Annotated in this window: 50 protein-coding genes (1 of these 50 running past the window's edge); 32 read left to right on the top strand and 18 right to left on the bottom strand. The window is 35.2% G+C overall.

The window, feature by feature from the left end:
* The 14 genes from paaA to ITJ86_RS09535 all read left to right on the top strand — a co-directional run.
* A protein-coding gene (paaA, locus tag ITJ86_RS09600) for a 1,2-phenylacetyl-CoA epoxidase subunit PaaA (protein ID WP_195871424.1) crosses the window boundary here: on the top strand, window positions 1-783 show its 3' portion. It extends 174 nt beyond the left edge of the window; 783 of the gene's 957 nt are visible here — the last part of the coding sequence; its start codon lies beyond the left edge, outside the window; the stop codon is at window positions 781-783.
* A gap of 215 nt (window positions 784-998) precedes the next feature.
* Window positions 999-1,283 (top strand): 1,2-phenylacetyl-CoA epoxidase subunit PaaB, encoded by a 285-nt coding sequence (paaB, locus tag ITJ86_RS09595; protein WP_195871423.1) that lies wholly within the window; start codon window positions 999-1,001, stop codon window positions 1,281-1,283.
* 52 nt (window positions 1,284-1,335) lie between these two features.
* Window positions 1,336-1,683 (top strand): four helix bundle protein, encoded by a 348-nt coding sequence (locus tag ITJ86_RS09590; protein WP_195871422.1) that lies wholly within the window; start codon window positions 1,336-1,338, stop codon window positions 1,681-1,683.
* 124 nt (window positions 1,684-1,807) lie between these two features.
* Window positions 1,808-2,560, top strand: a complete 753-nt coding sequence (gene paaC, locus ITJ86_RS09585; RefSeq protein ID WP_195871421.1) for a 1,2-phenylacetyl-CoA epoxidase subunit PaaC — start codon at window positions 1,808-1,810, stop codon at window positions 2,558-2,560.
* A gap of 93 nt (window positions 2,561-2,653) precedes the next feature.
* Window positions 2,654-3,154, top strand: a complete 501-nt coding sequence (gene paaD / locus ITJ86_RS09580) for a 1,2-phenylacetyl-CoA epoxidase subunit PaaD (RefSeq protein ID WP_195871420.1) — start codon at window positions 2,654-2,656, stop codon at window positions 3,152-3,154.
* A gap of 48 nt (window positions 3,155-3,202) precedes the next feature.
* Window positions 3,203-3,985 (top strand): enoyl-CoA hydratase-related protein, encoded by a 783-nt coding sequence (locus tag ITJ86_RS09575; RefSeq protein ID WP_195871419.1) that lies wholly within the window; start codon window positions 3,203-3,205, stop codon window positions 3,983-3,985.
* Between the two features lie 54 nt (window positions 3,986-4,039).
* Window positions 4,040-4,975, top strand: a complete 936-nt coding sequence (locus ITJ86_RS09570) for a pyridoxal-phosphate dependent enzyme (RefSeq protein ID WP_195871418.1) — start codon at window positions 4,040-4,042, stop codon at window positions 4,973-4,975.
* Window positions 4,976-5,111: 136 nt separating this feature from the next.
* Window positions 5,112-6,281: a 3-hydroxyacyl-CoA dehydrogenase NAD-binding domain-containing protein gene (locus ITJ86_RS09565; protein WP_195871417.1), complete on the top strand. Its 1,170-nt coding sequence runs from the start codon at window positions 5,112-5,114 to the stop codon at window positions 6,279-6,281.
* Window positions 6,282-6,318: 37 nt separating this feature from the next.
* On the top strand, window positions 6,319-6,699 hold the full coding sequence (locus tag ITJ86_RS09560; protein WP_195871416.1) for a four helix bundle protein: 381 nt from the start codon (window positions 6,319-6,321) through the stop codon (window positions 6,697-6,699).
* A gap of 20 nt (window positions 6,700-6,719) precedes the next feature.
* Window positions 6,720-7,136 (top strand): PaaI family thioesterase, encoded by a 417-nt coding sequence (locus ITJ86_RS09555; RefSeq protein ID WP_195871415.1) that lies wholly within the window; start codon window positions 6,720-6,722, stop codon window positions 7,134-7,136.
* A gap of 22 nt (window positions 7,137-7,158) precedes the next feature.
* Window positions 7,159-8,019, top strand: coding sequence for a KPN_02809 family neutral zinc metallopeptidase (gene ypfJ / locus ITJ86_RS09550; protein ID WP_195871414.1), 861 nt, complete (start codon window positions 7,159-7,161; stop codon window positions 8,017-8,019).
* 158 nt (window positions 8,020-8,177) lie between these two features.
* A complete protein-coding gene (gene pcaF, locus ITJ86_RS09545) occupies window positions 8,178-9,389 on the top strand; it encodes a 3-oxoadipyl-CoA thiolase (protein WP_195871413.1) in 1,212 nt (403 codons plus the stop codon).
* A 243-nt stretch (window positions 9,390-9,632) separates the two neighbouring features.
* Window positions 9,633-12,170, top strand: a complete 2,538-nt coding sequence (paaZ, locus tag ITJ86_RS09540; RefSeq protein ID WP_195871412.1) for a phenylacetic acid degradation bifunctional protein PaaZ — start codon at window positions 9,633-9,635, stop codon at window positions 12,168-12,170.
* 258 nt (window positions 12,171-12,428) lie between these two features.
* On the top strand, window positions 12,429-13,181 hold the full coding sequence (locus ITJ86_RS09535; RefSeq protein WP_195871411.1) for an enoyl-CoA hydratase/isomerase family protein: 753 nt from the start codon (window positions 12,429-12,431) through the stop codon (window positions 13,179-13,181).
* Between the two features lie 3 nt (window positions 13,182-13,184).
* Here ITJ86_RS09535 and ITJ86_RS09530 read toward each other — a convergent pair whose 3' ends face one another.
* Window positions 13,185-13,475 carry a hypothetical protein gene (locus ITJ86_RS09530; protein ID WP_195871410.1) on the bottom strand — a complete coding sequence of 97 codons (291 nt, stop codon included), beginning with the start codon at window positions 13,473-13,475 and terminating at the stop codon, window positions 13,185-13,187.
* 104 nt (window positions 13,476-13,579) lie between these two features.
* Here ITJ86_RS09530 and ITJ86_RS09525 point away from each other — a divergent pair, with 104 nt between their 5' ends.
* Complete coding sequence (locus tag ITJ86_RS09525; RefSeq protein ID WP_195871409.1) at window positions 13,580-14,179, top strand: acyltransferase; 600 nt, start codon at window positions 13,580-13,582, stop codon at window positions 14,177-14,179.
* A gap of 256 nt (window positions 14,180-14,435) precedes the next feature.
* Complete coding sequence (locus ITJ86_RS09520) at window positions 14,436-15,089, top strand: hypothetical protein (protein ID WP_195871408.1); 654 nt, start codon at window positions 14,436-14,438, stop codon at window positions 15,087-15,089.
* A gap of 19 nt (window positions 15,090-15,108) precedes the next feature.
* Here ITJ86_RS09520 and ITJ86_RS09515 read toward each other — a convergent pair whose 3' ends face one another.
* On the bottom strand, window positions 15,109-15,582 hold the full coding sequence (locus tag ITJ86_RS09515) for an Lrp/AsnC family transcriptional regulator (protein ID WP_195871407.1): 474 nt from the start codon (window positions 15,580-15,582) through the stop codon (window positions 15,109-15,111).
* Between the two features lie 292 nt (window positions 15,583-15,874).
* Between ITJ86_RS09515 and ITJ86_RS09510 the strand changes: the two genes are divergently transcribed.
* From ITJ86_RS09510 to ITJ86_RS09495, 4 genes are all read left to right on the top strand, one after another.
* On the top strand, window positions 15,875-16,198 hold the full coding sequence (locus tag ITJ86_RS09510; RefSeq protein ID WP_195871406.1) for a GIY-YIG nuclease family protein: 324 nt from the start codon (window positions 15,875-15,877) through the stop codon (window positions 16,196-16,198).
* Window positions 16,185-17,504, top strand: coding sequence for a dihydrolipoamide acetyltransferase family protein (locus ITJ86_RS09505; RefSeq protein ID WP_195871405.1), 1,320 nt, complete (start codon window positions 16,185-16,187; stop codon window positions 17,502-17,504). The genes ITJ86_RS09510 and ITJ86_RS09505 overlap by 14 nt, the downstream gene beginning before the upstream one ends.
* 121 nt (window positions 17,505-17,625) lie before the next feature.
* A complete protein-coding gene (locus tag ITJ86_RS09500) occupies window positions 17,626-18,693 on the top strand; it encodes a branched-chain amino acid aminotransferase (RefSeq protein ID WP_195871404.1) in 1,068 nt (355 codons plus the stop codon).
* Window positions 18,694-19,215: 522 nt separating this feature from the next.
* Entirely contained in the window at window positions 19,216-21,312 is a 2,097-nt protein-coding gene (locus tag ITJ86_RS09495) for an alpha-ketoacid dehydrogenase subunit alpha/beta (RefSeq protein ID WP_195871403.1), read from the top strand.
* Window positions 21,313-21,405: 93 nt separating this feature from the next.
* Here ITJ86_RS09495 and ITJ86_RS09490 read toward each other — a convergent pair whose 3' ends face one another.
* The 5 genes from ITJ86_RS09490 to ITJ86_RS09470 form a co-directional block, all read right to left on the bottom strand.
* On the bottom strand, window positions 21,406-21,597 hold the full coding sequence (locus ITJ86_RS09490) for a cold-shock protein (RefSeq protein ID WP_179339703.1): 192 nt from the start codon (window positions 21,595-21,597) through the stop codon (window positions 21,406-21,408).
* 127 nt (window positions 21,598-21,724) lie between these two features.
* Window positions 21,725-23,626, bottom strand: coding sequence for a SulP family inorganic anion transporter (locus tag ITJ86_RS09485; protein WP_195871402.1), 1,902 nt, complete (start codon window positions 23,624-23,626; stop codon window positions 21,725-21,727).
* Window positions 23,627-23,750: 124 nt separating this feature from the next.
* Entirely contained in the window at window positions 23,751-24,299 is a 549-nt protein-coding gene (locus tag ITJ86_RS09480) for a DUF4136 domain-containing protein (protein ID WP_195871401.1), read from the bottom strand.
* A gap of 17 nt (window positions 24,300-24,316) precedes the next feature.
* Complete coding sequence (locus ITJ86_RS09475; protein WP_195871400.1) at window positions 24,317-26,317, bottom strand: urocanate hydratase; 2,001 nt, start codon at window positions 26,315-26,317, stop codon at window positions 24,317-24,319.
* A 2-nt stretch (window positions 26,318-26,319) separates the two neighbouring features.
* Window positions 26,320-26,478 carry a DUF5522 domain-containing protein gene (locus ITJ86_RS09470; protein ID WP_195871399.1) on the bottom strand — a complete coding sequence of 53 codons (159 nt, stop codon included), beginning with the start codon at window positions 26,476-26,478 and terminating at the stop codon, window positions 26,320-26,322.
* Between the two features lie 114 nt (window positions 26,479-26,592).
* On the opposite strand from ITJ86_RS09470, the gene ITJ86_RS09465 reads away from it, so the two are divergent.
* The 4 genes from ITJ86_RS09465 (at window position 26,593) to hemL (ending at window position 30,031) form a co-directional block, all read left to right on the top strand.
* Window positions 26,593-26,916, top strand: a complete 324-nt coding sequence (locus tag ITJ86_RS09465) for a hypothetical protein (RefSeq protein ID WP_195871398.1) — start codon at window positions 26,593-26,595, stop codon at window positions 26,914-26,916.
* An 82-nt stretch (window positions 26,917-26,998) separates the two neighbouring features.
* Window positions 26,999-27,904 (top strand): 1-aminocyclopropane-1-carboxylate deaminase/D-cysteine desulfhydrase, encoded by a 906-nt coding sequence (locus ITJ86_RS09460; protein ID WP_195871397.1) that lies wholly within the window; start codon window positions 26,999-27,001, stop codon window positions 27,902-27,904.
* 3 nt (window positions 27,905-27,907) lie between these two features.
* On the top strand, window positions 27,908-28,741 hold the full coding sequence (locus ITJ86_RS09455; RefSeq protein WP_195871396.1) for a glucosaminidase domain-containing protein: 834 nt from the start codon (window positions 27,908-27,910) through the stop codon (window positions 28,739-28,741).
* 3 nt (window positions 28,742-28,744) lie between these two features.
* Entirely contained in the window at window positions 28,745-30,031 is a 1,287-nt protein-coding gene (gene hemL / locus ITJ86_RS09450; RefSeq protein ID WP_195871395.1) for a glutamate-1-semialdehyde 2,1-aminomutase, read from the top strand.
* A gap of 51 nt (window positions 30,032-30,082) precedes the next feature.
* Here the strand turns inward: hemL and ITJ86_RS09445 are convergent, their stop codons facing one another.
* The 5 genes from ITJ86_RS09445 to lysS form a co-directional block, all read right to left on the bottom strand.
* Complete coding sequence (locus ITJ86_RS09445) at window positions 30,083-30,433, bottom strand: hypothetical protein (RefSeq protein WP_195871394.1); 351 nt, start codon at window positions 30,431-30,433, stop codon at window positions 30,083-30,085.
* Window positions 30,434-30,541: 108 nt separating this feature from the next.
* A complete protein-coding gene (locus ITJ86_RS09440) occupies window positions 30,542-31,015 on the bottom strand; it encodes a Spy/CpxP family protein refolding chaperone (protein ID WP_195871393.1) in 474 nt (157 codons plus the stop codon).
* A 215-nt stretch (window positions 31,016-31,230) separates the two neighbouring features.
* Window positions 31,231-33,723 carry a zinc-dependent metalloprotease gene (locus ITJ86_RS09435; protein WP_394370116.1) on the bottom strand — a complete coding sequence of 831 codons (2,493 nt, stop codon included), beginning with the start codon at window positions 33,721-33,723 and terminating at the stop codon, window positions 31,231-31,233.
* A gap of 86 nt (window positions 33,724-33,809) precedes the next feature.
* Window positions 33,810-34,796 (bottom strand): hypothetical protein, encoded by a 987-nt coding sequence (locus tag ITJ86_RS09430; RefSeq protein WP_230080265.1) that lies wholly within the window; start codon window positions 34,794-34,796, stop codon window positions 33,810-33,812.
* A 159-nt stretch (window positions 34,797-34,955) separates the two neighbouring features.
* The gene (gene lysS / locus ITJ86_RS09425) at window positions 34,956-36,644 is read right to left on the bottom strand and encodes a lysine--tRNA ligase (RefSeq protein ID WP_195871392.1); all 1,689 of its coding nucleotides are present in this window, start codon (window positions 36,642-36,644) and stop codon (window positions 34,956-34,958) included.
* 264 nt (window positions 36,645-36,908) lie between these two features.
* On the opposite strand from lysS, the gene ITJ86_RS09420 reads away from it, so the two are divergent.
* From ITJ86_RS09420 to lipB, 3 genes are read left to right on the top strand one after another with little or no spacing between them, the layout of a single operon-like run.
* Window positions 36,909-37,067, top strand: coding sequence for a YqaE/Pmp3 family membrane protein (locus tag ITJ86_RS09420; RefSeq protein WP_092446701.1), 159 nt, complete (start codon window positions 36,909-36,911; stop codon window positions 37,065-37,067).
* A gap of 39 nt (window positions 37,068-37,106) precedes the next feature.
* Entirely contained in the window at window positions 37,107-37,871 is a 765-nt protein-coding gene (locus ITJ86_RS09415; protein ID WP_195871391.1) for a hypothetical protein, read from the top strand.
* A gap of 12 nt (window positions 37,872-37,883) precedes the next feature.
* The gene (lipB, locus tag ITJ86_RS09410) at window positions 37,884-38,594 is read left to right on the top strand and encodes a lipoyl(octanoyl) transferase LipB (protein WP_195871390.1); all 711 of its coding nucleotides are present in this window, start codon (window positions 37,884-37,886) and stop codon (window positions 38,592-38,594) included.
* Here lipB and ITJ86_RS09405 read toward each other — a convergent pair.
* The 6 genes from ITJ86_RS09405 to ITJ86_RS09380 form a co-directional block, all read right to left on the bottom strand.
* Window positions 38,591-39,325 carry a YoaK family protein gene (locus ITJ86_RS09405; protein WP_195871389.1) on the bottom strand — a complete coding sequence of 245 codons (735 nt, stop codon included), beginning with the start codon at window positions 39,323-39,325 and terminating at the stop codon, window positions 38,591-38,593. The genes lipB and ITJ86_RS09405 overlap by 4 nt on opposite strands.
* Window positions 39,326-39,794: 469 nt before the next feature.
* Window positions 39,795-40,871, bottom strand: coding sequence for a hypothetical protein (locus tag ITJ86_RS09400; RefSeq protein ID WP_195871388.1), 1,077 nt, complete (start codon window positions 40,869-40,871; stop codon window positions 39,795-39,797).
* A 222-nt stretch (window positions 40,872-41,093) separates the two neighbouring features.
* Complete coding sequence (locus ITJ86_RS09395; RefSeq protein ID WP_195871387.1) at window positions 41,094-42,143, bottom strand: nucleoid-associated protein; 1,050 nt, start codon at window positions 42,141-42,143, stop codon at window positions 41,094-41,096.
* Between the two features lie 153 nt (window positions 42,144-42,296).
* On the bottom strand, window positions 42,297-43,868 hold the full coding sequence (locus ITJ86_RS09390) for an OmpA family protein (protein ID WP_195871386.1): 1,572 nt from the start codon (window positions 43,866-43,868) through the stop codon (window positions 42,297-42,299).
* An 83-nt stretch (window positions 43,869-43,951) separates the two neighbouring features.
* A complete protein-coding gene (locus ITJ86_RS09385) occupies window positions 43,952-46,303 on the bottom strand; it encodes a ribonuclease HII (RefSeq protein WP_195871385.1) in 2,352 nt (783 codons plus the stop codon).
* A gap of 31 nt (window positions 46,304-46,334) precedes the next feature.
* A complete protein-coding gene (locus tag ITJ86_RS09380; RefSeq protein WP_195871384.1) occupies window positions 46,335-46,937 on the bottom strand; it encodes a ribonuclease HII in 603 nt (200 codons plus the stop codon).
* A gap of 215 nt (window positions 46,938-47,152) precedes the next feature.
* On the opposite strand from ITJ86_RS09380, the gene ITJ86_RS09375 reads away from it, so the two are divergent.
* The 5 genes from ITJ86_RS09375 to ITJ86_RS09355 all read left to right on the top strand — a co-directional run bounded on the left by ITJ86_RS09375 (window position 47,153) and on the right by ITJ86_RS09355 (window position 57,288).
* Window positions 47,153-50,194: a SusC/RagA family TonB-linked outer membrane protein gene (locus tag ITJ86_RS09375; protein ID WP_195871383.1), complete on the top strand. Its 3,042-nt coding sequence runs from the start codon at window positions 47,153-47,155 to the stop codon at window positions 50,192-50,194.
* 19 nt (window positions 50,195-50,213) lie between these two features.
* Window positions 50,214-51,716, top strand: a complete 1,503-nt coding sequence (locus ITJ86_RS09370; RefSeq protein WP_195871382.1) for a RagB/SusD family nutrient uptake outer membrane protein — start codon at window positions 50,214-50,216, stop codon at window positions 51,714-51,716.
* A gap of 14 nt (window positions 51,717-51,730) precedes the next feature.
* Window positions 51,731-52,498, top strand: coding sequence for a hypothetical protein (locus ITJ86_RS09365; protein ID WP_195871381.1), 768 nt, complete (start codon window positions 51,731-51,733; stop codon window positions 52,496-52,498).
* A 745-nt stretch (window positions 52,499-53,243) separates the two neighbouring features.
* The gene (locus ITJ86_RS09360; RefSeq protein ID WP_195871380.1) at window positions 53,244-55,187 is read left to right on the top strand and encodes a S8 family serine peptidase; all 1,944 of its coding nucleotides are present in this window, start codon (window positions 53,244-53,246) and stop codon (window positions 55,185-55,187) included.
* Between the two features lie 136 nt (window positions 55,188-55,323).
* Window positions 55,324-57,288 carry a putative porin gene (locus tag ITJ86_RS09355; RefSeq protein WP_195871379.1) on the top strand — a complete coding sequence of 655 codons (1,965 nt, stop codon included), beginning with the start codon at window positions 55,324-55,326 and terminating at the stop codon, window positions 57,286-57,288.
* Window positions 57,289-57,671: the final 383 nt, after the last annotated feature.

Here is a 57,671-nt window from a genome sequence, read left to right as displayed (position 1 = left end):
ATAACGCGTGCACCTTCTTTACGACGAAAAGTAGCCTTACTCGCCAAAGTTCAAGACGAAGCTGGTCACGGTTTATACCTCTATTCAGCAACCGAAACCTTAGGCATTTCCAGAGATGAAATGTACGAGCAATTACATACCGGAAAAGCAAAATATTCATCCATATTCAATTATCCAACAGTTACTTGGGCAGATATGGGAGCCATTGGTTGGTTGGTTGATGGCGCAGCCATTATCAATCAAGTGCCATTGTGTAACACGTCTTACGGACCATATGCAAGAGCCATGATTCGCGTCTGTAAAGAAGAAAGTTTCCACCAACGTCAAGGTTATGAAATCATGATGAAATTGGCAAACGGAACACCAGAACAAAAGGAAATGGCTCAAGATGCTTTAAACCGATGGTGGTGGCCAAGTTTAATGATGCTGGGACCAACTGACGCTGAATCCATTCATACCGAACAATCCATGAAATGGAAATTAAAACGAAAATCAAATGACGATTTACGTCAACAATTTATAGACCAAACTGTACCACAAGCCGATTTAATCGGACTCACCATTCCGGACCCAGATTTAAAATGGAACGAAGAACGCCAAAGTTATGACTTCGGCGACATCGATTGGGACGAATTCTGGCAAGTAGTCAAAGGCCATGGACCAATGAATAAAGAGCGTATGAAAGCAAGAGTTGGCGCATGGGAAGTAGGTGAATGGGTTCGCGATGCGGCAATGGCGTATGCCGATAAGAAACAAGAACGAAAAGAGAAACAAGTAGTTTAATTAGACCATAGATATTAGACCGCTTTGCTGTTAGATTATAGACAAAGCAGTCCCTTGACAAATAATAATAATAATAATAATAATATAATAGTTGAGATTTTGAATGCTTGGATTGTCCCCTTGAGGGGACTTTAGGGGTGTTTTTAAGATAGTAATAGTATAAAGTATAAATTGAAACGATTCATATTCGAGTTCAATTTCAAATTCAATTTCATATGAGTAAAAACTGGCCACTTTGGGAAATCTTCGTAAGAAGTAAAAACGGATTAGAACACAGACACTTTGGTAGTTTGCATGCCGCAGACGCTGAAATGGCATTAGAAAATGCAAGAGACGTATACACCAGACGCAACGAAGGCGTTAGCATTTGGGTTGTAGAAAGTAAAAACATCACAGCATCAAATCCAGAACACAATGGAGAGATGTTCGAACCCGCACAAGACAAAGTCTATCGTCATCCTACGTTTTACGATTTACCAGATGAAGTGAAGCACATGTAATGTTGAAAATGAACTTGAAGTTGAACTTGAACTTGAAACTAAAATCGTCAATATGAACAACAAGTACAATTTAACAGAACGACTAGAAGACTTTGCTGCTCTGGTTATTCTAATTTATGACAAAAAACCATTGTCTTATGCTGGCGATTATCTAGCAAAACAACTTATTCGTTCGTCTTGTTCCTCAGCACTAAATTATGGCGAAGTTTTAGGTGCTGGAACTGACAAAGATAAAATCAATAAACTTAGAATTTGTTTAAAAGAACTAAGGGAATCATTAAGAAATATAAATATTCAAATTAAAGCTAAACTCGTCTCGGAAGAAACTATAGGTAACTTAAAAGATGAAAATGACCAATTAATTCGAATAATAGTAACAAGAATTAAAAACATTAATTAAAGGAGATTGAGATATAATCCAAAAAAAAACAACATTCAATTTAAATTTCAAACTCAAAATATAAAATTTTAACTACAAGTTTGATTTCAACTTTCAAATTCGATTTCAAATTCAAATTCGCTTTATGAAACAAGAATTATACAACTACATCCTAGGCATAGCAGACAACAGCCTAATCCTCGGCCAACGCCTAGGCGAACTTACAGGTCATGGCCCAACCCTAGAAACAGACATCGCTTGCACCAACATCTCACTAGATTTATTCGGTCAAGTACGAAGTTATTTCCAATACGCAGCTAAAATCGCAGGAGATGGCAGAACCGAAGACGATATTGCCATGCTCAGAAAAGAGCGCGAATACGTCAATGTATTATTAGTAGAACAACCAAACACTAATTTTGCTTACACTATGGCACGTCAGTTTTTATTTGATGTGTACCATTTGGCTTTTCTTTCAGAATTAGAAAAGAGCAAAGATTTAACGCTGTCGGCAATTGCAAAAAAATGCATCAAGGAAGTACGTTACCATGAGCGATTTTCATCAGATTGGATAAAACGACTAGGAGACGGAACAGAAGAAAGCAAAGCAAAAATGCAAGAAGCCATCAACGATTTATGGACATACACTGATGAATTATTTCATCAAACCGAAGCCGATATAGCAATGGTTTCGGAAGGCATCGGAGTCGATGTTACTAAACTAAAAGATGGTTATTACAAATACGTCAATGAAGTTTTAGAAACGGCAACACTAGAAATCCCAGAATCAAAATATTTTCAAAAAGGAGGCAAAAAAGGCATTCATACCGAACATTTAGGGTATTTATTAACAGAGTTACAATATATGCAACGTACTTATCCTAATATGGAATGGTAACAAATTCCTGCGAAAGCAGGAATCCCTTGAATGATAAACTAAATTTCAAATTAAAACTATATGTCATGCTGAGCTTGTCGAAGCATCTCAAAAATGATAACAGAAATACAAAACATAGACAAAAACCTAATTGAGATTTTATCCAAAGTCTCAGACCCAGAAATCCCAGTCCTTTCAATAATGGACATGGGAGTCGTACGTTCTGCTCTGATTGAAAATGGTAATGTGAAAGTAGAAATCACACCAACCTATAGTGGTTGTCCTGCAATGGACGTCATTGGAGATGATATTAAAAAAGCTTTAAAAGAAGCCGGTTACGAATCTGAAATTGAACTCATCCTGCATCCAGCATGGACAACCGATTGGATTACACCAAGGGGCAGAAAAGCGCTTGAAGATTACGGCATAGCAGCACCATTAGAGGCAGAAGCCGATAAAGATGTATTGCTCAACGAAAAACGCTTGGTAAAGTGTCCACAATGTGGTTCTACCAACACTAAATTAGTAAGTCAGTTTGGTTCCACAGCATGCAAAGCACAATTTCAGTGTGACGATTGCCATGAACCCTTTGATTATTTTAAATGTTTAAAATGATAATGTCACCTCGAGCGCAGTCGAGAGGTCTCATAATAAAAAATAAATATGACCAACAGTATCCAACTTAAAATAGAAAACAAAATAGCAACCATAACGCTAAATAGACCAGAAGTCTTCAATAGTTTCAATCGTGAAATGGCTTTAAGTTTACAAAGCATTTTAGATGATTGTGAAAACAATACTGAAGTCAGAGCGATTGTCCTCACTGGAAACGGAAAAGCATTCTGTGCAGGTCAAGATTTAAAAGAAGTGACTGACCCAGATTCAAATCCAGGATTCAAAAAAATATTGGAAGAACACTACAATCCAATTATCACAAGAATCAGAAACATTAAAAAACCAATTATAGGAGCCATAAACGGTGTTGCTGCAGGAGCTGGAGCCAACATCGCTTTAGCTTGTGATATTGTTGTGGCTCACGAAAAAGTAAGCTTCATTCAAGCGTTTAGCTTAATAGGTTTAGTGCCAGATAGCGCCGGAACCTATTTTCTACCAAGATTAATAGGGTTTCAAAAAGCACAAGCCTTAGCCATGTTAGGTGATAAAATTTCAGCTGAAGATGCAGAAAAAATGGGCATGATTTACAAAATGATTCCATTAGAAAATTTCGAAGCAGAAGTAGATGCATTAGCCTTAAAACTAGCTAACATGCCAACAAAAGCTTTGGGAATGATAAAAGAGTTATTTAATAAATCAATGACCAATACTTTAGAACAACAACTCGCTCTTGAATCAAAATTACAAATAGAAGCCGCACAAAGTGCCGATTACAAAGAAGGTGTAACAGCTTTTATTGAAAAAAGAACACCAAATTTTAAAGGAAAATAGTTAACGTCAGTTCGAGTGAAATTGCTTTTTGGCAATTTTGTATCGAGAACCAACATGAACAAGCAAACTCTCATAAAAACGCATACCAGAATAAAACCCTTTATTCATAATACACCTGTCTTAACGTCAGAATTATTAAACGAAGCAGCAGGCTGCAACTTGTATTTTAAATGTGAAAACTTCCAAAAAATGGGAGCGTTTAAAATGCGAGGAGCAACAAATGCTATTCTTTCGCTGTCTGAAGAAGAAAGACAACGCGGTGTCGTTACGCATTCCTCAGGAAATTTTGCACAAGCGGTTTCATTAGCAGCTCAAAATCTAGGCATAAAAGCTTATATCGTTATGCCAGAAAACGCACCACAGGTTAAGAAAAATGCCGTTAGAACATATGGAGGAGACATCATTGAGTGCGAATCGACATTAAAGGCAAGAGAGGAGACAGCCAATAAAATAAAAGCAGAAAAAGGTGCCTCATTTTTACATCCATCCAATCAAGACGAAGTGATTTATGGTAATAGTACAGCTGCTATAGAATTATTGGAAGAACAACTAAATTTAGATTTCATTTTAGCACCCGTTGGAGGCGGTGGATTACTAGCAGGAACTGCTTTAGCTACGCATTTATTCTCAAATAATTGTAAAACTATTGGAGCGGAGCCTATGGCTGTTGATGATGCTTATCGTTCCTTAGTTTCTGGACAAATTGAAACAAACAAGACAACCTTGACAATTGCAGATGGTTTGCGAACAAATTTAGGAAATCGTAACTTTCCAATTATCAAACAGCATGTTGAAAAAATAATTCGTGTGGAGGAAAATGAAATTATTAACGCTATGCAATTAATTTGGGAACGTATGAAGATTATTATAGAACCTTCATCAGCTGTTCCTTTGGCAGCAGTTTTGAAACATAAAGAAGAATTTAAAAACAAAAACGTCGGTATCATTTTATCTGGCGGAAATGTAGATGTGACAAAACTTCCCTTTTGATGAATTTAAGAATTGTCCCCTTGAGGGGACTTTAGGGGTGTTTTCAAATTGAAGAATGAATTAGAAGCTTTCAAAAAGCTTGTAAGAATTTAAAATAAAGTTTAATTAAAAGTTACCCACTTTCGTGGGCATAAAGATGAATATAGGAATAATAGGTTCTGGAACCATGGGAAGTGGCATAGCACAAGTCGCGGCAACTTCAGGCTGTAAAGTAAAATTATACGATACTAATCAGGCGGCTTTAGACAAAGCAAAAGCTTCATTGGAAAAAATATTAAATCGCTTAATCGAAAAAGGACGGATAAATGCAGAAGAAAAAAACAGAATTCAATCCAATATCAGTTATGTTGATACTTTAAAAGACTTATCTGATTCGAATCTAACGATTGAAGCCATTATTGAAAACCTTGACATCAAGAAAAAAGTGTTTTCAGAATTAGAAAGTTATGTGTCTGAGGATTGTATTATTGCTTCTAACACGTCAAGTTTATCAATAGCATCCATTGCAGCATCCCTAAAAAAGCCAGAACGTTGTGTCGGCATTCACTTTTTTAATCCGGCACCTTTAATGAAATTGGTAGAGGTTATTCCTGCTATTCAAACGTCAAAAGAAGTGCTTGAAAAGTCGATACAAACCATTTCAGACTGGAAAAAAGTAGTTGCTGTAGCCAAAGATACACCAGGCTTTATTGTCAATAGAGTGGCGAGACCATTTTATGGCGAAGCTTTAAGAATTTATGAAGAAGGTATTGCAGGCTTCGCAACCATAGACGCAGCAATGAAAGAAATCGGAGGTTTCAGAATGGGACCATTCGAGTTAATGGATTTCATAGGAAACGATGTCAATTACACTGTAACCGAAACCGTTTTTACAGCGTTTTATTTCGACCCAAGATACAAACCTGCATTCACTCAAAAACGTTTTGCGGAAGCCGGCTATTTAGGACGAAAATCTGGAAGAGGCTATTATAATTATGATGAAAATGGAAAACGTGTCATTTCGAACGAAAGTGAGAAATCACAGAACACTGAGCTTGCTGAATCCATTTTCAACAGAGTCCTTGTCATGCTCATCAACGAAGCAGCCGACGCCCTATTTTTAAACATCGCATCAGCCGAAGACATAGACAACGCCATGACCAAAGGCGTCAACTACCCAAAAGGTTTATTAGCCTGGGCAGACGAAAAAGGTATCGATTGGTGCGTGAATAAAATGGATGAGCTTTACAACGAATATCATGAAGACAGATACCGTTGTAGCCCGTTATTAAGAAAAATGAATAAAGAAGGCCTGAGGTTTTTTTAATTGTAAAGGGATTGGGTAATAGGAAATAGGCATTAGTGTGAAGAGTAACTATCATTTTAAATTTGAGGATTTAATAGTGTATCAAAAGGCAATGGATTTTGGTGAAATAGTTGATGCTTTAGTAAAAGAATTCCCAAACCATGAGTTATACGCACTATCATCACAGTTCAGAAGAGCCGCCGATTCTATTGCATTAAATATCGCAGAAGGCTATCCTGGTTCAGATGCTCAATTCGTTAAACATATTAATCACGCTATTTATAGTGCAAATGAATGTGTTAGTTGCAGTACAAAAGCAAAGAGAAGATTATATATTAATTTTGAAAAAGATGAAGAAAACCGAAAACTAGTATCAGAATTAACAAAAATGATGTCTTCATTGAGAAAGAAAATTTTAGAAAGAAACAAACGTAACTAATCCCTAATACCAAATTCCTAATGCCTTTAACCGGAGAACAAATCCCACATAAAATGTTAAGTCAAGACGCATACAGCCAATGGCTAGGAATAAAAATCTTAGAATGCGAACTTGGCAGATGCAAAGTAGCGATGACGATTCGCAAAGAAATGCTAAATAGTATGAACAAAGCACACGGAGGAATAAGCTATTCATTAGCTGATACAGCGTTTGGGTTTACGGCAAACACGCATGGAAACTATGCCGTTTCAATTGAAACCAGTATCAATCACATTGAAGCACTGAATGAAGGCGATTATCTAGTAGCAGAATCTGTTATAGAAAAAGTAAATAACAAATTAGGTTTCAACATTGTGGAAGTGAAACGCGGCGACGAATTGGTAGCACTTTTTAAAGGAGTAGTTTATCGTACACAAAAACCATGGGAAGAAAACTAACAAAAGAATAAACTTTTAAAATATGAAATGGAAAGGTAGAAGACAAAGTGGTAATCTTGAAGACCGTCGCGGTATGGGAACCAAAGGTAAAGTTGCAGCAGGAGGTGGTGTCATTGCAGTTGTGGTAATTCTTTTACAACTCTTTGGAGGTGAAACCGGACAACAAATCGCACCAATTATTGAACAAATTGGAAATAGCCAAACCACTCAGCAAGTCGAGCAAAGAGACTTAACTAGTGAAGAAGTAGAGATGGGCGAATTTATGGCGACTGTTTTAGCAGATACTGAAGACGTATGGAACAGACTCTTCAAGGAAAATAATCTTGGAGATTATAAAGAACCGACTATGGTGCTATTCACAGATGCTGTCTCAACAGGATGTGGAAATGCCACGGCTGCATCAGGTCCTTTTTACTGTCCGGCCGGACAAAAAGTTTATATGGATTTGGTTTTTTTCGATGAATTAAAAACACGGTTCGGTGCAAAAGGAGGTGATTTTGCTATTGCTTATGTGACTGCTCACGAGGTTGGTCACCATATTCAAACTATCCTTGGGACATCTAATAAAGTAAGACAATTGCAGAGCCAATCAAGTCAAACGGATGCCAATAAACTGTCTGTAGCACAAGAATTACAAGCCGATTTCTATGCAGGAGTTTGGGCACATCATAATAAAAAATATTTACAAGAAGGAGACATTGAAGAAGCCTTGAGTGCAGCCAATGCAGTCGGCGACGATGCCATACAAAAACGAACAAGAGGCAGTGTGAATTCAGATAGTTTCACTCACGGCACATCAGAACAACGAATGGAATGGTTTATGAAAGGTTATAATACTGGCGATATTAGAAATGGAGATACGTTTTCTGCACTTTTAGATTAACCAATTCCTGCGAAGGCAGGAATCTCAGAATAAAACAGAACAGAACAAACTAAAATCAAAGACTTAAACAAATAAGTTTTTTAAGACCGAGTAAAAACACAAGATTCCCACTTTTGTGGGAATGTAATCAAAAGATACCCACTTTCGTGGGCAATACTATGGAAGCATACATAATAGACGGTATAAGAACACCAATAGGAAACTACAAAGGCACATTGTCAGCCGTAAGAACAGATGATTTAGGAGCACTTGTCATTGCAGAAATCGTAAAACGAAATCCAAATATCCCAAAAGACGCTTATGACGACGTCATCATGGGATGCGCCAATCAAGCAGGAGAAGACAATCGAAATGTTGCAAGAATGTCCGCACTTTTAGCAGGATTACCATTCACAGTTCCTGGCGAAACCGTCAACAGACTTTGTAGCTCAGGATTATCCGCAATCATTCACGCCAACAGAGCCATAAAAGCAGACGATGGCGACCTTTTTATTTCAGGTGGTGTTGAAAACATGACCCGTGGACCGTACGTTATCGCCAAACCATCAACCGGATTTGGAGGCGATTCAAAAATGTACGATTCTACATTCGGGTGGCGTTTTATCAATCCAAAAATGCAAGAGATGTATGGTACAGATGGCATGGGAATGACGGCTGAAAATCTTGTCGAAAAATATAATATCTCTAGAGAAGACCAAGATAAATTTGCGCTTTGGAGCCAAATGAAAGCCACCAAAGCACAAGAAAATGGTCGACTAGCAAAAGAAATTGTAACTGTAGAAATTCCACAACGCAAAAAAGACCCAATCCTTTTTTCAAAAGACGAATTCGTAAAACCTAACACGTCCTTAGAGGTTTTAGGAAAACTAAGACCAGCATTCAAAAAAGAAGGCGGCAGTGTCACGGCAGGAAATTCATCAGGACTAAACGATGGCGCCGCAGCAACAATCATAGCATCAAAAGATGCCGTGCAGAAATACAATTTAAAACCATTAGCAAGAATCGTGAGTTCGGCTGTTGTAGGTGTAGAACCAAGAATTATGGGAATTGGTCCTGTTACAGCTTCCAACAAGGCGCTAGAAAAAGCAGGCTTAACTATGGAAGATATGGACATTATAGAACTCAACGAAGCCTTTGCAGCACAAGCTTTGGCGTGTACGAGAGCTTGGGGATTAGCAGATGATGACCCTCGACTCAACCCTAACGGCGGTGCGATTGCTATTGGTCATCCACTTGGCGTTACCGGAGCAAGAGTTGCGTATTCTGCAGCTCTAGAGTTGAAAGAACAAAACAAAAAATACGCCTTAATCACAATGTGTATTGGTGTAGGTCAAGGTTATGCCGCGATAATTGAAAATGTAAATTTATAGTATAGTTTAGGCGTTACCACAAGGGTCGCGCTTTCACTACTCGCTCTTTTTGAGAAAAACAAAAAGGAGCTCAAACAAGCCGTTCAATCGCTAACGCGTGCTTACTCAGATGATAAAAACCTGAGGGTAGAAAAAAAGAAATAAAGTGAATCCTGCAAGGTTTTGAAAACCTTGTAGGTATTGTAAAACTATAATCAAAACATCATGTTTCCATGAAAATGGAAATCTTAGAAAATATAACATATGCTTAAGATTCAACACTACGTACAAGGAAACTGGACAACAGGAAAAGAAGAAGGAACACCAATCCTTGATGCCGTTACAGGCGAAGCATTCACAAGCATTGCTATTGAAGGTTTAGATATTCCCGAAATCTTAAACTACGGAAGAACAAAAGGCGGCGAAAAACTTCGCAAAATGACGTTTCAAGAGCGTGGAAATATGCTCAAAAAATTAGCACTTTATCTTACCAAAAGAAAAAATTCGTTTTATGAGTTAAGTTTCAGAACTGGAGCAACAAAAGTAGATAGTTGGATAGATATTGAAGGAGGTTTCGGAAACCTATTCGCCAATGCGTCACTAAGAAAATTGTTCCCCAACCAACCTTATCACGTCGAAGGCGATGCTATTGATTTATCGCGTGGTGGACGCTTTATGGCCCACCATATAATGGTGCCTAAAAAAGGAGTTGCAGTTCATATTAATGCTTTTAATTTTCCGGTTTGGGGCATGTTAGAAAAATGTGCTGTCAATTGGATGGCTGGCGTTCCTGCAGTCGTTTTGCCAGCCCCTTCATCTTCGTATTTAGCGGAAGCTGTAGCAAGAACTATTATAGATTCAGGTATTCTTCCGGAAGGTGCATTACAAATTATAAACGGCACTGTAAAGAACATTTTAGATACAGTTGAATCACAAGACGTTATCACATTTACAGGTTCAGCACAAACAGGACGATTGTTAAAAGCGCATCCAAGGTTGATTCAAGAATCTGTGCCTTTCACCATGGAAGCCGATTCATTAAATGCTTCTATTTTAGGAGAAGACGCGATTCCTGGAACACCAGAATTCGACCTATTCATCAAAGAAGTAAGAAAAGAAATGACCGTAAAAGCAGGACAAAAATGTACGGCTATCCGCCGAATTATTGTGCCTGAGAATTTAGTAGAAGACGTTCAGATTGCATTAGGAAAAGCACTAGATAAAGTCACAATTGGAGACCCAAGACTAAAAGAAGTCCGAATGGGTTCGTTGGTCAGTCATCAACAAGTGCAAGCCGTTCGAGATTCGGTCAACGATTTAGCCAAAGAAGCACAAATCGTGTATGGCGATTTAGACAAAATAGAAACCATCGGAGCCGATGCTAAAAAAGGCGCTTTTATAAGTCCGATTTTATTACGAGCAGACCATCCGTTTCAAAATACCATCATTCATGAACGTGAAGCTTTTGGACCTGTAAGTACTATTATGCCTTATAAAAACCTAGACGAAGCCATTACTTTATCACAAATGGGTAAAGGTTCACTGGTGTCTTCAATTGCGACTAACGATGATAAAATTGCTAAAGATTATGTTATAAATGCAGCATCTCATCACGGAAGAATTTTAGTTTTAAATAGAGAAAGCGCTAAAGAAAGTACCGGTCACGGTTCGCCATTGCCTTATTTAGTGCATGGTGGCCCAGGACGTGCTGGTGGAGGAGAAGAAATGGGCGGAATGCGTGGTATAAAGCATTATTTACAACGCACAGCCATTCAAGGTTCGCCATCAACGATTACTGAAATCACAGGTATTTACCAGCAAAACGCCAAATATAAGGAGGCAGAACAGCATCCGTTTCAATACCACTGGGAAGATATCCAACCAGGAATGTCCTTAAAAACCCACAAACGAACATTAACCGATAATGATATCCAGAATTTTGCCAATTTAACTTGGGACCACTTCTATGCGCATACCGATATTACGTCATTAGACGGCAGTATTTTCGAAAAAAGAACGGCTCATGGTTATTTTATTATTTCTGCAGCTGCAGGATTATTTGTATATCCAAATAAAGGACCAGTAGCAGCAAATTATGGTTTAGATTCTATCCGTTTTTTAAGACCATTATATCATAACGATACTATATATGTGCGTTTAACCTGTAAGGAAAAAGTAGACCGCGATGTGACTTCTGCAGAACACCCAAGTGGTATTGTAAAGTGGCACGTTGAGGTTTTTGATGCTAATTTTGAAAACCGTCCAGAAAGTCAGAAAACAGAAAAAGATAGTCCGTTGGTTGCTGTTGCAACCATATTAACCATGGTAGAGAAAAAGCAAGCAACTTTTGAGGAAATGACAGAAGAAAAAATAAACGAATGTCTTTCTAAATTAACAGCAGATACCAAGCCAAAATGGGGAATCATGACACCACAACACATGGTTGAGCATTTAGAATACACTTATAAAATTGCTTCAGGCGACATTCAAGATTTTGAAATTGCTACGCCAGAGAAATATTTAGAAAAAGTACATCATAGTTTATATAATTATGATAAATTTCCACTAAACTCTCAGTTTCCTCAGTTGGAAAAAGACAAATTGGATGACTTAAACCATCCTGATTTGGAAACGGCAATCGAAAAATTTAAAGCACAGCGTGAAAGATATATTGAGTATTTTAAAGAACATCCAGAAGCTAAATTGAAAAATTTGGTGTTTGGGGAATTGAATAAATATGAATCTTTTTTACTTGAAAGAAAACATTTGAATCATCACTTCGAGCAATTCGGATTGATATAGTTTTGTCATTCCTGCAAAGTCGGGAATCCACAAAGAATAAAAATAACGTCACTTCGAGTGATTTGAGAAGCATGAACAAATTGTATCGAGAAGCTCATGATAAAGTTCTCGATATAAAACTGCTGAAAAAATAATTTAACACGAACCAATTAAAAACAAGAAGTTTGTCATTCCTGCGTAGGTAGGAATCCACAACAGAAGAGTGATTTTAAAATTAGATTCCTGCCTTCGCAGGAATGACAATAAAATAAAAGAAAAATGAGAGAACCTTATGTTAAGATTAATATTGAGAACGAAGTAGGCTACATAGAATTCTTCCATCCAGCACACAATTCCTTACCAGGTGCTATATTAGCAGAACTAGCACAAGCTATTACAGATGCTGGAGCTAACGATGCAATTAGAGTTATTGTTTTAAAAAGTGGAGGCGACAGAACATTCTGTGCAGGGGCAAGTTTTAATGAACTTATAAATATTAATGACGAAGCTACAGGTAAAGTATTCTTTTCCGGTTTTGCTAATGTGATTAATGCCATGCGTAAATGTCCGAAATTTATCATCGGACGTGTTCAAGGGAAAACCGTTGGAGGCGGTGTTGGTTTAGCCGCTGCAACTGATTATTGTATGGCTACTAAATTTGCAGCTATTAAGTTAAGTGAGCTTAATATTGGTATCGGACCATTTGTTGTCGGACCAGCCATAGAGCGTAAAATGGGATTAAGCGCTATGTCGCAAATTGCAATCGATGCGAATACGTTTTATTCGCCAGAATTTGCTAAAGACAAAGGTTTATATACTCATGTTTTTGATAGTACAGAAGCTTTAGATGAAGCGGTAAAAACAACAGCAGAACATTTATGTACTTACAACACAGAAGCCATGCTTGAAATGAAAAAAGTATTCTGGCAAGGCACAGACCATTGGGATACTTTATTAGCAGAACGCGCAGTCACTAGTGGACGATTGGTGCTGAGTGATTTTACAAAAGAAAAACTAAAAGGGTTTAAATAAAATTTATTCAACGTATACAACACTATGTTTAGGTATTGTAACCCCTTGTTTTAGTATAACAAAATCAGAAGTTACAGCCCAAATAGTGGTGTTTACACTCATCAACCTATTCGTATTATCTTTAAAATATATTTTAACTTTAGTTTTTAATAGGTTGCCTAGTTGAGTTGCGCGTTCTAAATAATGAGTCCTCAATTTTTGTTTTTTAAGACTTTGTAAAACTTCATCATTAGAAAATCTTAATTGAGGAATATTTTCCTTTTGTATCACGCAAGAAGGTGTCGAGTAATTCATGTTTTTTCATTTTTATCTTTTAATAGTCTACATAAAGATAGAAAACCTTACGTTTTATTGCGATTTTTATGATTATTTAACAGCATGTAAAGTATAATAGTAATATGATTTATAGTTTTAAAGGTTACATCCCAGTCGTTCATGAAAGTAGTTTTGTTCATCCATTAGCTGCAGTTACCGGAAATGTTATCATCGGTAAAAACTGTTACATTGGTCCAGGAGCAGCTATTCGTGGAGATTGGGGACAAATTATTTTAGAAGATGGCGTCAACGTACAAGAAAACTGCACTGTGCATATGTTTCCAGGAAAATGCATTACTTTAAAGGAAAGTGCTCACATTGGTCATGGAGCCATAATTCATGGCGCTAATTTGGGAAAGAATTGCTTAATTGGTATGAATACGGTTATCATGGATGATACCGAAATCGGTGACGAATGTATCATCGGCGCCATGTCTTTCGTTAAAGCTGAAACTAAAATTCCATACCGAAGTTTAGTGGTAGGAAATCCTGCAAAAGTAATTAGAGGAGTTACAGACGAAATGATAGCATGGAAAACAAAAGGCACAGAACTGTATCAGCAATTACCAGCAGATTGCTATGAATCATTAAAAGCAGTAGAACCACTTCGTGAAGTTCCAGAAAATATGAAAGTTCAGGATGAGGTTTACCAAACGCTTCGTGAGACTTTTAAAAAAAATTAAATTTTTTTTCTATCGTAGAATATTTCCATTGCTACTTAAGTTGTCTACATTAATTTAGTGGTTCGAATAAATATTAATCATTAAAATTTAAAATTATGCCATTAAACAACGACGTAGAACATTCACAAGCAGACCTAGATAATTATGCTAATCAGCTTAATCCCGAGCATGAGGAGTATCACAATTCAAGAGAAGAAAATTAAATTTTATATCGCTAAAACCTGCCCTCTATTAAGAGGGTATATTTTTTCTTAATATGGAAATAGATAATGCATTTAGCTATTCTTATAATAGGCATAATGGGTTAAGATTTGGATTTTTATTGCAGACCTTATTTTGTTCTAATATCGATGAGTTTGATCGGAAATTGATTTATATTCTACATGTTTCTAAAATCCTTCCGGATAATATTCTGAAGTATTGCGGAGATAAAATCGATAAAGATTTTCTTCTGAAATTTATGTTTCAAAAAACTGATGATAAGAAAATATTCAAGGCGGAAGTTGTTAGAGAACTTGTGAGAATTACCGATAGAGGAACCTTTATACATTATTTTGATAAACTAGGTTTTAAAGGGAGAAGAAGTTTTACGTTATCGGAGGTGTATGTAATTTTGAAACATTGGTATGGTGAAAAACAAATAATAGTTTTTAATTCTTTAAAAATAGGGGATTTGGCGTCACGATTTACTGAAGGGAATTATGAAAAGTTTGAAGAAGATTTAACTAACAATAAAATAATTAATTTAAAACAATATAGAGCAAACAACTTTATAAAACCAAAAGACCTAGTAACCTATATAGAATCCGTTAAAGGATACCAGTTGGATAAAATAATGAATGAAGATGAGCAGGTGTTAGAGTACTTTGATTTGATTACATATTTATTTTTGTTAAGTATGTTTAATTAGTTATCCCATCGGCTAAGCCTTAAACCCGACTCAAATCAATCTCATTAGTTTCCTTACTAGTCGATAAAGCAATCAAACTCTGAACATTTCCCAAATAAGGAAGCAGCGTCAATTTCGAAATAATAAAAGTCTCATAAGCTTCAATATCTTCAACCACCAATTTTAAAAGATAATCAAAATTACCGCTCACTCTGTGGCACTCGATAACTTCAGGAAAATTATTGATTTCATTCACAAACTTTTCCAAATAACTTCTAGTATGGCCTTGTAGTGTGATTCCAATAAAAACCGTCAGTTTTAATCCAATTTTTTTATTGTTGAGAACAGCGACGTACTTCTCAATATAACCTTCCTTTTCAAGTTTTTTAATCCGTTCAAAAATTGGAGAGGTTGTCATTCCAAGTTCAGAAGCAATACTTTTTGTCGTTCGATTACTATTTTCTTGAAGTATTCCTAGAATTTTAGTATCAATTTTATCTAAAACTTGAGCCATGAGAATATTATTTTTTAAAACGGATATAATCGCAAAATTAAAGAATTATAATCTGTAATTATAAATTTATAAAGAATATAATTCTGTTTTTAATTAATACAAAAGACTTTAACAATTGAAATAATCAATATGTATTATCTTTAGTTCTTATTATATTGTTGATAATAGATTAAGAAATGAAAGATAAAGAGAGATTCCCGCTTTCGTGGGAATTGAAGATGCCCAAAATGGGAGAAAGTATTACTGAAGGAACAAACTTCCTGCGCAGGCAGGAATCTCAATATTGGTAAGAATGAGTAAGTGGTATATCTATATTATGGCAAATAAGTTTAATGGCACAATTTATATAGGTATTACTGATAATATTGACGAACGAGTAAAAGAACACAAATTAAAAGTCAACCCAAATTCTTTTACCGCAAAATATAATTGTTATAAACTAGTATATTTTGAAGAGTTTGAAAATAGCAGCGAAGCAATTATTAGAGAGAAACGATTAAAAAAATGGAAACGAGATTGGAAAATAAATTTGATTGAAAATATGAATCCCAGTTGGATGGATATTAGTATTAATTGGAATATGGACTTTAATAGATTAAGAAATGAAAGACAATAAGAGATTCCCACTTTCGTGGGAATTGAAGATGCCCAAAATGGGAGAAAGTATTACTGAAGGAACTATCATTAATTGGTTAATTTCCGAAGGAGATACTTTCGAAGAAGGCGACATCATCCTAGAAGTAGCAACTGATAAGGTTGATAACGAAGTGCCTGCACCAGCATCAGGAACATTAAAAGAAATTTTGTTTCAAGCCAAAGCTGTAGTTCCTGTTGGAGAGGTTATGGCAATTCTTGAAGTTTCAGAAGACATAAAATCTTCAAATAAGAAACCTGTCGTTTGGAACGAAAGTGAGAAATCACATAAACCGAAGAAAGAGGTAAAAAGACCAAAACAAGTTCCGCAAGCTTCAAATTCATTTTCAACATCAAATTCAAACACCTTCTTCTCGCCCTTAATCATTTCAATAGCAAAAGAACATCATATCAGTTTTGAAGAATTAGCAAGAATTCCCGCAACAGGACACGACCATAGATTACGAAAAAGCGACCTCTTTCAATATATCGAAGACGGAAGACCCTATAAATTTGCACAACCCATTGCGGAAAAAGACCCAACGGCCTATCGAATTCCACAGTTACAATTTGATAAAGGGAAAGGGAAAGTCATAGAAATGGACCGCATGCGTCAAATGATTGCGGACCACATGGTGTATTCTAAACACACCTCGCCTCATGTTACCGCTTATGTAGAAGCAGATTTAACCAACATGGTCAACTGGCGAAATGCCAACAAAGTCGCCTTTCAAGAAAAATATGGCGAACGCTTAACCTTCACACCATTATTTGTGGAAGCCGTAGCTAAAGCCGTAAAAGATTTTCCAAATATCAATGCTTCTGTAGATGGAAATAATATCATCGTAAAAGAAGACATCAATATAGGTATGGCAACGGCATTACCAAGCGGAAATTTAATTGTTCCTGTAGTCAAAAATGCAGATACCAAAGATTTAAAACAAATTGCCGCTAACGTCAACGAATTGGCCGGAAAAGCAAGAGAAAACAAACTAGCTGCTGATGATATAAAAGGAAGCACCTTCACTATTTCCAATGTTGGAACTTTTGGAAGTGTCATGGGTACACCAATCATTAACCAACCCGAAGTGGCGATTCTCGCATTGGGAATCATCAAAAAACGACCAGAAGTTATCACCACTGAAAAAGGCGACGAAATCGCTATTCGTAGCATGATGTATTTATCATTATCATTTGACCACAGAGTTGTGGACGGCTTTTTAGGAGGAAGTTTTGTACGTAGAGTTGCTGATTATTTTGAGCAATTTGATATCAACCGAAAAATATAAAATAAACGTCACTTCGAGTGATTCCGAATTTTTATCGGAATTGTATCGAGAAGCCATCAAAATTTCTCGATACTAAATTTCAGAAAAGAAATTTCACTCGAACTGACGAAAACTAATACATATGAAACCTAACATTTCAATAACTAAAGTAGAAGAATCTAGAGTAGACACGATAGACTTCAACAATATTCCATTAGGAACCACCTTCACGGACCACATGTTTATCTGCGATTATAATAACGGCACATGGGAAAACCCAAGAATTGAGCCTCTAGCATTAATCCCAACACATCCGGCAGCAATGGCTTTGCATTACGGACAAGCGATTTTCGAAGGTATGAAAGCGACCGTTGACACCAATGGAAATCCTATGCTTTTCAGACCCACAAAAAATGCAGCACGATTAAATTTTAGCGCAGACCGAATGGGAATGCCTAATTTTCCAGAGGATTTGTTTGTCGAAGGCTTAAAACAATTAGTCGATTTAGAGCGAAATTGGATTCCGCCAGCCGATGGAAGCGCCTTATATTTAAGACCTTTTATGTATGCCGACGAACCTTTTATTGGAATGCGAGCCGCAACCCATTTTAAGTTTATCATTATGGCATCGCCAGCAGGTCCATTTTTTACGAAGCGTATCAAGCTGTGGGCAGAAAACAAATATATCCGTGCCGCCTCAGGTGGAACAGGTGAAGCTAAGGCCGCAGGAAATTATGCCGCAGCCATACGACCAACCGAATATGCAAAAGCCAAAGGTTACGACCAAGTCTTGTGGCTAGATGCCGTGGAGCACAATTATATTCAAGAAGTTGGAACTATGAATATCTTCTTTAAAGTCGATGGTAAATTCATCACACCTCAACGCGATGGTTCGATTTTAGATGGTATCACAAGAATGAGTGTCATGGATATATTAAGGGATAAAGGTTTTGAGGTAACAGAACGCGCCATCACCATTCAAGAAATTCGGGATGCGGCGATTGACGGTCGATTAGAAGAAGCCTTTGGCACCGGAACTGCCGTAGGAATTGCCTATATTCAAGAAATCGCTATGGGCGAAAAAACCATTCATGTATCCGATGAAAGTCCGGTTGGTTTAGACGTTAATAATACTTTAAATGCCATTAAAACGGGAAAAGTGGACGATAAATTTGGTTGGATGGTTAAAGTGGAAAACGAATTGGTTTAACCTGCAAGGTTTTAAAAACCTTGTAGGTTTATTTTCAATTTTAATATGTAGGACAAAAATTTAGTGTAGTTGGGCGTTACTTTTTGCTCATACCTGCCAGGTTTTAGAAACCTTGCAGGATCGCAAAAAGTCGGGCTTTCGGCAGTCGCTTTTTTTGAGAAAAACAAAAAAGAGCTTCAACCAATGCCTCAATCCCTAACGCAAAACACCCCTAAAGTCCCCTCAAGGGGACAATTGTTACCAATTAACTTTATAGGATTGTCCCCTTGAGGGGACTTTAGGGGTGTAAAAAATATAATTTTACGGTTACAGATTATGAGAACCGTTCAACATCGTAAAGACCTGTCAGGTTTTTAAAACCTGACAGGTCTAAAAAACAACCTCAGTGTATCTCTGTGTAAACTCAGTGAAACTCTGAGTAATAATTTTAAAACAAATTAATAGCATCATTCATAACGAAGGCGAAATGTCTCATCAAGAGATTGCCACGTCCTTCGTCCTCGCAATGACAGAACGATTAATATGAAGAAACAAATATTAAAAAAAGGATTCTCAAAACTCTGCACAGCAAAAGCAATGGCAGAATTATACGAAGCTAATTTTAAACAAGTCTCAAAATATGTACATGCCACATCTCGTGGTCATGAGGCTATTCAAATTGCATTAGGTATGCAATTATTACCTCAAGATTATGCCTTTCCGTATTATAGAGATGATGCTATGTTGTTATCGTTTGGGTTAGAACCCTATGATTTAATGCTACAACTATTAGCCAAAAAAGACGACCCATTTTCAGGTGGAAGGACCTATTATTCGCATCCTAGTTTAAAGGATGATGATAAACCAAAAATCCCACATCAGTCCTCTGCAACAGGCATGCAAGCAATTCCAGCCACAGGAGTTGCAATGGGCATGCAGTATAAAGAACTTCAAGGATTAGATAACCTCTCGACTGCGCTCGAGGAGACAAATACTATCCGTTCGAGCGCAGTCGAAGCGTCTTTAAAACCCATTTCGGTTTGTAGTTTGGGCGACGCCTCAGTCACCGAAGGCGAAATAGCAGAAGCCTTTCAAATGGCAGCTTTAAAACAAATGCCAATTTTATATTTAGTGCAAGATAACGGTTGGGATATATCTGCGAATGAAGGCGAAACTAGAGCTCAAAATGCCTTTGAATATGCAAAAGGATTTCATGGTTTAGAAGCCATTTCTATTGATGGTGCTAATTTTACAGAAAGTTATGAAGCTGTCGAAAAAGTTATAAAAACGATACGTGAAGAACGACGACCATTTTTAGTACACGCCAAAGTTCCACTGCTAAATCATCATACTTCTGGAGTACGTATGGAATGGTATCGCGATGATTTGGAGGAAGCGCGTTCTCGCGACCCTTATCCAGTTTTAAAACAACAAATGCTAGATGCAGGTTTTTCAGAAGACGAAGTTTTAGCTATTGAAAATTCCGAAAAGGAAAAGGTGCAATCGGACTACGAAAAAGCATTAAAAGCCGAAGACCCAAAACCAGAAGATTTATTTACAAACGATTTTGCACCAACGCCAATCACAGAAGAAAAAGGAACACGAGCACCAGAAGGCGCCGAAAAAGTAGTGATGGTAGATTGTGCATTATTTGCGGTTGAGGAACTCATGAAAAAACATAAAGAGTGCTTACTCTACGGTCAAGATGTTGGTGGACGATTAGGCGGTGTTTTTAGAGAAGCGGCAACCTTAGCGCAGAAATTTGGTGACGACCGCGTTTTTAACACGCCAATTCAAGAAGCCTTTATAGTAGGTTCTACAGTAGGTATGTCTGCTGTAGGCTTAAAACCAATCGTCGAAGTTCAGTTTGCGGATTATATTTGGCCAGGATTAAATCAACTGTTTACAGAAGTGAGTCGAAGCTGTTATTTATCTAACGGTAAATGGCCAGTAAGTATGATTCTTAGAGTGCCAATTGGAGCTTATGGTAGTGGAGGTCCTTATCATTCGTCTTCTGTAGAATCTGTAATTACCAATATTAGAGGTATAAAAATCGCTTATCCAAGTAATGGAGCAGATTTAAAAGGCTTATTGAAAGCGGCTTATTATGACCCAAATCCGGTAGTGATTTTAGAACACAAAGGCCTGTATTGGTCTAAAGTTCCAGGCACTAAAGGAGCCACATCTATTGAACCAAGTGAAGATTATGTATTACCATTTGGGAAAGCTTGGGTGCTTCAAGAAATCTGGAAACAAGACAATGTAGAGACTTTAACGATAGTAACCTACGGTATGGGCGTGCATTGGGCTATGAATGCTTCTGAAGAATTAGGCATGAAAGACCAAATTGAAGTGATTGATTTGCGAACGTTATTTCCTTTGGATGAAACCACCATTATGACATCAGTTAAGAAAACAGGTAAATGTTTAGTAGTTACTGAAGAACCTTCCAATAATAGTTTTGCTAGAGCTTTATCTGGGAAAATTCAAGAGGAATGTTTTAAGTATTTAGACGCACCTGTTATGACTATTGGAAGTGAGAATATGCCAGCTATTCCTCTGAATTCTACTTTGGAAGAAACTATGATTCCTTCAACTGAGAAAGTGAAAGCTAAAATTGAAAACTTGTTGAATTACTAGTAGTCTAATATTTATTCAATATTGAGCATAAAAAAAAGCCTATCTAACGATAGGCTCTATTTTTTTTTCTTAAAAAGATTGTAAGATATATAATTATATAACTTTTACATTAACTGCGTTTAATCCTTTTTTTCCTTCTGCTAAATCGAATTCTACATTATCACCTTCTCTAATCTCATCGACTAAACCAGAAATATGTACAAAATGCTCTTTACCGTTTCCTTCTTCTGTTATGAATCCAAAACCTTTAGAGTCATTAAAAAATTTTACTGTACCAGTACTCATATTAAAATATATTAAATTAAGCTGCAAATATAATGTAATTAATTGAAATTCAATTAATTTAAGTCGCTTATTTTAAAAATGACTTAACTAACTCAGTTTGAATGTTTAGTTCGTTTACACTTGAAGTTTAAACATTATACTCTGATAATGGTTTTGTAAATCTTTCAGGATCGGCTGCTAAATGATAGCGTGGATCATCAATGGCTTCAACTATAACATCTTTAAATTTAGGACTGGCTTTGTACAATAAAACTTTACAATCTTCACTTAGGTGCTTTAGTTTTATAGTTTTTCCTTCAGCTTGATATTTTTCGACAATAATAAAAATAGCTTCAATGGCAGAATGGTCTGAAATACGGGCTTCAACAAAATCTATTTCTACAATGTCAGGGTCATTTTTAATATCAAATTTTTCATTAAAAGCAGTAATACTTCCAAAGAATAATGGTCCCCAAATTTCATACGTTTTAGTTCCGTCTTTTTGAATGCGTTTACGTGCCCTAATTTTCTTAGCATTCTCCCATGCAAAGGATAAAGCTGAAATAATAACACCAACAAAAACTGCAATAGCTAAATCGAAGAAAACAGTTACCACCGAAACAATTACCAGTACAACAGCGTCTGATACAGGTATCTTTTTCATAATTCTAAAACTAGACCAAGCAAACGTGTCAATGACCATCATAAACATAACACCAACTAAGGCTGCAATAGGAACTTGTTCAATATATTTATCGGCAAATAAAATAAAAGTCAATAGGGTAATTGCCATCATTACACCAGACAAACGACCTCGTCCTCCTGCATTAATGTTAATTACGGTTTGACCTATCATTCCGCAGCCACCAGTTCCTCCCAAGATACCACTGACCATGTTACCTGCACCTTGAGCGACGCATTCTCTGTTTCCATTTCCTCTAGAGTCTGTTAACTCGTCTACAAGATTCATGGTCATTAATGTTTCTATAAGGCCTACCGAAGCGGCTAAAAAAGCGTAAGGGGCAATAAATTTTAGAGTGTCTAAATTAAAGGGTAGATGACTCCATAGCTCACTAAGGTTAAGTTTACTGGAAAGTTCGTCAAATCCATTTAAACCTGCTCCGCCACCATCTCGTATAAAGTCTCCGACATTGATAGAATGAAGTCCTCCGAAAATGGAGATTAACGTTACAATTAAGATAGCTGTTAATGCAGCAGGCATTTTTTTTGTTAGTTTAGGTAAACCCCAAATTATGAACATGGTGAGTAAGACTAAACCAATCATTATATAGAGTTTTTCGCCTTCCATTGTAGATTTTACAACTCCATTATCTCTTACCGAATAGAAGCCATTATCTTTTATATTAAAAACAACTTGTTTAGTGTCTATATCATAAACTTGATTGTCTGCTATAATAAAAACACGCTCACCTGTACTGATATTAGTTACTGTGTCTTCATTTATTGAAAATATTTTGGTGTCAGAAATTAAATCTCTAACGGAATTATCACTTACATTGTAAACCAACTCTTTAGATTCGGTTTTGCGCATGTTTTGACCGAAAATATCCTTAGTATTTTCTTTAAACATTCCGAGTTGCGCCAAGAAAATGACAATAGCTAATCCGTTTACAAAACCCAGCATTACAGGATGGGGAATTAAACGTACAAATTTACCAAGTTTAAAAACGCCTGCTAAAATTTGAATGAGTCCCATTAAAACAACGGCTGCTAGTAAATAAAAATAACCCATGTTGTCTACAGGTGTGTCAAATAATAAACCTTTAGCATGTCCTTCTTGAATCATGTGAACAAAAATAACAGCAACAGCTCCTGCGGCTCCAGAGATTAAACCAGGTCGTCCTCCGAAAAGGGCTGATACAATTCCTATTATAAAGGCCCCAAACAGTGCAACAATCGGACTAATTTGCGCGACAAATGCGAAGGCAACAACTTCAGGAATCATTGCTAATGATACTGTAACACCAGCTAGAATATCATTTTTTGGGTTTTGAGTAAAGTTTTTTAGGGTATTCTTCCCAAATTTCATAGTATTTGCTTTTAAAAGTCGGCAAAGATAGATTATTTAGATTTAAAGTCTAGTTATGTAGTTCTAGGAAATAAAAAAGCACCAATTTTAAATTAGTGCTTTTTTATTACTGACTTCTATTTTCTTATTCTTCTGGAGGAAATTGCTCCAACATTTTAGATACAAACTCTTTAATACGAGCTTCTTTTTTCTCGGCGTTATTGGAATTTAGACTTCCAGTTCCGGAGCCTTGCCAAATTAATTCTTTTTTTGCGGTATCAATAAGGTCTATAAATAGCATTCCTTCTGTTGTAGTAGTTACCTGATTGTTGTTCCAACCAGATCTCCAACCCCAACCGCCATAGCCTCCCCAGCCCCAAGCTCCATAGCCCCAAGCATTGTTGTAAACATCTACGCGTTGGTTAGATTTGGTAAACATGCTAACTAGCATATCTGGGTTTTCTGATTTCGTATAACCTTTAGCCATCAGTTCAGCTTCAATTGCTCTTAGAATTCTTCGCTTATCAATGTCGTTAATTTCTGCTTTATCAATACCAGGCTTAAAAAAAGCAAAGGTTTTGTAATTATCAAAATTAGCTTCTCTATCGTAATCAGCGGCAACTTTTACAGAGCTGCAAGATGCTAATCCAATTAATAAAAGAAACATTGGAGTAAGTTTGAGTAGTTTTTTCATAATACCTTTTTTTAAAATTATACGTCATTTAATAAGCTGTCATCAACGAAATTTGGCAAAGTGACTTTTAAGTTGGGTTCGATTTCCATAGCACGTTTTATTGCAAAAACGGCTCCTTCGTTTCTAGCCCAGCTTCGTCTTGAGATACCGTTGTTTACATCCCAAAATAGCATTTGTTTTAATCGCTTTGATGCTTCTTTAGTACCATCAAGAACCATACCAAAACCACCGTTTATAACTTCTCCCCAACCAACGCCTCCTCCGTTATGAATACTGACCCAAGTGGCTCCTCTGAAGCTATCTCCAATCACATTATGAATAGCCATATCTGCTGTAAAGCGCGAACCATCATAAATATTACTGGTTTCTCTATACGGTGAATCTGTACCTGAAACGTCGTGATGATCCCTGCCTAAAATAACATTACCTATGTCTCCGTTGTTTATGGCTTGGTTAAAAGCTTCTGCTATTTTCATACGGCCTTCAGCATCTGCATATAAGATTCTTGCTTGTGATCCGACAACAAGTTTATTGTCTTGAGCTCCTTTTATCCATTGAATATTATCAGCCATTTGTTGCTGAATTTCTATCGGCGAATTCTTTTTTATGCCTTCAAGTACATTGCAGGCAATGTCGTCTGTTTTTGCTAAATCTTCAGGTTTTCCAGAAGCACAAACCCAGCGAAATGGTCCAAAACCATAGTCAAAACACATTGGTCCCATGATATCCTGAACGTAACTTGGGTATCTGAAATCAATTCCATTGTCTGCCATAATATCTGCACCAGCTCGAGACGCTTCTAATAAAAAAGCGTTACCATAATCGAAGAAATAAGTACCTTTTGCGGTATGCTTATTTATGGCGTTGGTGTGACGACGTAAGGTTTCTTGAACTTTCTCTTTAAACAATTCGGGATTATTTGCCATCATTTTGTTGGCGTCTTCAAAAGAGATGTCAACAGGATAATAGCCTCCTGCCCAAGGGTTGTGTAATGAGGTTTGATCACTTCCTAAATCGACATGAATATTAGCCTCATCGAATTTTTCCCAAACGTCTACAATGTTTCCTAAATAGGCAATTGAAATGGTTTCTTTTTCGGCTTTAGCTTTATTAACGCGATTTACAAGTTGGTCTAAATCTGTTATTTTTTCATCAATCCAACCTTGATCTAATCGTACTTGAGTGATTTTTGGATTCACTTCAGCACAAACAGTAATACAGCCTGCAATATTTCCTGCTTTTGGTTGTGCTCCTGACATTCCGCCTAATCCCGACGTCACAAACAAATTACCTTTAGGTTCTTTTTTTATTTTTCTAAAACCATTAAGCACAGTAATAGTTGTGCCATGTACGATGCCTTGTGGCCCGATATACATATAACTTCCGGCTGTCATTTGTCCGTATTGCGTTACGCCTAAAGCATTAAATTTTTCCCAGTCGTCTGGTTTAGAATAATTGGGAATCATCATCCCGTTAGTGACGATAACTCTTGGTGCTTCTTTATGTGATGGAAACAATCCCATAGGATGTCCAGAATACATGGTTAAAGTTTGCTCATCAGTCATTTCCGCTAAATATTTCATGGTCAAGCGATATTGTGCCCAATTTTGAAATACGGCTCCATTCCCACCATAAGTTATTAATTCATGCGGATGTTGTGCCACGGCATAATCTAAGTTATTCTGAATCATAAGCATTATGGCTGCTGCTTGGTTTGATTTAGCTGGATATTCAGAAATTGGTCTGGCATACATTTTATAATCTGGACGTAGACGATACATGTATATTCGGCCATAAGTATCTAATTCATGTTTAAACTCAGGCAATAAGGTTTTGTGGTCTTTTTTATCAAAGTAGCGCAAGGCATTTCTAAGCGCTAACTTTTCTTCTGCCGCGGATAAAATTGCTTTACGTTTAGGAGCATGATTTATTGAAGCATCATAAGGCTTTGGCTCAGGTAATATATTTGGAATGCCTTCTAATATTTGGTCTTTGAATGAATGTTTTGTAGTATGCATTACTATTTTTTTAAAGTCTTTTTATTGAAACCATACGGACAATGTCTGCAGCCGCTCTCGCAACAATATCCACGTTTTAAATGGTATTGCTCTGTGAAGCAACGATAACCTTCTGGTGTTAGGTAGTAGTCTCCGTCTTCAATGGGAACGTATTTTTTCATATCTAACAAAGATAATGTAAATTCGAGTAAAAACTTCTTGACCTAGTTAAGGTTTCCTATTAGCTGTCATTCTTATGAAATTGAGAATGGTTTGATTTTTGAAGTGAGTAAGTTGTGATATTAATTTCAAAATATATAGTGCCCAAAGGGTATATCGGAATTACGCTATTTCCATTTGTGTTTTTAAAATCTAAAGATTTAAAAGGGGACAAGGTGCTTTTAAATCATGAGAAAATACATTTGAGACAACAACTTGAGTTACTTATTATTCCATTTTATGTAGTTTACATGTTTGAATTTCTAATGCGATTAATTCAATATAGAAACTGGCATTTAGCCTATAAAAATGTTTCTTTTGAGCGTGAGGCTTATGCTAATGAAAAAGATTTTGAATACTTAGGATCTCGTCCTTTTTTTAAGTTTAGAACTTATTTTTAATAGAAGTCTTTAAGTATTGTTAAGGTTAGCTGTTTTAGTAGAGAAATAGAATAGGGTTACTTATTTTTACACTAAAAAGAATTTGTTACACAATCCCATTCATAATCAGAAAATAAGTATTGAGGGTTCTTCTATTGACATTGTAATTAAACGCGAAGATGAAATTCATCCATTTATATCTGGTAATAAGTTTCGTAAATTGAAGTATAATGTTGAGGCTGCAAAAGCGTGTAATGCAAAAGCGTTACTAACCTTTGGAGGTGCGTACTCTAATCATATTGCCGCTGTTGCCGCAGCAGGGAAAACATATGGTTTTAATACCATCGGTGTTATTAGAGGTGAAGAATTAGCAGATAAAGATTCCATGAATCCAACCTTAGGCTTTGCCAAAGAACAAGGGATGGAATTTCATTTTGTTTCAAGAATGGCTTATAGGGAAAAAACATCTAAAAACTTTATCGAAAACTTGAAAGGTAGGTTTGGCGAGTTTTATTTAATTCCCGAAGGCGGCACAAATGACTTAGCCGTTAAAGGCTGTGAAGAGATTTTAACAGATACCGATAAAGATTTCGATTATATCTGTTGTCCAGTAGGTACAGGAGGAACTATTTCTGGGTTAATTAATGCTTCTAAAAGTCATCAGAAAATATTAGGTTTTCCTGCGTTAAAAGGTGATTTTTTACAAGAAGATATTTGTAAATTTGCAACTCAAAATAATTGGGAATTAGTAACAGATTATCATTTTGGTGGTTATGGTAAAATAAAGCCGGAATTGATTACGTTTATTAATAGGTTTAAGAATGATTATAACATCCCTTTAGATCCAATATACACAGGTAAAATGCTGTTTGGGATTTTTGATTTAATGGCGCGTGGGTTTTTTCCGAGCGATTCAAAACTACTAGCCATTCACACAGGTGGTTTGCAAGGTATAGCAGGCGTTAATAATATTCTGAAGCGTAAAAACCACCCTTTAATTGAAGTATAAAACATGAAGTTTAAATATCTAATCTTATTAGTTGCTGTATTGGCAATGAGTTGCGGTCCTAAAAAAGGAATCGTTACTAAGAAAAAACGAAGTAGCACTAACAAAACTGTTGTTGTAAAAGAGCGCAAAGAAGAGGTTAAAACGTCTGAAACTAATACACCTGTAATAAAAGAAAATAAGGCTCCAAGTAGTGTTGAGGTTTATATTGATTTATATGCCGAAATTTCTAAAAATAAAATGCGAACACATAAAATTCCGGCAAGTATAACTTTGGCTCAAGGTATATTAGAGTCTGGTGTTGGAAAAGGTCGTTTAGCCGTGAAGGCCAACAATCATTTTGGTATTAAATGTCATGGTTGGACAGGTGCTAAGATCTACCATGATGATGATAGGTCACAAGAATGTTTCCGAAAATACCCAAAAGCAGAAATGTCTTATGAAGATCATTCTGAATTTTTAACAGGACGAAGTCGTTATGCTGGCTTATTTAAGCTCAAACAAGACGACTATAAAGGTTGGGCAAGAGGCTTAAGAGCTGCAGGTTATGCAACTGATAGAAAGTATCCGCAAAAATTAATTAGTTTAATTGAACGCTACGAACTTCATAAATATGATGATGAAGTCCTTAATGGAACAACAACCAAATCAACACGAAATTCGACTACAATAATAGAAGGCACACCGAAAGGCTCTTCTAAAAAACACACCATAGTAAAAGGTGATACCTTGTATTCCCTTTCAAGGTTATATAAAACTACTGTGGACGCTATAAAAGCTAAAAACAATTTAAAATCGAATGACCTAACTATTGGTCAACAACTTATTATTCCAAATTAATTTATGTTATATCAAAGAAGTAGTGCTTTATTTAAAGAGGCTCAAAAGGTAATTCCTGGCGGTGTAAATTCTCCAGTTAGGGCGTTTAGTGCTGTTGGTGGAACTCCTATTTTTGCTAAATCTGCAAAAGGTGCTTATGTGTATGATGAAGACGGAAACCGTTTTATAGATTATATAAATTCTTGGGGACCTATGTTATTGGGTCATGCATTTCCTCCAGTGGTTGATGCTGTTGTTGAAAAAACAAAACAAGGCACGTCTTTTGGAATGCCAACGGCGATTGAAACTGAGATTGCAGAATTAGCAGTTTCTATGGTTCCAAATATTGATAAAATTCGTTTTGTGAATTCGGGAACAGAAGCCTGTATGAGTGCAATTAGATTGGCAAGAGGGTATACAAAAAAGGATAAAATCATAAAATTTGCTGGGTGTTACCATGGTCATAGTGATTCCTTTTTAATTGCAGCAGGAAGTGGAGCTGTAACTTTTGGAACTCCAAATAGTCCAGGTGTAACACAAGGCACAGCAAAAGATACACTTTTAGCGACTTATAATGATCTTGAAAATGTAAACGATTTAGTAGATTCTAATAAAGGGGAAATTGCCGCTATTATACTAGAACCTATTGCTGGAAATATGGGGTGTATTCCTCCTATTGATGGTTTTCTTGAAGGCTTAAGAGCGATTTGTGATGCGCATAATATCTTGTTAATATTCGATGAGGTTATGACGGGTTTTAGACTCGCAAATGGAGGCGCACAAGAACTTAAGCAAGTTAATGCTGATATTGTGTGTTTTGGAAAAGTTGTTGGTGGAGGTCTTCCAGTTGGTGCGTTTGCAGCCAGAGATGAGATTATGAATCATTTGGCTCCGATGGGTCCTGTTTATCAAGCTGGAACTTTAAGTGGAAATCCGTTAGCGATGGCTGCAGGATTAGCGATGTTAAAGACAATTAATTCAGATAAGGGCTTAATGAATAGGCTAGAGGAGAAAACAAAATATCTTCACAATGGCATTGCTGATGCGCTTAATAAAAACAATGTAACACATACGATCAATAGAATAGGTTCTATGATTTCTGTTCATTTTTCAGAAGACGCTGTTGTTGATTTTGATTCAGCCGCTAAAGGAAACAATGATACGTTTAAAAGGTTTTTTCATGGCATGTTAAACAAAGGTATATATATTGCTCCAAGTGCTTTTGAAACTTGGTTTATAACAGACGCTTTAAGCTATGAAGATTTAAACGAAACAATAGCAGCAGTAGAAGATATAGCAAAAGATTTGTAAATAAAAAAGTCTCGCAAATTGCGAGACTTTTTTTATAAAAATATAGTGTATTTAACTTCTTGAAAACTGTTTGTAGCGTTCAAATTGTTCTGCACTTAAAATAGTTTTCATTCTAGTTTCTAAATGCGCGCTTATCGCTTTAGTCTTTTCTTTTTTATAGTCGGCCGTTTCCTTTTGGCTTTTAATTGCGTAACTGGAGCGAATAAATTCTTGTTGTGCTTCATAAATTTGATCTCTTTGAGTGTTATCAAACTTAACAAACTGTCTTAAAGCTTCAGTTTTTTCAGCAGCTTCAGTATTAACCTTTTGTGCGGTTTCTAATTTACTGTTTTGAGCTACAGCGTTTTGAGTGCCAAGAAATAGTGCAAATACAAATAAACAAAGTGTAATTATTTTTTTCATTATGGATGGATTATTTAATAATTGGACACTAAAGTAACAATTTTATTCAATAAAATGAAAAAGTATCGCTTAAGCGATACTTTTTATTCTTGAAATACGTCTGAGTTTTTATTTCTTAGCGCGTTGCTTATCATGATTTCTGTCTCTTTTGTGAGCGCGCACACCTCTTTTTTTGTTTTTTCTAGGTGTCATTTTTTCAAACTTGGCATATTGTTCTTCGGTTAAAATAGATTTCATTTCACGCTTCATTTCTATTTGTGCATCTAATCTTTCATTTTGTCTTTTAACCATTTCTTGTTGTGATGGTTTTTCACGCTTTTCACCTTCTTTAGGTTTGTTTTTGTCTCTTAAGTGTTGCCTGTCAGTAGCGTTATCTAAAATAAGTTTGTGTACCTTCTGTTGTTGTCCGTCTGTTAAATCTAATTTTAAAGTTAAATTTTTAGATTTTAAATCTGCAATGTCATTAGGAGTCATTTGTGCTCTTAATTCAGATCTGTCTTTTTTGTCTTTTGTTTGTTTTTTTTTCTGAGCCATACCATTTATTGTAAATAGAGCTAAGGCGATTACTAATACTTTTTTCATGTCTTTTATGTTTTATGTTATACTGTTTAGACCAATGATTCTTAGTAAGGTTTAATCTTAGAATAGTTTTTAACAGATGCTTTAACATTTAATGCCTATGTCTATTGACTTAAGTGTTGTTTGTTATGGTGTTAACTTTTATTCGTATACAGAGGGTAATAAAAAAAGGCCTCAATATAAATTGAAGCCTTTTTTAAACTGTGTTTCTGTTTAGATTACTTAGGATCTAAAATAAGGTTAATACGCTCAATAGCATCAGCAATATGAATTCTACTCATAGCATCTCTACCACGTGAAGAACGTAACTGACTGCGTAAGGCTGTTAATTCAGCTCTAACAACCGCTCTAATATCAGATTGGCTAGTATTTACAGGTGTAAATTTAACATAAGAAGAACTAGATCGTCTGCCTGGCGTTTGGTTTTCTGCCGTCATTAGATACTCTAATCTATCAATGTGTGCTCGTTGTAAATTACGTCTGTATGTGTCTATTGCTTTTCTTGTACGTAGTTCACTCCAAACTCCTGCGCGTAAATCACTCATCATATCTGGTAAGGCATACGCATTGTTATCATACGTGCTAGCTTCGATAAGACGTTGCATTTTACCTAAACTCATTATGTTGTTAAGTGTTCTAGATTGCATTGCTCTAACACGTTCTACAGAACCTGTAAACTCAATTCGGTCAAATATGTCTTTGTCAATTAACCATTCCGGTGTTTCAAATAAGTGCTCTTGAATAAAAGCCATAGCTTCTTTCTGGTGGTCTTTTGGTACAGCCGTATAAACAGCTCCTTCTTGGTCAGCCGTTTTATAATTTTCATATACACCTCCAATATTATTAGAAACGTGTCCCATATAACGATTAAATTGAGATACTACATGACCATACATTTCATCTAAATCTTCATAATCTTCACCAGCTTCAGTAGTCCACTCAATTAAGTTTGGCACAATACGTTTAAGGTTTTTAATTCCGTATTCACTTGCTAGCATCGCATTATCTCCTAAGTCTTCAGTTTGAGAACTTGGATCAACGACATCTCCAGATTGTTGATGACCAAAACGATACAGAGGATCGCCAGCATGCTTCATTATCCATTCGTTAAGAATTGGCTTCTCTTCTTCAGCAGTTTTATCTAAAATAGGTCTGTAACCCCAAGAAATAGCATATTTATCATAAATTCCGATATCTGGCATTAGAGCTACACCTTCATCACCTGGTTGTGCAATGTAGTTAAAACGCGCATAATCCATAATAGATGGTGCTGTTCCAAATTCTTTTGTAAATTCTGCATCACGCAACTTCTCTACAGGGTAAGCAACACTAGATCCCATGTTATGTGGTAAACCTAAGGTGTGACCAACTTCATGAGACGATACAAAACGAATTAAACGCCCCATAACTTCATCTTTAAATTGTGGGCTTTGTGCTTCTGGATTAATGGCAGCCGTTTGTACAAAGAACCATCCACGTAGTAAAGACATTACGTTGTGATACCAGTTAATGTCGCTTTCTAAAATTTCACCAGTTCTTGGATCACTAACGTGAGGTCCGTTTGCGTTTGGAATAGGAGACGCTAAGTAACGTACTACTGAGTAACGTGCATCTTCAGGACTCCATTCTGGATCTTCTTCTACCGTTGGAGGATCTTTAGCAATGATTGCTTCTTTAAATCCTGCAGCCTCAAATGCTACTTGCCAATCTTCAATACCTTGTTTAATGTATTTTTTCCACTGGTCTGGAGTCGCTCTATCTACGTAATAAACAATTTGCTTTTTAGGGACTACAAGTTCACCTCGTTTGAATTTTTCAATATCTTCATCTTTAACTTCTAATCTCCAGCGGTCTAGGAATACTACAGATTTACTTTTTTGATCTTTTAATCCATAATCTATTTGGTTACTTGTAAACCAACCTACACGTTCATCAAAATAACGACGTTTCATCGGAACGTCTGGTAGTAGGATCATAGAATTATTCATCTCAACAGAAATACTTCCTGTGCTTGAGTTAGAAGGAGGATTTCCGGCAGTATATGTTTTTACATGACGTGCTTCAATGTTTCTTGGGTAACTTTTTATCGATTCAATGAATGACTTATCACTTTCAATACGCGATATTTTATGAGTCGATCTACCACGTTGTGGAATACCTAAAGGCTTTACGTCTTTTTGAAATAATGGCGAAGCATCTATGACTGTACTTGTTGAGTCTTTACCAAGCGCTGCAATAGGAAACGTAAATAAAATAGGTTCAAAATTAGAGTTTACAACGGCTTCACTTACAGGAAGTGAATCTGCTGCAACAACATTGTGAGATACAACTCTAAGTACTACTTTCTTGTCTTTTCTCTCCCAACGCAATACTTGTTCGTTGGTTTTTCCACCACCAAAACCAAGGCCTGATGCGGTTTTAGCAATACGTGTAACCATTAACATTTCTCTGTTAAAAAGAGAATCTGGTATTTCGTAAAAGAATTTATCATCTACAGTGTGTACTGTAAATAGACCTTTATCACTTTTTGCATCTTTGGTGATGACTTTGTTGTACGGTTTTGGATCGTTTTTTCCAGGTTTTTTAGCTGAAGGTTTTGCCATGGCAGTGGCATCTTTACTTGATTTTCCGGCTTTTTTTGCTGTAGAGCAAGAAAATGCAAGAAAGGCAGAAACTACAAAAAGTAGTTTGAAGGATACATGTTTCAAAATAGTCAGGTTTTAAATTTCGTTGAAAATACGTATTCTATTAAGAATATGTTAATACAAAAACCGATTTTAGTATTTCTTTAACGTCCCTATTCTAGGGTCTCTAAGTAAGATTGAATGAGTGCTACTCCTTCTGTATGCATCATTGAGGTTCCTATGTATGGCATGCTTATACCATCTAAATAAAATGAAATTCTATAATCAATACTAAAACTTTGCTCTACAATATCGCTGTTTTCTAATCGTGTTTCAAAAGCGAGATTTAAAGTAGACTCATCTTCACAAGAGCCTCCAGGAATATGACAATGCGCACAGTTAATATCTATATAAGCTCTCGCTCTGTTTTCTAAACTTTCGTTGTCATCTTCCCAATTTGGCAAGCTTCTTACGTTGCCACTATGGCTTACACCTGTTAATTGAGAGTTAGCTATAAATTGATCTAATTGATTAACTCCATTAATCTCAAAATTCATAGATCGTAATTTCGGTCCAATAGGAATAATTTCATCGTTGTTACCATGGCATGTAAAACAATCTGTATTTGATGGAATTTTGTACGTTGTGGTGTTGCTATTACCTTCGGTGTCGATCCAAGTAACAGGTAGTGAGCTGCCTCCTAAATCTAAAATCGCTTCGGTTTGGGTGTCGTTCCATTTATAATCTCCAGTTTCCCAAGTTCCATTAAGCTTCATTAAAATACGTGTTTCAATAATGTGTCTTCCTAAGGATAAATCGCGCTCATCGTTATTGTAATAGAAGGTTTTCGCAATAACCGTATTGTCTGGGAAAATAGGTAATCCATCGCCATCATACTCCATACTTGTACCTTCTGGTAATGCTATGATACGTTGTTTGTGTGCGTAATCTGAAAACAAGGTGGTGCTAAGGTTGTACTCAAATCCTTTTGAGGTGATGTTTAATTCTTTTAAATCGCCTGTAAATAAATTTAATTCCGAAAGATTTGTTTTAAATTCTGGAACGACTTCTGGAACCACATCAACAGGAGTTATCGCGTCATTACTCTCACAAGAATTTAAGAGCAATAGAATTAGGAATAAACTAAATAAATTTTTCATGCTATAAACCATTGATATTAATTTGAATTGTTTAAGCTAATTTACAAAAAAGATATAAAGCCTTGCTTTATTATCATTTTAAGAATGAAATCTTCATCTTATAAAAAAAGGAACTACCTCTCGATAGTTCCTTTTTTTTTGATTGATGTTTTGCAGCTATTATACGAGCTCAACAAATAGACCATCATCGGTCTTTTCAACTTTAGTTAAGCCGTGTTTACCTAAGCCTTTAAGGCCTTTATCCCAACCTTTATTGCTTAAACCTGCTTGCGATTTAAGTACTGTTAAGTCCATGCGTTTTTCAGTTTTTAAAACTTCTAAAATCGCCTTTTCGTTATCACTTAAATCTACTTTTTTCTTCTCTGGTCGCATTTGAGGAAAGAATAAAACTTCTTGAATACTCTGATTGTTGGTTAAGAACATAATTAAACGATCCATACCAATGCCCATTCCAGAGGTTGGTGGCATGCCATATTCTAGCGCACGTAAAAAATCGTGATCGATAAACTCTGTCGCTTCATCATCCCCTTTTTGTGCCAGCTTTAATTGGTGCTCAAAACGCTCGCGCTGGTCTATTGGGTCATTTAATTCAGAATACGCATTCGCAATTTCTTTACCACATACCATCAACTCAAAACGCTCAGTTAACTCAGGGTTTTCTCTATGTTCTTTACACAGCGGACTCATTTCCTTCGGATAATCGGTAATAAATGTTGGTTGAATATAATTGCCTTCACATTTTTCACCAAAAATTTCATCAATCAACTTGCCTTTACCCATGGTCTCATCAACCTCAATATGCATGTCTTTGGCAGCTGCTCTTATCTCATCTTCAGATTTATTGTAAATATCAAAACCTGTGAATTCTAAAATAGAATCGCGCATGGTTATACGCTTATAAGGCGCTTTGAAATTGATTTTATGTTCACCAAAAGTAGCTTCTGGTGTACCGTTTACAGCCATTGCACAATGCTCTAGCAATTGCTCACAGAAATCCATCATCCAATTGTAATCTTTGTACGACACATAGATTTCCATGGCTGTAAACTCTGGATTATGCGTTCTGTCCATTCCTTCATTTCTGAAGTTTTTAGAGAATTCATAAACACCATCAAAACCACCCACGATTAAACGTTTTAGGTATAACTCGTTTGCAATTCGCATGTATAATGGAATGTCTAAACTGTTGTGGTGTGTAATAAACGGTCGTGCCGCAGCTCCACCAGGAATCGGTTGTAATACAGGTGTTTCAACTTCAAAATAACCAGCCTCATTAAAAAACTGACGCATGGCATTAAACAATTTTGTACGTTTTACAAACACTTCTTTAACGTGTGGATTTACCGCCAAATCAGCATAACGTTGTCTGTAACGTTGTTCGGGATCTGTAAACGCATCATAAGTTTTTCCGTCTTTTTGCTTAGGAAAAGGTAATGGTTTTAAGGCTTTACTCAATAATTTAAAATCTTTAACCATAACGGTTTTTTCTCCAACTTGTGTTGTGAAGAGTGTTCCTTCAATACCAACAAAATCACCTAAATCTAGTAATTTTTTAAAGACATCATTATACTTCGATTTGTCTTCACCAGCACAAATTTCATCGCGATTAAAATACACTTGAATACGACCTTGGCTATCTTGCAATTGTGCAAAAGATGCTTTTCCTTGAATGTTAATTGCCATTAAACGACCAGCTATAGTCACCTGTTTACCTTCTTCGTAGTCAGATTTTATCTGTTTGGAAGTGTGATTAACCGGAAATAATTCCGCTGGATAAGGGTTGATCCCTAAAGCTCTAAGCTTTTCTAACTTTTGGCGTCTTACCAATTCTTGTTCTGAAAGTTGCATTCTTGTTAATTTTTAAAGACTTATTTGTTTTTAAATAAGCAGATGCAAAATTACAATTTTTACAAAAATTAAAGTGCACCTTTTTAGTTTGATTTTTAAAGCATAAAATTTTCTGTAAAAGTGCCGTTATTTTGAATGGTTTATAAGGTGTTTTGTGATGAGAACGACATCAAAAAAAGGCCAATTAATACAAATGATTAGTGAATTTTGTAACAGTTTAATGCTATTTACGTCTTATAAATACATCAAATCAATAAACATATTATGAGTATCTGGCGCGTTATCCTTTCAATCATCTGTCCACCTTTAGCTGTTTTAGATAAAGGCTGTGGCTCAATTCTAATCACCTTTTTATTATGGCTCTGCGGATGGGTACCTGGCGTTATTGCAGCTTTGGTTATATTGAATAATCCTGAGCGATAAAAGTCTTACCTTTGTAGCCTTAAATACTAAAATATTACTATGAAAAAGTGTCTTACACTACTTATGTGTGCTGTGTTAATATCGTTTACAAGTTGTCAATTTTCTGAAAACATTTACGTCAATGAGGATGGTAGTGGTACCGTGAAATTCTCAATGGATGCATCAGAAATGATGGATGTGTTAGAACAATTAGGGGAGAATGCTGCTGACGAAATGGGCAAAGCTGTAGATTCAACAATTGTTTTTAAAGACTTTTTGGTAAAGTACAAGGATAGTATATCTAAGTTATCATTAGAGGAACAGGAGAAAGTAAAAGCTATGGAGGATTATACGCTTCATATGGTTATGGATCCACATGAAAAGAAGATGTTTTTTGATATAGAAACAGATTTTGATAATGCCAATGAGTTGCGCGATATGTATAAAGCCATGAATAATTTTAATAGTTTAAAAGGAGATGAAACGGCGAGTGATAATTTACCATTAAGTCCTTTTTCTAGTATGGGGAATGAAGGCTCTACTTTAGTAAGTTACTCATATAATGGTAAGGTTTTTAAAAGAAATGTTGAGATTATTGATGTAGAAAAACACCAAAAATCTTTAGATAGTATAGATAAATCTGCTTTGATGTTGGGGTCGTCTAAGTATGTAGTTAACTACCATTTCCCTAAACCTATAAAGTCCTTTTCAAAAGAAGGTGCAATGTATAGTGAAGATAGAAAAACGGTCACTTATACAGTTGGATTTATAGCAATGCTTAAGGATCCAGAAATATTAAATTTAGAAGTTGTTTTAGAAGATTAAAAACTAATTATTTTGAATAAAACGATACAACTTCAGGATTTAGGAATTAAGGATTTTAAGGACACTTGGGATTACCAAGAAACACTCTTTAAAGCCATTTTAGATACTAAAATTAAGAATAGGAGAGAGGATGCTGGTTTAGAAACCGCTAACCATTTTCTATTTGTCGAGCATCCGCATGTCTATACTTTGGGGAAAAGTGGGGACTTAACTAACTTATTGCTTTCAGAGGAACAGCTCGCAGAAAAAGAAGCGACTTTCTACAAAATAAATAGAGGTGGAGATATTACCTATCATGGTCCAGGGCAAATTGTGGGTTATCCGATTCTGGATTTAGATAATTTCTTCACCGATGTTCATAAATACTTACGATTTTTAGAAGAGGTTATCATTCTTACTTTGGCTGAATATGGCTTAAAAACCGAACGTAGTCCTGGTGAAACAGGGGTTTGGCTAGGTGTTGGGACACCTTTTGCTCGTAAAATTTGTGCGATGGGAGTGCGAGCGAGTCGTTGGGTAACTATGCATGGTTTTGCCTTAAATGTCAATGCCGATTTAGGGTATTTCGATCATATTATTCCTTGTGGAATTAAAGGTAAAGCAGTAACAACGCTTAATAATGAACTAGGCGTCGACAACGTTGATGAAGCTGAGGTAAAGCAGAAAATTTTAAAACATTTTTCAGAATTGTTTGAAGCTGAGTTTATAAAACCAGAGCATTAGTTTCTTTGCTTATATTTTCGCTTTGTTCTGATGTAGCCATATCTTAAATCGTCATAAAATAGACTTATGATTAAGATCAATGCAGCCACTAAAAGGGCGTTTAATTCGAAATCTAATTTTGAATACAGATAACCGCCAATTAGCCCTCCAAAAAAGAAAAAGCAAATTATTGAAATTCTGAGTTTAATAGTCGCTAATATTTGGGTTCTGTTATGATGATTCGCAGGGAAACATAATTGGGAAAGCTCAATTCCTAGATCTGTAAATAAGCCTGTTAAGTGTGTTGTTCTAACGACTGCATTTGATATTTTCGTTACCAAAGAGTTTTGGAGTCCCATAGCAAAGAGTAGCGAACAAATAATGATATCAGGGTAGTGTAGGGGTGTTATGTTGCTTATAATAGCAATGATGACTAAAATAAGAACTTCAATTAAGGTAGGGAGAACAAAGACATTCAACCGTTTGTTTTCTTTAAATTTCTCGATGAGATAACTTGAAAAGAAAGCGCCAAAAAGAAAGGATAAAATGTACAATAGAAAAATAGTGCCTTTCCAAAATTCAAAGTTAGCGACATCACTAATAAAAAGCGCAAAATGACCCGTAACATTAGTGGTTAATTGATGAAATGCTAAAAACCCGGTAACATTGACAATGCCAGCAACAAAAGACAATATAGTAGCAATCCGTAGATTGTGTAATTGTGTTCTGCTTTTACCTTGATGTCGAAACATGAATTTAGATTTAGAAAATCAAATTACGTGCTATTTACGAAAAAAAATACTCATTATGCTTTATTTTGGAGGAATTGCCAGGAGTTTATATAAATAATGATCAAGTTTCATCATTAAAAAATACCTTTTAAAAGTGCATTTTCTTTTCTTCATCGTAGTGATGTTCAAAATATTCTGCTAGAAGCATCTGACGCATCAATATTGAATTTTATTTTATTGTTGCTGTCTTCTTTATAGTTAGTTTTTTTCTAAGCTTCTTCTAATTTAAAACTTGAATGTATTTTACGTTCAACAATTTTTTTAAAAAGGGAGCCAATACTTTTTAAGTTTCTTTATGTGTTTCTGAATTAAACAGGTTATAATTCTTCAAGCTTCACGGAAAGTAGATGGATTATAAAACAGGAAAAGCAGCTAAGATTATAATTCTTAACCGCTTTTCACTTTTGATAAGTTTTGTTTTAAATTTAGGTTACGGTAACTCAATACTCACTATTTCGTATGTAGTATCATCAAAATTATAGACCGACGCAACTAAATGATTATCTGATACTAAGGTAAATCCTGTTAAAACATATTTGTTGTCCATAGAAACATCGTAAGCGGCCACGGCTTTAAATGTACTTAAATCGTATTTGTGGATAGTGCGGTTGCTCCCAATATATAAATAGTTACTATCTAAGTCAAGACCATAGCGAGGACCACTATGGCCAAATTCTATTTCATTGCCCCAGATTTGGTCAATAAAATTCCATTTTCTGATGCTATTTTGAAATGCACCATAAAGGTCTGTACCGTTAGAACCTAATTGAAATACATTGCTAAATTGCACAGGCATTTCAATACTATTGGTTTCTTCTAAAGTTGAAGAGTTAAACGCATACATATGATCTAAAGGGTTTCCCCAATGATAGATCCAAAATTGATTACTTCCAACATACTCTATATTGCTGCCATAACCTAATGTGCCTGTGCTACCACTCGGAACGGGAATGTGTGACGTTGAAAAGTCATTTGGGTTAATTTTAGTAAGAACATAATCGCCATTTAAATCTTGATGTCCGTGTGTGTAAACATAGCCGTTATAATAGGCTAGATCCGCAATTTCAGGAGGGTTTTGATTTACAAAATCTGAAAGTTGTATTTTAGATACAGGATCAACCGTTGTTACCCATTCTTCTGCAGTTGGTACGCTAGATTCTTTTATAAAGATATATTTTGAGTTATCTGTATCAAAAGTTATTGTTACTTTATTGTCCTCCCATGACACCATTGCTGAACGGTCTTCGACTAAAAGCTCTGTCTCGCTTACAGCTTCATATTCTCGTTTAGTTCTTGTTCTACTTTTGTAGCTGTCTAATTCGCCTAAAAAGTTAATGTGAGTGTCATCAATATAGACTTTAGGGTGGTTGTTGTCAATACCTTCAACTACCACGTAACCTCCAGTTAGTTCTTTGGGTTGATCAATAGGTGTATCTGTTTTGTCATCGTCTTTTGAGCAAGAAAATGCAGTTGTAATTGAGATGAAAAGGATTAAAAATTTTTTCATAATATTTGGGTTTTGTAATTAATAGTAAATTTTGGGTTTATTAGTTTACAGCTTGAATTTTATAAGTTTTCAAGATGTTCACTTTCTTGTTTTTAAATTGTTTTTTCATAAAATTGATTTTAAATTAATATTATTTTCTTCCTTATTATTTTCGATGAATTAGTTGATCTTTTGTTCTTTATATAGAAGAGCATTTTACGCTTTACCTTAGCTAATTATTTTTTAAGATTCATCATTAAAAAACACTTTGTAAAAGTGCATTTTCTTTTCTTCGTCGTAGCCACGTTCTAAATATTCTGCAGAAGCATCTGGAGCATCAACATCGAGTTTTATTTGAATGTTAGTGTCTAATTTTATTTCGGTTTTAATCTTCTGTTTTTGCTTTTTTAAAGCTACTTCCGAGACGTCAAACTGATTTCTAATGAGAACTTTGTTGTCCGTTTCGTAGGTTTTTTTATAATCTTCAAACAGTTGTATTTGGTCTTCTTCCTCAAAAACCTCTTCTTTAAACGTATCGATATTTACAATTTCATTTTCTTTAAAAAAGTCAACGGTTTTAGCTAAGAAATTACTCTGTTCTTGGCCACCAAAATTGGGTTGTAATACTTCTTTAGAAAACTCTCTACAAAGTTCAATGCAATTTTTGGTGTGTTGGTTGCTATCATCGGGATATTTGATATTTAAGAAGCTTTTTATCCAATACTGCGTATCGTAAGTGTTGTTATCGACACTGAGGACAATTTTACCTTCCATGTCAGACGTATTTAAGATTAAACAACCCTTATCCACCTTCTTGGCTTGGATGCCTTTTTGGACTAATATATCGTAGTTATTATCTTCTAAATAAGTCTGAAAAAATTCGGTTTTGTTTTCAATTTTAAAAATGCCAACAGCATCGGTAAAATAGTCTTCGTATTGCACGTTTTCAAAATGGCAAATAAGTACATCTCCTGTTTTAATTTGAGCTGAATTACTTTGTTCAAATAGGTGGGCAACAATGTGTTTTGAAATGTCTACAAAATCAGCATCTTCTTTAAAAAGTTGATCACTGTAGGTGTTGATTTCGTTTAGGTTAACATCACTGTGGTGATGAAAACGGTAACTTTCTGCTACGCTAACAAATGGTTTTAAAAGATAGGGGAGCATTAAATTATAGGTCGCTTCGTCAAATTCTACTATAGCATCTGAAAAGGCATTTTTTGTGCCGTTAAATTTATTGCCTACTTTGTGAATTATACAGCTCTTAATTGATGCTTTTTGTCGTTTTATCATTATGAAATTTTTGTTGTTTGTTTGTCAAAATTTTGGGCTTTTAAGTTTATAAAACTTAGTGCCAGTTTTACGACTACAATACTACAAAAAGGAAAGATATATAAATTAGAAATCACCAATCTAAATTTGATGTTTTCAGACTTAAAACCTCCTCTATATTTTAACAAATTCTACACGTCTGTTTTTTGATTTACCTTCAGCGGTGTTATTATCGCCTACAGGTTGCGTTTCTCCTTTTCCGTCCGTTGTTAAACGCGATTCGGATATTTTGTAAATGGATACTAAAGCTTCTTTTACAGCAGCAGCTCTGGCCTTAGATAATTCTAAATTTGTAACATCACTACCATCTGCATCTGTATGCCCAATGATATTTAATTTGATGCTTTCATCTTGCATTAAAACTTGTGAAATTTGACGTACGATTCCAAGCGATTGTGGTTGAATGTTAGCCGAGCCAGAATCGAATAAAATACCGTTAGTAGAGATTTTTCCTTTTGAGATTAACTGACGTCTTAAATCTTCACCTCCTTTTAATATTTTTAGGTTTTTAATCATTAAGTGTTCGTCTTCATTTAGGCTATTTAAATTAAATTTTAAATAATTAAGCACGTCTAATTTTTCAATAAACCTTGGAATGTCCACGTGTTTAACTTCGTTAATCCAAAGACGGTAACGATGTTTGGTCACAGAAATAGCGATATGAGGTTGGTTGTTTAATTCCTGACTAATATTTACAGGTGTCCTTGTGTCTATTTTACCTTTTTTACCCTCGAAATAGGAATGAACTCTCATGCTATATTCACGGTTTTGGACAAGTGGCAATGAGACTGATACGTAAGATTTACCATTTTTAAATAAATCGGTGTCACTAAGAATAATAGTGAATTTTGCTGAGGACGCCGTTTTAGATGAAAGGCCTGCAGTTAAAAGATCAAATTCAATAGTATAATCTTCAGGGAGGTTATTTATATTAGGCATCACAAAAAGGCCTTGGCCAGATTTAAGCTCGTACCAATGTCCTTCTACGTTATTGAGTTTAACAACGGCACCAGAACCATTAGTGTTCCACTTACTAGGTAAATCTCCTATGAAATCTTGAGAGAAATCGTCGAAGAAAAGCAGTTCGTCTCCAGGGACAAAATCAAATTTACTATAGATTTCTAAACCATTAGAAACATTTGAAGCGGCGTCTTCTGTTTTACTCCCTTCGTCATCCGAATTGCTACTATTACCAGAGTTACTATTGGTGTCCTTATCAGAATTACTGCTGAGCTCTGAATCTTCTTTGTCTTCTTTATTTTTGTTTTCCCGATGACCTACCAGTAATTCTTTGGAAGTTTCAATACTGTATCTTAAAGCGTTTTTGGCTTTATTAATTTGTAAGGTTGCCTTGGCTTGTTTAAAAACGCTTGCGCCATCTATATCTTTTAAAATCGCTGGCGCGCTATCACTTATGGTTGTGCCATCTTCTATTGCTTCTTCTAAGACATCAATATCTTCATCATCTAATGAAGTGCCTGATGCCGCGTAGCCATCATACTTGTAGACTTTATCGTATATATTAAAAGATTTTTGTACAAAATTATCGACACTCGAAATGCGAACTTTACTCTTAGGGCGTTTTAGTTTTTTGGTTTGTGCTTCTAAGTTAGAGGTTGTAAGTGTAACGAGCAGAATAGCGGTTGCTAACTGTTTTAAACATTTTAAAATGGGTAACTTCTTCATTGTTATTGTTTAATAGAAAATGCTGTGAAATTTAAGAGTAGCATTAAGAATTAACAAGAACAAATGTGTCGTTGGTAGAATATCTAGTATAGTTTGTAAACCACGATAGTTTTATCGTCACTTTGGGTAATGAGTTCGAGGCTGTTTTCGTTGTCTAATTTTTCTAGTTCAGCAGAGGCTGTACCAAAAACAGGGAAGTTAGGAATGGGTTTGGCTTGACTGTCAAAAAGGTAAACTTTTTTAGATTGCAAATCAGTCGTAGAGACGTATATTTTATCATTTAAATAAAATATTCTTGGTGCTGTGTATTCACCAAAATCTAAATCTAAAGTCCTAGATTTTATTCCTAATCGGTTTTCTCTTAAAGAAACTAAGGTTTTGCTTGTGGTTTCAATGTTGTGATTGTCTGTAAGATTCAGGTTTTTAGTACTTAGTTTTCCCTTGGTATCTACCTGAACCAGTTGACCTAGTGTATTAGTGGTTGTAAATTTATTTTGGTATAAGTAAATGTCGTTTTCAGAAAAACGAATCTTGTCTTTTACATCGATTCTAATAGCACCTTGGCGGTTTAAAATTTTAAGCGTTTCTCCAGCTCCAAAAGAGATATAGTCTTTATTACCAATTCTAAAATGTTTAGGTTGAGATATAATTTCAGAATTATTTGATTTATAATCAAAACCACTTACAGACTGGCCTTTAGCGTTGTACATTAAGAGATGTTTACCTTGTGTAACCAATAGTCTATAATCTTTTCGTTTATCGTAATCAAAAACCGAAAGTGGTTGCGTAATATCATCGTTAAATTTTAAAGGGAACGGAGATACATTATTGCCATTTCTATCTAAAACATATAAACGATTGGGTGTTGCAAAGGCTAATTGTAATCGGCCATTTTTATACATGTCTATCTGTTCTACTTGACCTAATATTTTTCCTTGTAGCTGTTTTTTCCAGAGGATGTTTCCTGTGCTTGAAATAAGATAGAGTGTGTTGTTAACATCTTGAACAATAATATCATGCGCATTAGAAACATGGTTTTTAACTGCTTGAGGAGCGGTTAAAATAGAAGCGTCAATTTTTGTTGTAAAAGCTTCGGACACAGAATTGGAAGCAGCTCTTTTTTTGAATTTTTGAATAATCCCATTAACGTGTGTGTAGTTGTCTTCACGTATAAACTGAACAGCATTAGCGTTGTAGCCTGTCATTGTTTCGCCTAAAACCGTTGATAATGCTTCAGAATTCTTAAAAATAAATAAAGACGCTTCATCACTCAAATTCTCACTTATATTCTGAAATGCATCAGAATTAGCAAGCGTATTGTTATTTAAAGCATCCGTTAGCATGGATTTTAATGTTTCTAAAGTGCTTGAAAACACAATAAAATTCTCGAAAACGGAAAAATACTTAGCATTTTTAAAACTAATAAATGGCTGAAGGTTAGATTCAAAAAAGTCTGGATTCCCAAATTTATAGATATTAATATCTCTAAACGATTCTGACATAGACTTATTTTCTATAGACTCAACAATTAAGTTTGGGTCTAATGAGTGAAGCACTAACATTGAGTCAACTATGGCAATTTCATCTGTAAAGTTTAGAAAAGTTTCTGGGACTTCTGAAATACTATCTTTTATATGGTTATTTTTATTAAAAAGAGAAAAGCTATCATAGCTAATGCTCAATAAAGATGCTGTGTTATAAGGAGCAATAGAAGGTGAATTTGTTTTTTGCGGAATGGTGTTTTTAAAGCGGTCTAAATCGTTAGCGCTAGAATCTTTGGACGTTAAAATACCATTGTAATTCAATCCATTTTCCGTATAATCGAAATCTAGAACGGTATAGTAAGAGTTGTCTGTATTTATAGCATCGGAAAACAACAATTTAGAGTAGGTATTGGCTTCAGATTTAAACAAAATAGAAGCAACCGATTTTTTATCAGTAGTTTCAATTAAGTTGCTAAGATCGGTGTTTTCATTGCTGGGATTTAGAGTTTTTAAAAGTTCAAGATCATTGGAGCCAGCAAAAGTATTGCCAATAATTTTATGATAGATGGTATTGTTGTCTATTTGGGTTTCTTCAATTTGTAAATCACCTAACGTTTTCGACATTATATTCTTAACGGAATCAAGTACAAATAAGGTGCTGTCGTTTTCAGTGAGAATGAGGTAGTTAGAATCTTTAAATGATGTGTAAACCTGTTTTGTTGTATTGAGTTGGTTGAGAAAAAATGCGGCATTTTTTAACTCCTTATTATATAGTGATGAGATAACATCGTTATGTTCAACACTATTAATAAAGTCGTTTAGTTCATTTATCTGAATAATAGTAGACGATTCAGCCGGAATAAATTTATACGGTTGTTTGGTTTTATTGTAGTCTTTTTGGCAGGCCAATATTAAGGTAAATACTATGAATAAAAAACCAAGTCGCTTCATTAAGTTGAATTTAGTTTACAAATATAAAAAGTTATATATCCAATTGGTATTGCTCGGGCAATAATCTAAATGATTTTCTGTGATATTTGGTAATACCGTATTTTTTTATAGCAGCTCTGTGTTCTTTTGTTGGGTAGCCTTTATTTTGTTTCCAATTGTACATTGGGAATTCTTCGTGTATTTTTTCCATATAACTATCTCTATAGGTTTTTGCCAATACTGAAGCTGCTGCAATACTGAGATATTTACTGTCTCCTTTAATTATTGTGGTATGTGGAATATTTTTAAAAGGTTTAAATTTATTGCCGTCTACAATAATATACTCAGGAGTTGATTTTAATTCCGAAATAGCGCCATGCATCGCTTTTATGGAGGCGTTTAAAATATTTATAGTATCGATTTCAGATTCATATATATGTTGAACAGCAAAAGAAACACTTGTGTCTTCTATAATGGGTTTTAATTTTGTTCTCTTTTTTTCGGAAAGTTGTTTGGAATCATTTAATAGTGTGTTTTTAAAAGAAGTTGGTAGAATAACTGCAGCAGCTGTTACAGGGCCAGCTAAACAACCTCGACCTGCTTCATCTGTACCACATTCTAACGTAAAGGTTGAATATTGATTTTTTAGAGTCAAAATGTTAATTTTTGAACAAAGTTAAAATTTTAACGCAACCCATTTACACTTATTGCATCTAAGTAGTGAGTTTAAGGCTAAAAACAAAGGAAAAAATGTTTTACCTGCAATGTTATTAATATAGTAACGTTCTTAACATTTTTTTAGCAAAAACACTTGGTTATTTAATATAAAATTAAGATGTTTGCAACTAGACTAACTCAAATAATTGTTTTATGAAATTAAAATTAACATGGTTATTAACGCTTTTTATGGCGTTCGTGATGCAGTTTTCTTTTGCACAAGAGAAAACTGTCACAGGTACAGTTACAACAGCAATGGATGGTTTACCCCTTCCTGGAGCGAATGTGATTGTAAAGGGGACCTCTAAGGGTCAACAAACAGATTTTGATGGTAAATTTACCATTCAAGTCAATCAAGGAGATGTATTAGTGGTTTCTTATGTGGGAATGGCGGCATCTGAAGTTAAAATTGGAGCAGCAAACACTTATGATGTTGCTTTGAAAGAATCTAGTGGGCTAGATGAAGTTATTGTTGTAGGTTATAGTAATGTCTCTAAGGCAACATCTAAGGCTGCAACGGTTAGGGTGTCTGCGAAAACTATTGAGAATAGACCAAACGCAAGTTTCGTGCAGACGCTGTCTGGGCAAGTTGCTGGTTTAAATATTACTACAAGTTCAGGTCAGCCTGGTGGGAACTCATTGGTGAATTTACGTGGTGTTTCTTCTATTAATGGTAATACTGAGCCGCTATTTATTATAGATGGTGCGCCTGTAGATGAAGATAACTTTAGATCACTTAACCCTCAAGATATCGAATCAATTGATGTTTTAAAAGATGCTGGAGCAACGGCTATTTACGGAAATAGAGGTGCTAACGGTGTTATTGTAATTAAAACGAGACAAGGTTCTTTTGATCAAGGCTTAAAAATTGCTTACAATGGATTCGTTTCTTTTAGTACGTTACAAGATAATGACTACAACAGAATGGATTCTCAACAATTGTTGACGTATGAAAGAGATAGAGGTCTTGGTGCTGGTGGTGGTGTTTCTAACACATTATTTGCTTCTGGCGCAGGTAGACCAGCGCTTACAGATGCTGAAATTGAAGCAGCTCCGAATTTTGATTGGCTCGATTTTTTCTTTAGAACAGCGGTTACGCAGAGTCATACAATGTCAATGTCAAGTGGTAGTGAAAACGCATCGCAGTTTACATCATTTGGTTTTCAGGATACTCAAGGGGTGTTAGAAGATAGTGATTTAAAACGTTTTAATATTCGTTCAAATATCAATGGTAAATCAAATAATGATAGGTTTAAATATGGAGTAAATCTTACTGTCAACTATTCTAAGTCTAATGAGCCAAATGAAATTGGTGGTACTGGGGTTAACAGAAACTATGTTTTAGGTGCGTTTCAATCTGTACCTTATATCACACCAGGTGATTATACCAACGGAGAGGATTTAGTTAATTTTGGAACTCCGTTCGCTCACACACCATTATTTTTATTAGATCGTTTAGAAACATATACTAGATTTGAAGAAGAGGTTAAAGCTGTTGGTAGTTTAAATTTAAGTTATTCTTTAACAGATTGGTTAACTGCTAGAGCTGTGATGTCTGGAGATTATCAAAGTGAGTTTTTAACTCGTGCAGAGGGACCAACATCATTTAACGCATTCTTGTTTGGTGGTGCTGAAAATCCTACTTCTGGTTTTCAAACGCAACAATCAACAAGACAATTTTCTTATAACCAAGTGACGTCTTTAAATGCTTCTAAGGTTTATGGTAAGCATACTGTAGATTTGGGACTGTTTACGGAATATTTTAAAGCACATTTTAGAGGCTTTGGGTATGCTCAAGATGGTTTAGATCCTGCTACATTTCATCCAGGAGATGGTAGTGCATTTATAGCGCCAGCTGGTGGTTTATTTGCTGATTTAGCAAATGCTAATAGATTAGATGCAGGTTTGTTTTCTTATTTCGGTGCTTTAGATTATGATTACGATGAGCGCTATGGTTTTGGTGCAACAGTACGTCGTGATGCATCTTATCGTTTTGCTGAGTCTAATAGATGGGGAACGTTTTGGTCTGTGTCAGGTCGTTGGAATATCTCTAACGAAAGCTTCATGGATGGTTCTGTTATTAATAACTTAAAGTTAAGAGGGTCTTACGGTACTGCAGGTAACCAAGATATTGTTGGTTTAGGCTATTTTGGAGGACCAGACTTAACTTTAGATTTATTTACTACAACTGGAGGTTATGGAAATCAAAACTCAATCGCGTTAGCTCAGTTAGGTAACCGCTCATTAAAATGGGAAACTGTAACTTCACTTAACGTGGGTGTTGATTTTGGAGTATGGCAAAATAGATTAAGAGGTGCTATCGATGTTTATGAGAGAGTTACTTCAGATCTTTTCCAAAGTACACCATTATCGGCTGTAACAGGTTTGACTTCTCAAGATGCAAATGTAGGGGAGTTAGTGAACAGAGGATTTGACTTTCAAGTTAATTACGGTGTAGTTCAAAATATAGATGGTTTTAACTTAAATGTAGGTCTAGTTGGAAACTACAATACAACAGAGCTTAGAGATTTGCCTAACGAAAATGGTGAAATTATTGGCTTAGGCCAGAACGGTGGAATTCTTAATGAATATTATACGTTGAGATATGTTGGTGTAAACCCTGCTAATGGTAATTTGTTATATTTAACAGCAGAGGGAGATGTTACAGAAAACCCGGATGCAGATACGGATCGTGTTTGGATAGATAAAAATTTAACTCCAGATTGGAATGGTGGCTTTACTCTAGATATGGATTACAAAGGCTTTTACTTAACAACGCAATGGAATTATGTGATTGGTGTAGATCGTTTTGATAATGATTATGCAGGTTTAGTTGATCCAACGGCTGCAGGTCAATTCAATGCTTCAACAGATTTATTGAGAGCGTGGTCACAACCAGGTGATATAACAGATATCCCAAGTTATAATGCTGCAAACTTAAATTCGTTTCCAGGTTCTGACCGTTTCCTAAGAAGTGCAGATTTCTTAAGATTGCGTTTTGCTAGTTTTGGATATAATTTTCCTACTAAATTCTTAGAAGGAACAGGTTTCTCTAATGCTAGTATCTTTGTGAATGGTGAAAATTTAGTGACCTTTACAGAATGGAGAGGGTTTGATCCAGAAACTAGAACTAACGTTTCTAGACAATATCCAACACCTAGAACTTTTTCTGTAGGATTTGAATTAGGATTTTAAAAAAAAAAAAACACACAATATGAAAAAATTTAATAAATTACTAATTGTAGGAGTCATACTAACCCTAATGGGTTGTAATGACGCAATTGACATAAGACAAGTAGGGCGTTTAGATGCAGCAAATGCGTTTAAATCGGTCGACGACTTGCAAAACGGCTTGTTAGCTGTATATGATGAAGTGGACTTAACCCCAGAGATTGCGCTATCTGCAAATTTCACAGATGAAATAGCAATAGGTTTTGATTCTGGTGGTCAGGGATTTGCATTGTATGATTTTGTTATGAATGCTGCTAGTGCCGCACCATTTGATTTTTGGACGCGAAACTTTAGAGTTAATAACAGAGCTACTATTTTAATTGAAGCGGCTCAAAACATCACTCCTAGTGATGCTGCAGAGCAAGCAATGTATGATGATATATTGGCTCAAGCTCATTTTATTAGAGCTTATGCTAATTTTGAGATGTTAGTTTATTTTAGTCCAGATGCTAGAGATGACTCTACTTTGGCAGTTCCTGTAATTGACTTTATACCTGGTTTAGACATACAGCCTAGAAGAAATACTACAGGAGAAGTTTGGGACTATATTAATTCTGATATTGATATAGCAACTTCACGAATAGAGACACAATCTGATCCTTTATTTGTTTCTTTAGATGCAATTAATGCATTGAAGGCTCGTATGGCAATGACAAGAGGTGATTATCCTTTAGCTGAGACCCTATCTTCTCAATTATTAAATAGCTATGGGTTAGCAAATAGAACTCAGTACGCTAATATGTTTTTAGATAATGATAACACAGAAGTTATTTTTAAATTAGAAAGAACGGTTAACGATTCCTATGATGGTCAAACTAATTCAGGTTCAGTTAATACTGGAGGCGGATGGGCCGGTTCTGTTTTTGCTTTTGTAAATGCTACTTTAGCTGGTTCTCCATACTTTGAAATGGATAGAAGTGTATTTGATGCATTAGATCCTAATGATATCCGTTATGATGTTATGGTGGCGCCAAGCTCAATTATCAGTCCTGACTATCCTAATGATCCTAGTCCTATAACTAATGATGTTTTGGTAATTCAAAAGTATCAAGGTTCTGAGGGGAAACCATTAATGAATGACTTAAAAGTGTTTAGATCATCTGAAATGTTATTAATTTTAGCGGAAGCTAAAGCGGCACAAAATGATTTAGATGGTGCTGAGCAATTAATTAAGCAATTAAGAGATGCACGTTTTGGAACTGCTCAAGCGCTTCCTTCGTATGGAACTCAACAAGAGGCATTTGGAGCTATTTTGGATGAACGTAAAATTGAATTAGCCTTTGAAGGCCATAGATTTAAGGATTTAAAACGTTTAGGCGTAGCTGGTAATAGAGGTGTTGATAGAGATCCTATTGCTTGTGGTATTCAAAGTGGTGCTTGTACGTTACCTGCAAGTGACTTTAGGTTTACATTACCTATTCCTATTGTTGAAATAAATGCAAACCCTGGCATTGCTGCACAGCAAAATCCGGGTTATACTAACTAAAAATAATAATAATTATGAAAAATATATTTAAGTTTATATTAGCAATTGCTGTGATGGCCTCGTTCTCCAGTTGTGAGGAAGATTTAATAGTTTATTCTAACTCAACATTTGTTCAGTTAAGTAATTCTAGTGCGACTTCTTTAGTTGAAAATAGCGGTCAAACGATTGAAGTTGTAGCGATTTTGGGTGATGCTCAAAGTACTGATACCCAAGTTGCAATTGACGTGGTTGGTGATGCTGCAAGATATACTATTTCTTCGACGAGTGCTACAATACCAGCGGGAGAAACATCTGCTACGTTTAGTTTCTCTGCTATAGATGATGATGAAATTAATGGCGATGCAGATGTTGTGATATCTTTATCTTCATCTAGTAGTGTACCTATTGGTGTTGCTGGCGAAGGTAACTTTTCAGTTTCTAAAACAATTAGTATAATTGATGATAATGTTCCTTGTAATAATTATAGTTTAACCGTATTTACAGATGCATTTCCTAGTGAAACAACATGGGAAATAAGAGATGCTGATGATAACATTGTTTATACTGGTGGTCAAGATTACGGTCCTGATGCTTCTGTTGAAAGTAGATTAAAGGAATACAATCACGATGTACCTTTAGAAGATGGATGTTATACGTTTATTATGTATGATGTATTTGGTGATGGTATGGCAGATGGTGTAGTTGAAGGATCTTGGAGCTTATCATGTGGAGCTCTAACAGTATCATCGGGAGTTGGAAACTTTGGTTTTTCTGATTCTACAGACTTCTGTGTAAACCAATAAATATTTAATTATACACTTAAACACTTAAGTGTATAATTATAAGAAATAATAGAGCCTGTAATTCTTTACAGGCTCTATTTTATTTTCTACCTTTTTGTAATATATTATAAATGATTTTTAGATAATAGGCGTCATAATTTTATAGTCACCCTTTTTTTTAATTATCCACTAACAATCATTCTCCTCTATAAAGCGAAGCATTACTTAGGATTACTTATATTAGTTTTTGGTGTACTGATATCAAAACTGTTTATGGTATTGAGAAACTAGTAATGTATACTTTTATCATTAAAGTATTAGTTTTACGTTTTAATAGGATCTTTTATAAAATTTTACAGAAAATACTACATTACTAAATATTTCAATAAACTACGAATCGTAATTATCATAAATAGTGTTGATTAAAACTAAGATCATATAATAGTTTGGAATTAGTTTACGTCTGTCACTATTGGCCATACGTATAGTCCACATTTTAAAAGCTCCAAAAAATATTTGCCAATAAAAATCTCATAAATTGGTATGGAATGCTCACTATTAGCTTATTAAGCTAGATTTTTGTGAAATTTAGAACGATTAAGTTTCCTAATCGATTAATATTATAATTCGCGCCTTACTGATATTTAGGCAAAATTAAAAATAAGAATTGCTACAATTATTCTTAAATTGTCTCATGTAATTATGTGATAATTATGTTATGTATATTACATTATTTTAATGTATTTTTATCAAAAATTAATTACTTATGAAAAATTTTACAATTTTATTCATTTCCTTTTTATCTCTGTTGACTAGTTTAGTTTTTTCACAAGAGATGAGTAAGGAACATTACAATAGTTTATCTAATTCTAACAAGGAGTTGTATAGCACGCTAAAGCTTGAACAAAATCAAAGAGAAAGTAGAGTAAAAGCTTACCTTTTTAGTCATAATATTAAACGAAGCTATACGGATGAAGATGGATCGTTTTTTTACATGAAAGATGTTATCAATGGTTCTCCTATTTATGTAACAACAGATAATGTTTCTGCGGCATTAGCTACTAAAACGAATCAACTACAAGTTGGGGGTGCTTTAGGTTTAGATCTTGATGGTACTGGGATTATTGTTGGGATATGGGATGAAGGACCAGCTCAAAGTACACATCCAGAATTTGCTGGAAACAACGGAGTTTCTCGTGTTACGGTTTTAGATTCTGGAAACCTTACAGAATCAGGACCATTTAATTCGCATGGTACTCATGTCTCTGGCACAATTGGTGCTACTGGTGTGGACGCGGCTGCGAAAGGTATGGCGACAAATGTTACTATTAGAAATTATAACTTTTCAGATGATTCATCTGAAATGTTGGCAGCAGTTACAAACACAACCAGTCCTATTTTTTTATCTAACCATTCTTACGGTGTACCAGTTGCGTCTTATGTAAATTCTAATCAAGAATGGGTTATGGGTGCTTATACTTCAGATTCGAGAACAATTGATCAGTTAATATATAATAATCCTCAATATTTATCAGTGCATTCTGCGGGTAATAATGGACAGACAAGCTTTAATGGTCAACGTGTACCTGGTTACGATAAACTAACAGGAGATAAGGTAGGCAAGAATAATTTAGTAATTGCTAATGCCAATCCTACGGTAAACGGCGGAAATTTAAGTCTTACCATCAATTCTAGTAGTAGTCAAGGTCCAGCTGATGATTTAAGAGTAAAGCCAGATATTGCTGCTGATGGGACAAACCTATATTCGCCAGTTCCTGGCAATGGATACGGTTTCTCTACAGGTACTTCCATGTCAGCTCCTAATACTACGGGAACTTTGGTACTTTTACAACAGTATTATAGTCAATTATACGGAGGTAATTATATGGATGCGTCTACATTGAAAGGATTAGTTTGCCACACGGCTGTAGATGATCCAGCGCAAGAGGGACCAGACCCTAAATTTGGTTGGGGCTTTTTAGACGCTAAGGCTTCAGCAGAAATAATTGAAGGTTCAACAATAGGTACGGCTGTTTTAAAAGAATTAACGCTCAATAATAATACAACCTATACTTATACTTTTATGGCTGAAGCGGGAAGTAAATTGGCTGCAACAATTTGTTGGACAGATATACCAGGAACTATTTCTTCTGGTACTCTAAATGATCCAACACCTTCATTAGTAAATGATTTGGATTTACGAATTACTAAAGATGGCACTACGTTTTTACCTTGGAAAATAGCCTTATCACCTATTGGAGGTATTACGAACACCAAAGGTGATAATAACGTCGACAATGTTGAGCGTATAGATATAGATGCCCCTGAAACAGGTGAGTACACGTTGACAGTAACACACAAAGGTGCTTTGCAGAGTAGTCCAAATGGCCAAAATTTTTCTTTAATAATATCAGGAAACAATTTGGTGCTTAGTACTAAAGATAATGCTTTGTCTAATAGTTTAGTGGTCTATCCAAATCCGAATAAAGGTGAATTTACAATTAGCTTTGATTCTAGCTTAAACAATAGTAGCGATGTAAAAGTTGATATTTATGACGTTAGTGGGCGTTTAGTTTATAAAAACACATTCGTTAATGATTCCGTTAGGTTTAATAGAACTATAAGTTTAAGTAGTGTGGCATCGGGAGTTTACTATGCTAATATTTCTCAAGGAACCAATAGTACAACTCACAAAATTATTATTGATTAAAGAATTCTAAATAATTATATAATACAAAAGACCAACAATAAACACTGTTGGTCTTTTTTATGTTAAGTAAATTGTAATTTTATATTCTTATACAATAATTAATGGTTTACTTTGTTTCAAAATTATATATTTCTAAATGCAGAACAAATATTTTTACATACTTGTATTTTGTTTTTTTACAGTAAGCCTAGTCGCTCAGACTAAACTATCTAAAGTAAATAAAGTAAATCCAAATAATAGATCAGATACGACTTCTTTAACTAATAGGTCAAAGGGGTTTAAGGAATTAGCTACAATAGATATGTATCTACAGTTTAACAATGCATTAGACACTATCTCTGTTGATACAACATTAACCATAAAAAAGGACTATAAGCTAAACTATCTTCAGAAGGACAATTTTAATTTAATGCCTTTTGCCAATATTGGGCAAACCTATAATACACTCAGTTTTAATTCTTGGGATGAAAATACATCGCCTTTGTTTGGTGCGAGAGCACGTCATTTTAATTATTTAGAGCATAAGGATATTATGTCTTATGAAGTTCCTACTCCATGGACGCGATTAACCTATAAGACAGCATTTGAGCAAGGGCAGCTTTTAGATGCTTTCTTTACAGTAAACCTGTCAAAACAATTTAACTTTTCAATTGCCTATAAAGGATTAAGATCTTTAGGGAATTACCAAAACGCATTAACGAGTTCTGGGAATTTTCGGTTTGTTACAAATTATAAAACAAAGAACGAAAAATACCAAGCCAAAGGCTATGTTGTAATGCAAGACTTGCTTAATCAAGAAAACGGTGGATTAAAGGAAGAGGATTTAGATAATTTCACATCGGGTAATGAAGAGTTTTTAGACCGCTCTGTATTTGATCCTGTATTTGAGAACGCAGAAAACATATTAAAAGGGAAACGTTTTTTTCTTGAACATTCCTATGGAATACTTCATGACACAGATTCTTTGTCTAATAATACTATTAGGTTGGTTAATAAAATCTCTTTGGAGGATAAGTATTATCAGTATAAACAAACAGCATCTGCAACTGACGTTTTTGGCGATGCCTTTACAAATAGTATTAGAGATAAAGTAAAGTTAGAGAACTTCAAAACATCTCTTGGGTTAAATTATATTAATAATGTAATTGGAGATATTTCGTTTGCAGTAAATTATACAGATGTTAATTATGGTTATAACAGTATTGTCTTATTTCCGGAAACGACTATTACAAATAGAATAAAGTCCAACTTCTTTGGGGTAGAAGGAGCGTATTCTAAAACTTATAAAGGTTTTAATATTACAGGTAAGGGAGGGCTAAACCTGTCCGATACATTTGTTGGTAGTTATTTAGATGCAACATTAAACTGGCAGTTTAATGAAGATATTGCATTTTCTGGTGGAATTGCATTAAATTCTAGACTTGCAAATTATAACCACTTATTATATCAAAGCGATTACATAAATTACAACTGGTATAACTTAGATCGTTTTCAAAATGTAAATACACAACAATTAAAACTGAATATGAAATCTCAAAAATGGTTTAATGCCGTTCTTGATTTATCTAATATCGATAATTACACCTATTTTAATTTAGAAGAAACTATAGATGGAGTTAAGAAGATTGAGCCTAAGCAATACAATAAACCACTTCAATATTTAAGAATAAAACTGCAGAAGGAATTCAGGGTTGGCAATTTTGCACTAGATAACACATTAATGTATCAAAATGTTGTGAGTGATGAAGAGGTTCTTAATGTACCTGCATTCATATCACGAAACACACTTTATTATTCCAATCAGTTGTTTAAAAAATCAATGACGCTACAGACAGGTGTAACTTTTAATTACTTCTCCGAGTATAATATGAATGGTTATGATCCGTTACTCGCTGAATTCTATACGCAGAACGAAACCAAACTAGGTGGTTTTCCTAGATTGGATTTCTTTATTAATGCTAAGGTTAGACAAACACGTATCTTTTTTAAAGCAGAACACTTCAATTCTTCGTTTACAGGATACGATTATTTTTCAGCTCCTAATAATCCATACAGGGACTTTACGATTAGGTTCGGTTTAGTATGGGATTTCTTTTTATAGAAGGATTAAACTAAATCATCTTTAACTGTATAAAGCGAATGTTAACTAGTGTGTTATTTTAATTGAAGATTAATTGCATATTAAGTGGCTTCTGTAGTATCATATAGTTTCAAATAATATTACAGGTATAGATAAGTGGAGTGCTTATAAAGTAAGCACGTTGATATGTTAGTGGTTTACCTGGCCACTAGGAAGAGCTAAATAGGTTACGTATTCCGTATTGTATATTACCAACTGATCAAATTTAAAAAAACTTTGCTGTGTAAAAGGATGGTTTCAAGGGGCTTAAAAAAAAAGATTAAAATAAAAAGCAAAAAGGTGTTGTGGGAATGAAAAAGGGTTCTATATTTGCACCCCGAAACAAAGACATCATGTCGCGTTTC

This window comes from Winogradskyella marina, assembly GCF_015645385.1.
In the GTDB taxonomy this organism is placed as follows: domain Bacteria; phylum Bacteroidota; class Bacteroidia; order Flavobacteriales; family Flavobacteriaceae; genus Winogradskyella; species Winogradskyella marina.
Note: the sequence above shows the minus strand (reverse complement) of the source record. Positions and strands in the feature narration are given on the sequence as shown.

Excerpts from the sequence above, each read along its gene's own strand:
- ypfJ (WP_195871414.1), top strand. The coding sequence starts at position 7,159 with ATGAAATGGAAAGGTAGAAGACAAAGTGGTAATCTTGAAGACCGTCGC.
- ITJ86_RS09365 (WP_195871381.1), top strand. The coding sequence starts at position 51,731 with ATGAAAAATATATTTAAGTTTATATTAGCAATTGCTGTGATGGCCTCG.
- ITJ86_RS09370 (WP_195871382.1), top strand. The coding sequence starts at position 50,214 with ATGAAAAAATTTAATAAATTACTAATTGTAGGAGTCATACTAACCCTA.
- paaB (WP_195871423.1), top strand. The coding sequence starts at position 999 with ATGAGTAAAAACTGGCCACTTTGGGAAATCTTCGTAAGAAGTAAAAAC.
- ITJ86_RS09590 (WP_195871422.1), top strand. The coding sequence starts at position 1,336 with ATGAACAACAAGTACAATTTAACAGAACGACTAGAAGACTTTGCTGCT.
- ITJ86_RS09515 (WP_195871407.1), bottom strand. The coding sequence starts at position 15,582 with ATGGCTCAAGTTTTAGATAAAATTGATACTAAAATTCTAGGAATACTT.
- ITJ86_RS09470 (WP_195871399.1), bottom strand. The coding sequence starts at position 26,478 with ATGAAAAAATACGTTCCCATTGAAGACGGAGACTACTACCTAACACCA.
- ITJ86_RS09520 (WP_195871408.1), top strand. The coding sequence starts at position 14,436 with ATGGAAATAGATAATGCATTTAGCTATTCTTATAATAGGCATAATGGG.
- ITJ86_RS09565 (WP_195871417.1), top strand. The coding sequence starts at position 5,112 with ATGAATATAGGAATAATAGGTTCTGGAACCATGGGAAGTGGCATAGCA.
- ITJ86_RS09430 (WP_230080265.1), bottom strand. The coding sequence starts at position 34,796 with ATGAAAAATTTATTTAGTTTATTCCTAATTCTATTGCTCTTAAATTCT.
- ITJ86_RS09530 (WP_195871410.1), bottom strand. The coding sequence starts at position 13,475 with ATGAATTACTCGACACCTTCTTGCGTGATACAAAAGGAAAATATTCCT.
- lysS (WP_195871392.1), bottom strand. The coding sequence starts at position 36,644 with ATGCAACTTTCAGAACAAGAATTGGTAAGACGCCAAAAGTTAGAAAAG.
- ITJ86_RS09445 (WP_195871394.1), bottom strand. The coding sequence starts at position 30,433 with ATGAAAAAAATAATTACACTTTGTTTATTTGTATTTGCACTATTTCTT.
- ITJ86_RS09575 (WP_195871419.1), top strand. The coding sequence starts at position 3,203 with ATGACCAACAGTATCCAACTTAAAATAGAAAACAAAATAGCAACCATA.
- pcaF (WP_195871413.1), top strand. The coding sequence starts at position 8,178 with ATGGAAGCATACATAATAGACGGTATAAGAACACCAATAGGAAACTAC.
- ITJ86_RS09555 (WP_195871415.1), top strand. The coding sequence starts at position 6,720 with ATGCCTTTAACCGGAGAACAAATCCCACATAAAATGTTAAGTCAAGAC.
- ITJ86_RS09395 (WP_195871387.1), bottom strand. The coding sequence starts at position 42,143 with ATGATAAAACGACAAAAAGCATCAATTAAGAGCTGTATAATTCACAAA.
- ITJ86_RS09535 (WP_195871411.1), top strand. The coding sequence starts at position 12,429 with ATGAGAGAACCTTATGTTAAGATTAATATTGAGAACGAAGTAGGCTAC.
- ITJ86_RS09570 (WP_195871418.1), top strand. The coding sequence starts at position 4,040 with ATGAACAAGCAAACTCTCATAAAAACGCATACCAGAATAAAACCCTTT.
- ITJ86_RS09355 (WP_195871379.1), top strand. The coding sequence starts at position 55,324 with ATGCAGAACAAATATTTTTACATACTTGTATTTTGTTTTTTTACAGTA.
- ITJ86_RS09385 (WP_195871385.1), bottom strand. The coding sequence starts at position 46,303 with ATGAAGCGACTTGGTTTTTTATTCATAGTATTTACCTTAATATTGGCC.
- ITJ86_RS09390 (WP_195871386.1), bottom strand. The coding sequence starts at position 43,868 with ATGAAGAAGTTACCCATTTTAAAATGTTTAAAACAGTTAGCAACCGCT.
- ITJ86_RS09475 (WP_195871400.1), bottom strand. The coding sequence starts at position 26,317 with ATGCATACTACAAAACATTCATTCAAAGACCAAATATTAGAAGGCATT.
- ITJ86_RS09400 (WP_195871388.1), bottom strand. The coding sequence starts at position 40,871 with ATGAAAAAATTTTTAATCCTTTTCATCTCAATTACAACTGCATTTTCT.
- hemL (WP_195871395.1), top strand. The coding sequence starts at position 28,745 with ATGTTATATCAAAGAAGTAGTGCTTTATTTAAAGAGGCTCAAAAGGTA.
- ITJ86_RS09485 (WP_195871402.1), bottom strand. The coding sequence starts at position 23,626 with ATGAAATTTGGGAAGAATACCCTAAAAAACTTTACTCAAAACCCAAAA.
- ITJ86_RS09405 (WP_195871389.1), bottom strand. The coding sequence starts at position 39,325 with ATGTTTCGACATCAAGGTAAAAGCAGAACACAATTACACAATCTACGG.
- ITJ86_RS09525 (WP_195871409.1), top strand. The coding sequence starts at position 13,580 with ATGATTTATAGTTTTAAAGGTTACATCCCAGTCGTTCATGAAAGTAGT.
- ITJ86_RS09375 (WP_195871383.1), top strand. The coding sequence starts at position 47,153 with ATGAAATTAAAATTAACATGGTTATTAACGCTTTTTATGGCGTTCGTG.
- ITJ86_RS09490 (WP_179339703.1), bottom strand. The coding sequence starts at position 21,597 with ATGAGTACTGGTACAGTAAAATTTTTTAATGACTCTAAAGGTTTTGGA.
- paaC (WP_195871421.1), top strand. The coding sequence starts at position 1,808 with ATGAAACAAGAATTATACAACTACATCCTAGGCATAGCAGACAACAGC.
- ITJ86_RS09480 (WP_195871401.1), bottom strand. The coding sequence starts at position 24,299 with ATGAAAAAACTACTCAAACTTACTCCAATGTTTCTTTTATTAATTGGA.
- ITJ86_RS09415 (WP_195871391.1), top strand. The coding sequence starts at position 37,107 with ATGAAAAAGTGTCTTACACTACTTATGTGTGCTGTGTTAATATCGTTT.
- ITJ86_RS09495 (WP_195871403.1), top strand. The coding sequence starts at position 19,216 with ATGAAGAAACAAATATTAAAAAAAGGATTCTCAAAACTCTGCACAGCA.
- ITJ86_RS09455 (WP_195871396.1), top strand. The coding sequence starts at position 27,908 with ATGAAGTTTAAATATCTAATCTTATTAGTTGCTGTATTGGCAATGAGT.
- paaZ (WP_195871412.1), top strand. The coding sequence starts at position 9,633 with ATGCTTAAGATTCAACACTACGTACAAGGAAACTGGACAACAGGAAAA.
- ITJ86_RS09510 (WP_195871406.1), top strand. The coding sequence starts at position 15,875 with ATGAGTAAGTGGTATATCTATATTATGGCAAATAAGTTTAATGGCACA.
- ITJ86_RS09440 (WP_195871393.1), bottom strand. The coding sequence starts at position 31,015 with ATGAAAAAAGTATTAGTAATCGCCTTAGCTCTATTTACAATAAATGGT.
- ITJ86_RS09505 (WP_195871405.1), top strand. The coding sequence starts at position 16,185 with ATGAAAGACAATAAGAGATTCCCACTTTCGTGGGAATTGAAGATGCCC.
- ITJ86_RS09500 (WP_195871404.1), top strand. The coding sequence starts at position 17,626 with ATGAAACCTAACATTTCAATAACTAAAGTAGAAGAATCTAGAGTAGAC.
- paaD (WP_195871420.1), top strand. The coding sequence starts at position 2,654 with ATGATAACAGAAATACAAAACATAGACAAAAACCTAATTGAGATTTTA.
- ITJ86_RS09360 (WP_195871380.1), top strand. The coding sequence starts at position 53,244 with ATGAAAAATTTTACAATTTTATTCATTTCCTTTTTATCTCTGTTGACT.
- ITJ86_RS09420 (WP_092446701.1), top strand. The coding sequence starts at position 36,909 with ATGAGTATCTGGCGCGTTATCCTTTCAATCATCTGTCCACCTTTAGCT.